Annotated in this window: 55 protein-coding genes, 1 other RNA gene and 2 riboswitches (2 of these 58 cut by a window edge); of the genes, 5 read left to right on the top strand and 51 right to left on the bottom strand. The window is 30.3% G+C overall.

The window, feature by feature from the left end; all coding sequences use genetic code 11:
• From KQI38_RS16230 to KQI38_RS16240, 3 genes are all read right to left on the bottom strand, one after another.
• Positions 1-631: the 5' end (the start) of a Na+/H+ antiporter NhaC family protein gene (locus KQI38_RS16230; protein ID WP_374041684.1), read on the bottom strand. Its footprint begins 866 nt before the window's first position; the window shows 631 of its 1,497 coding nt (coding positions 1-631); the start codon lies at positions 629-631; the stop codon falls past the left edge of the window.
• A gap of 182 nt (positions 632-813) precedes the next feature.
• Positions 814-1,848 (bottom strand): C40 family peptidase, encoded by a 1,035-nt coding sequence (locus KQI38_RS16235; RefSeq protein ID WP_216561241.1) that lies wholly within the window; start codon positions 1,846-1,848, stop codon positions 814-816.
• Positions 1,849-1,963: 115 nt separating this feature from the next.
• Entirely contained in the window at positions 1,964-2,830 is an 867-nt protein-coding gene (locus tag KQI38_RS16240; RefSeq protein WP_216561243.1) for a cation diffusion facilitator family transporter, read from the bottom strand.
• 364 nt (positions 2,831-3,194) lie between these two features.
• On the opposite strand from KQI38_RS16240, the gene KQI38_RS16245 reads away from it, so the two are divergent.
• Positions 3,195-3,869, top strand: coding sequence for a PHP domain-containing protein (locus KQI38_RS16245; protein WP_094904243.1), 675 nt, complete (start codon positions 3,195-3,197; stop codon positions 3,867-3,869).
• A gap of 199 nt (positions 3,870-4,068) precedes the next feature.
• A riboswitch (glycine riboswitch) is annotated at positions 4,069-4,172 on the top strand.
• Positions 4,173-4,268: riboswitch (glycine riboswitch) on the top strand.
• Positions 4,269-4,498: 230 nt separating this feature from the next.
• Here KQI38_RS16245 and hsp18 read toward each other — a convergent pair.
• The 32 genes from hsp18 to mtaB all read right to left on the bottom strand — a co-directional run bounded on the left by hsp18 (position 4,499) and on the right by mtaB (position 35,535).
• On the bottom strand, positions 4,499-4,942 hold the full coding sequence (gene hsp18, locus KQI38_RS16250; RefSeq protein WP_094899527.1) for a heat shock protein Hsp18: 444 nt from the start codon (positions 4,940-4,942) through the stop codon (positions 4,499-4,501).
• Positions 4,943-5,071: 129 nt separating this feature from the next.
• Positions 5,072-5,317: a TIGR03905 family TSCPD domain-containing protein gene (locus KQI38_RS16255; RefSeq protein ID WP_094899526.1), complete on the bottom strand. Its 246-nt coding sequence runs from the start codon at positions 5,315-5,317 to the stop codon at positions 5,072-5,074.
• A gap of 76 nt (positions 5,318-5,393) precedes the next feature.
• A complete protein-coding gene (locus KQI38_RS16260; protein ID WP_216561245.1) occupies positions 5,394-7,268 on the bottom strand; it encodes an N-6 DNA methylase family protein in 1,875 nt (624 codons plus the stop codon).
• Positions 7,269-7,533: 265 nt separating this feature from the next.
• Positions 7,534-9,135 (bottom strand): methyl-accepting chemotaxis protein, encoded by a 1,602-nt coding sequence (locus KQI38_RS16265; RefSeq protein WP_216561247.1) that lies wholly within the window; start codon positions 9,133-9,135, stop codon positions 7,534-7,536.
• Between the two features lie 228 nt (positions 9,136-9,363).
• An RNA gene (rnpB, locus tag KQI38_RS16270) (RNase P RNA component class A) lies at positions 9,364-9,750 on the bottom strand.
• A 46-nt stretch (positions 9,751-9,796) separates the two neighbouring features.
• Complete coding sequence (locus KQI38_RS16275) at positions 9,797-10,504, bottom strand: zinc ribbon domain-containing protein (RefSeq protein WP_216561249.1); 708 nt, start codon at positions 10,502-10,504, stop codon at positions 9,797-9,799.
• Between the two features lie 18 nt (positions 10,505-10,522).
• Positions 10,523-11,314 (bottom strand): Nif3-like dinuclear metal center hexameric protein, encoded by a 792-nt coding sequence (locus tag KQI38_RS16280; RefSeq protein ID WP_094899522.1) that lies wholly within the window; start codon positions 11,312-11,314, stop codon positions 10,523-10,525.
• Positions 11,304-11,999: a tRNA (adenine(22)-N(1))-methyltransferase gene (locus KQI38_RS16285; RefSeq protein ID WP_094899521.1), complete on the bottom strand. Its 696-nt coding sequence runs from the start codon at positions 11,997-11,999 to the stop codon at positions 11,304-11,306. Before KQI38_RS16285 ends, KQI38_RS16280 begins: the two co-directional genes overlap by 11 nt.
• Positions 12,000-12,056: 57 nt before the next feature.
• Positions 12,057-13,208, bottom strand: a complete 1,152-nt coding sequence (gene rpoD, locus KQI38_RS16290; protein ID WP_094899520.1) for an RNA polymerase sigma factor RpoD — start codon at positions 13,206-13,208, stop codon at positions 12,057-12,059.
• A 5-nt stretch (positions 13,209-13,213) separates the two neighbouring features.
• On the bottom strand, positions 13,214-15,037 hold the full coding sequence (gene dnaG / locus KQI38_RS16295) for a DNA primase (RefSeq protein WP_216561251.1): 1,824 nt from the start codon (positions 15,035-15,037) through the stop codon (positions 13,214-13,216).
• A 98-nt stretch (positions 15,038-15,135) separates the two neighbouring features.
• The gene (locus KQI38_RS16300; RefSeq protein ID WP_094899516.1) at positions 15,136-16,152 is read right to left on the bottom strand and encodes a deoxyguanosinetriphosphate triphosphohydrolase; all 1,017 of its coding nucleotides are present in this window, start codon (positions 16,150-16,152) and stop codon (positions 15,136-15,138) included.
• Between the two features lie 145 nt (positions 16,153-16,297).
• Positions 16,298-17,125, bottom strand: coding sequence for a pyruvate, water dikinase regulatory protein (locus KQI38_RS16305; protein WP_094899514.1), 828 nt, complete (start codon positions 17,123-17,125; stop codon positions 16,298-16,300).
• Positions 17,126-17,138: 13 nt separating this feature from the next.
• Positions 17,139-17,765, bottom strand: a complete 627-nt coding sequence (gene ccpN / locus KQI38_RS22670) for a transcriptional regulator CcpN (protein ID WP_338114484.1) — start codon at positions 17,763-17,765, stop codon at positions 17,139-17,141.
• Between the two features lie 43 nt (positions 17,766-17,808).
• Complete coding sequence (gene glyS, locus KQI38_RS16315) at positions 17,809-19,887, bottom strand: glycine--tRNA ligase subunit beta (RefSeq protein ID WP_216561253.1); 2,079 nt, start codon at positions 19,885-19,887, stop codon at positions 17,809-17,811.
• On the bottom strand, positions 19,880-20,767 hold the full coding sequence (gene glyQ / locus KQI38_RS16320) for a glycine--tRNA ligase subunit alpha (protein ID WP_216561255.1): 888 nt from the start codon (positions 20,765-20,767) through the stop codon (positions 19,880-19,882). Before glyQ ends, glyS begins: the two co-directional genes overlap by 8 nt.
• Positions 20,768-21,105: 338 nt before the next feature.
• On the bottom strand, positions 21,106-21,846 hold the full coding sequence (gene recO / locus KQI38_RS16325) for a DNA repair protein RecO (protein WP_216561257.1): 741 nt from the start codon (positions 21,844-21,846) through the stop codon (positions 21,106-21,108).
• 13 nt (positions 21,847-21,859) lie between these two features.
• Complete coding sequence (era, locus tag KQI38_RS16330; protein WP_216561259.1) at positions 21,860-22,744, bottom strand: GTPase Era; 885 nt, start codon at positions 22,742-22,744, stop codon at positions 21,860-21,862.
• Positions 22,737-23,156, bottom strand: coding sequence for a cytidine deaminase (locus KQI38_RS16335; protein ID WP_216561261.1), 420 nt, complete (start codon positions 23,154-23,156; stop codon positions 22,737-22,739). Before KQI38_RS16335 ends, era begins: the two co-directional genes overlap by 8 nt.
• 76 nt (positions 23,157-23,232) lie before the next feature.
• Entirely contained in the window at positions 23,233-24,279 is a 1,047-nt protein-coding gene (locus KQI38_RS16340; RefSeq protein WP_216561263.1) for a DUF3048 domain-containing protein, read from the bottom strand.
• 11 nt (positions 24,280-24,290) lie between these two features.
• Positions 24,291-24,995 (bottom strand): diacylglycerol kinase, encoded by a 705-nt coding sequence (locus tag KQI38_RS16345; RefSeq protein ID WP_216561265.1) that lies wholly within the window; start codon positions 24,993-24,995, stop codon positions 24,291-24,293.
• A 4-nt stretch (positions 24,996-24,999) separates the two neighbouring features.
• Entirely contained in the window at positions 25,000-25,464 is a 465-nt protein-coding gene (gene ybeY / locus KQI38_RS16350) for an rRNA maturation RNase YbeY (protein WP_216561267.1), read from the bottom strand.
• A gap of 3 nt (positions 25,465-25,467) precedes the next feature.
• Entirely contained in the window at positions 25,468-27,516 is a 2,049-nt protein-coding gene (locus KQI38_RS16355; RefSeq protein WP_216561269.1) for an HD family phosphohydrolase, read from the bottom strand.
• 20 nt (positions 27,517-27,536) lie between these two features.
• A complete protein-coding gene (locus KQI38_RS16360; protein WP_216561327.1) occupies positions 27,537-28,478 on the bottom strand; it encodes a PhoH family protein in 942 nt (313 codons plus the stop codon).
• Between the two features lie 32 nt (positions 28,479-28,510).
• Positions 28,511-29,713 carry a sporulation protein YqfD gene (gene yqfD / locus KQI38_RS16365; protein ID WP_094899493.1) on the bottom strand — a complete coding sequence of 401 codons (1,203 nt, stop codon included), beginning with the start codon at positions 29,711-29,713 and terminating at the stop codon, positions 28,511-28,513.
• An 11-nt stretch (positions 29,714-29,724) separates the two neighbouring features.
• Positions 29,725-30,003 (bottom strand): sporulation protein YqfC, encoded by a 279-nt coding sequence (gene yqfC / locus KQI38_RS16370; protein WP_094899491.1) that lies wholly within the window; start codon positions 30,001-30,003, stop codon positions 29,725-29,727.
• A gap of 70 nt (positions 30,004-30,073) precedes the next feature.
• Positions 30,074-30,559: a hypothetical protein gene (locus KQI38_RS16375; RefSeq protein WP_216561271.1), complete on the bottom strand. Its 486-nt coding sequence runs from the start codon at positions 30,557-30,559 to the stop codon at positions 30,074-30,076.
• A gap of 11 nt (positions 30,560-30,570) precedes the next feature.
• Entirely contained in the window at positions 30,571-31,548 is a 978-nt protein-coding gene (floA, locus tag KQI38_RS16380; RefSeq protein WP_094899487.1) for a flotillin-like protein FloA, read from the bottom strand.
• 1 nt (position 31,549) lies between these two features.
• The gene (locus KQI38_RS16385; RefSeq protein WP_216561273.1) at positions 31,550-32,836 is read right to left on the bottom strand and encodes an NfeD family protein; all 1,287 of its coding nucleotides are present in this window, start codon (positions 32,834-32,836) and stop codon (positions 31,550-31,552) included.
• 201 nt (positions 32,837-33,037) lie between these two features.
• The gene (locus tag KQI38_RS16390; protein WP_216561275.1) at positions 33,038-33,481 is read right to left on the bottom strand and encodes a GatB/YqeY domain-containing protein; all 444 of its coding nucleotides are present in this window, start codon (positions 33,479-33,481) and stop codon (positions 33,038-33,040) included.
• Positions 33,482-33,497: 16 nt separating this feature from the next.
• The gene (gene rpsU, locus KQI38_RS16395; RefSeq protein ID WP_094899483.1) at positions 33,498-33,680 is read right to left on the bottom strand and encodes a 30S ribosomal protein S21; all 183 of its coding nucleotides are present in this window, start codon (positions 33,678-33,680) and stop codon (positions 33,498-33,500) included.
• A gap of 106 nt (positions 33,681-33,786) precedes the next feature.
• The gene (locus KQI38_RS16400) at positions 33,787-34,128 is read right to left on the bottom strand and encodes a histidine triad nucleotide-binding protein (protein ID WP_216561277.1); all 342 of its coding nucleotides are present in this window, start codon (positions 34,126-34,128) and stop codon (positions 33,787-33,789) included.
• A 54-nt stretch (positions 34,129-34,182) separates the two neighbouring features.
• The gene (mtaB, locus tag KQI38_RS16405; RefSeq protein ID WP_216561279.1) at positions 34,183-35,535 is read right to left on the bottom strand and encodes a tRNA (N(6)-L-threonylcarbamoyladenosine(37)-C(2))-methylthiotransferase MtaB; all 1,353 of its coding nucleotides are present in this window, start codon (positions 35,533-35,535) and stop codon (positions 34,183-34,185) included.
• A gap of 419 nt (positions 35,536-35,954) precedes the next feature.
• Between mtaB and KQI38_RS22865 the strand changes: the two genes are divergently transcribed.
• Both KQI38_RS22865 and KQI38_RS16415 read left to right on the top strand, forming a co-directional pair.
• Positions 35,955-36,191, top strand: coding sequence for a DUF3888 domain-containing protein (locus KQI38_RS22865; protein ID WP_216561329.1), 237 nt, complete (start codon positions 35,955-35,957; stop codon positions 36,189-36,191).
• A gap of 915 nt (positions 36,192-37,106) precedes the next feature.
• Entirely contained in the window at positions 37,107-37,268 is a 162-nt protein-coding gene (locus tag KQI38_RS16415; RefSeq protein ID WP_216561281.1) for a hypothetical protein, read from the top strand.
• 198 nt (positions 37,269-37,466) lie between these two features.
• Here the strand turns inward: KQI38_RS16415 and KQI38_RS16420 are convergent, their stop codons facing one another.
• The 12 genes from KQI38_RS16420 to gpr form a co-directional block, all read right to left on the bottom strand.
• Positions 37,467-38,210 (bottom strand): RsmE family RNA methyltransferase, encoded by a 744-nt coding sequence (locus KQI38_RS16420; RefSeq protein WP_216561283.1) that lies wholly within the window; start codon positions 38,208-38,210, stop codon positions 37,467-37,469.
• 11 nt (positions 38,211-38,221) lie between these two features.
• Entirely contained in the window at positions 38,222-39,154 is a 933-nt protein-coding gene (gene prmA, locus KQI38_RS16425; protein WP_216561285.1) for a 50S ribosomal protein L11 methyltransferase, read from the bottom strand.
• Positions 39,155-39,404: 250 nt separating this feature from the next.
• Entirely contained in the window at positions 39,405-40,523 is a 1,119-nt protein-coding gene (dnaJ, locus tag KQI38_RS16430) for a molecular chaperone DnaJ (RefSeq protein ID WP_216561287.1), read from the bottom strand.
• An 88-nt stretch (positions 40,524-40,611) separates the two neighbouring features.
• Positions 40,612-42,429: a molecular chaperone DnaK gene (gene dnaK / locus KQI38_RS16435; RefSeq protein WP_216561289.1), complete on the bottom strand. Its 1,818-nt coding sequence runs from the start codon at positions 42,427-42,429 to the stop codon at positions 40,612-40,614.
• Positions 42,430-42,452: 23 nt separating this feature from the next.
• Positions 42,453-42,989, bottom strand: coding sequence for a nucleotide exchange factor GrpE (gene grpE / locus KQI38_RS16440; protein WP_216561291.1), 537 nt, complete (start codon positions 42,987-42,989; stop codon positions 42,453-42,455).
• A 25-nt stretch (positions 42,990-43,014) separates the two neighbouring features.
• On the bottom strand, positions 43,015-44,067 hold the full coding sequence (gene hrcA, locus KQI38_RS16445) for a heat-inducible transcriptional repressor HrcA (protein ID WP_216561293.1): 1,053 nt from the start codon (positions 44,065-44,067) through the stop codon (positions 43,015-43,017).
• 133 nt (positions 44,068-44,200) lie between these two features.
• Positions 44,201-45,337 carry a radical SAM family heme chaperone HemW gene (gene hemW / locus KQI38_RS16450; RefSeq protein ID WP_216561295.1) on the bottom strand — a complete coding sequence of 379 codons (1,137 nt, stop codon included), beginning with the start codon at positions 45,335-45,337 and terminating at the stop codon, positions 44,201-44,203.
• Positions 45,338-45,544: 207 nt separating this feature from the next.
• Positions 45,545-47,356 carry a translation elongation factor 4 gene (gene lepA / locus KQI38_RS16455; protein ID WP_216561297.1) on the bottom strand — a complete coding sequence of 604 codons (1,812 nt, stop codon included), beginning with the start codon at positions 47,354-47,356 and terminating at the stop codon, positions 45,545-45,547.
• Between the two features lie 217 nt (positions 47,357-47,573).
• Positions 47,574-47,834 carry a hypothetical protein gene (locus KQI38_RS16460; RefSeq protein ID WP_216561299.1) on the bottom strand — a complete coding sequence of 87 codons (261 nt, stop codon included), beginning with the start codon at positions 47,832-47,834 and terminating at the stop codon, positions 47,574-47,576.
• Between the two features lie 50 nt (positions 47,835-47,884).
• A complete protein-coding gene (gene lepB / locus KQI38_RS16465; RefSeq protein ID WP_216561301.1) occupies positions 47,885-48,430 on the bottom strand; it encodes a signal peptidase I in 546 nt (181 codons plus the stop codon).
• Between the two features lie 67 nt (positions 48,431-48,497).
• A complete protein-coding gene (gene spoIIP / locus KQI38_RS16470; RefSeq protein ID WP_216561303.1) occupies positions 48,498-49,568 on the bottom strand; it encodes a stage II sporulation protein P in 1,071 nt (356 codons plus the stop codon).
• Between the two features lie 73 nt (positions 49,569-49,641).
• The gene (gene gpr, locus KQI38_RS16475) at positions 49,642-50,616 is read right to left on the bottom strand and encodes a GPR endopeptidase (RefSeq protein ID WP_216561305.1); all 975 of its coding nucleotides are present in this window, start codon (positions 50,614-50,616) and stop codon (positions 49,642-49,644) included.
• Between the two features lie 132 nt (positions 50,617-50,748).
• On the opposite strand from gpr, the gene rpsT reads away from it, so the two are divergent.
• On the top strand, positions 50,749-51,012 hold the full coding sequence (rpsT, locus tag KQI38_RS16480; protein ID WP_216561307.1) for a 30S ribosomal protein S20: 264 nt from the start codon (positions 50,749-50,751) through the stop codon (positions 51,010-51,012).
• A gap of 40 nt (positions 51,013-51,052) precedes the next feature.
• On the opposite strand, the gene holA is transcribed toward rpsT, so the two are convergent.
• The gene (gene holA, locus KQI38_RS16485) at positions 51,053-52,084 is read right to left on the bottom strand and encodes a DNA polymerase III subunit delta (protein ID WP_094899445.1); all 1,032 of its coding nucleotides are present in this window, start codon (positions 52,082-52,084) and stop codon (positions 51,053-51,055) included.
• Positions 52,071-54,518 carry a DNA internalization-related competence protein ComEC/Rec2 gene (locus KQI38_RS16490; protein WP_216561309.1) on the bottom strand — a complete coding sequence of 816 codons (2,448 nt, stop codon included), beginning with the start codon at positions 54,516-54,518 and terminating at the stop codon, positions 52,071-52,073. The genes holA and KQI38_RS16490 overlap by 14 nt, the downstream gene beginning before the upstream one ends.
• Before the next feature lie 228 nt (positions 54,519-54,746).
• Between KQI38_RS16490 and KQI38_RS16495 the strand changes: the two genes are divergently transcribed.
• Positions 54,747-55,934, top strand: a complete 1,188-nt coding sequence (locus KQI38_RS16495; protein WP_216561311.1) for an alanyl-tRNA editing protein — start codon at positions 54,747-54,749, stop codon at positions 55,932-55,934.
• A 36-nt stretch (positions 55,935-55,970) separates the two neighbouring features.
• Here the strand turns inward: KQI38_RS16495 and KQI38_RS16500 are convergent, their stop codons facing one another.
• On the bottom strand, positions 55,971-57,035 hold the full coding sequence (locus tag KQI38_RS16500; protein WP_216561313.1) for an ATP-binding protein: 1,065 nt from the start codon (positions 57,033-57,035) through the stop codon (positions 55,971-55,973).
• Positions 57,036-57,420: 385 nt separating this feature from the next.
• A protein-coding gene (locus KQI38_RS16505) for a GNAT family N-acetyltransferase (RefSeq protein WP_246565896.1) crosses the window boundary here: on the bottom strand, positions 57,421-57,671 show its 3' portion. 151 nt of this gene lie beyond the right edge of the window; 251 of the gene's 402 nt are visible here — the last part of the coding sequence; its start codon lies beyond the right edge, outside the window — the gene reads right to left on this strand; the stop codon is at positions 57,421-57,423.

Here is a 57,671-nt window from a genome sequence, read left to right on the forward strand (position 1 = left end):
CTGTAAAGAATAAAATCGCCGCTAGAACCAAACATATTACAGACCAAACACCTTGATGTCTAATTCTATGAATAACCTCTACACCTTGAATACCCGAACTTACAACAGTGGTATCAGATATAAGTCCAATATTATCACCAAAACATGCTCCACCTGCAATAGCTCCAATAGTAATAACCACTTCTCCTCCTACTATATGGCTTAACCATAAGAAAATAGGTGCGCAAGCTGCAAAAGTACCCCATGATGTACCGGTTGCCACTGATAATATTGCCGAAATAATAAATGCAGTAACAGCAACTGTCTTAGCTGTAATCCCTAATCCTAAGGCTAAATTTATAATTGCAGCGCCAACTCCAGTTGACATAAATGCTTCTGCCATGGCATAAGCAAGCATAAGAATAAAAAATACTAATTGCATCTCTTTAACATTATCTACGGCTGCATCTACGATTTCATTAAGCTTGTACTTCTCAGTTATAGCCGCAACTATGGCCGCATAAACTGTTGCAATAGGAGCTATAACTAAAATATCTAAGTCAACTCCGAGAAAACTAAAAGCTTCAATATTACTAACCATCATAAGTCCCGCTAATAAAAATATGGGCGAAAACTTTAGTAATGCAATCACCTTGATCATCCTCCTTTTTATAAACTGCATTGTTAAAATTTAATTAAAGTATAACATAATATTAAGTCGTAAACAACAGAATTTTTTGATAGCGAGAAAATTGTGAATTTTAGATATTCTATTCTAACTATTTAAAAATGCATTGAAAAACTAAATCCGCTCTTCAATGCATTTATTTAAAACTAATTATTTATAATCCTTCTAGCAGTTATATATCTTGTTCTATAATAATCCTCATCTAAAGACGAAATCATAACTTTTTTTCTACCTGAAGATGCATGTATCATATTATTTTCTCCAATATACAAACCTACATGACCAATACCTTTTCCAGTTGTTCTAAAAAATACCAAATCACCAGGTATAAGATCAGCTTTATTAACTTCCACACCATTTTTAGCCTGATCACTTGAAGATCTATTAAGTTTCATACCTAATACATTTAAATAAATTGAATAAGTAAGACCTGAACAATCGTACCCTCTCTTACCAGTATCACCAGATACATATGGTTTTCCTAAAGCATTATATGCTGCTTCTATTACCTTAGTAACAGATGCTGCTCTTCTAGACACATTGCCTCTAGACACTTTTTCTCTACTTTTTCTCAATTCAATATATTTTTCACTTACCTTAAATTCGTTACCACTTTCGTCTACAATAGTATAAATATCGTCCTTAAAATCATTTATAGTAACTGTCTCACCGTTTACTAATGTGTAAAATGATTTATCATTTTTTAAAACTTTATCAACTTTTGAAACTCCGTAGGATATACCTTTTTCTACTACAACATCAATATCAGACAATCTTATATAGCCATTAATACCATCTTCTGTACTGAATAATCCATAATCTTCTTCATATTTAAGTGCTTGTACAATCTCATCCATATTTAATGGTCTAATAGGAATTCCATTTGGCTTGTCTAAAATATTAGTATTCTTTGTCACTATGTATTTTTGAGTCGATCTCGTTGTTCTTATCATAGCATCTATTGGTATTTCATATCTGCCAGACTCTTTTTGAACTATATATGCTTCATCTGTCTCTCTAAGGATATTAACATTCTCTTCCTTGCTAAATATAACTTGTGTACCATCTTCTTTTGTACTAATATATTCCTTAACAAATATACCAGTGTCCTTAAATCCAATTAAACCAATAAGACATAAACCTATAATTGTTGCCGGCAGTTTGTGTTTTCTATTATACAATATGAACACTCCCTCGTATTAGATTTAAAACATAACACTATTATATTCTATTATATTAAATCCTGCAACCAAATTATTACAAAATTATTACAAAAATTATTACAAAAATTATTACCTATTTTTGAAAAGGCTCAATATGAACCATACAATGCTTTATATCACTTATTTCTGCCTCTAATTTATCATGAACCTTTTCTGCAATATCATGACCAGATTTCACTGAGATATTAGAATCTACGAAAATCTCTATATCAACATATATTCTATTTCCAAATACTCTAGTTTTTAGGCTTTTAATTCCTTTGACTCCATCAATAAACTTAGACTTTGCTCTAATCATTTCTATGACTTCTTCACTTGCAGCCTCATCAACTAGCTCTTTTACGGACTTAATATATAAATCCACACCTACTTTCACAACAAAAATAGATACAATAATTCCTGCTATTGGATCCAAAGCTGTGAATCCTAATTGTGCACCAAGAACTCCTGCAAATGTACCAATAGACGAGAATGCATCAGATCTATGATGCCATGCATCTGCTTCCATGGATATACTCTTGATTTTTCTAGCTATTTTTATGGTATACCAATACATGCCTTCTTTAACAACAATAGATAAAAATGCTGCTATCAATGCGATTAATTTTGGAGTTCTAGTCTCTCCACTGATTAAAACTTTAATGGCCTCATATCCGATAAATATACCAGTTAGTAATAGTAACATGCTTAAGACCTTAGCAAATACAGATTCGTATTTTTCATGACCATAAGGATGTTCTTTATCAGCCTCTTTTGATGATATTCTTAATCCAAGCAAAACTACAAATGTAGTTAAAACATCAGATAAAGTATGAACTCCATCTGCTATCATAGCACTACTATTTCCTATAATCCCTGCTATCACCTTAAATGCAGCTAATATTATATTAACTACTACGGTTATCCAAGATGCTCTCACTCCTAATTTATAATTTTCCACAATATCCCTCCATATTCTAAATTATTTTTAATTGATAATGATAACGTTAATTATATACCTATATATATGATAAATCAATGACTTTTAGAATATAGAAATCATTATCAATTGATAATATATCTTATCAATAAAATAAAGGAGTTCCCTTCATTTTATTGTATTAACAAATTATTCAATTAATTACATCTATCCTTCTATTCTTGTTAAACTAAAATTTCATAATTTAAATAATCTATATATAGTTACAGATCATTCAACTTCTTAATAGCACAAGTCATGACTATAATATTTATCTATATCTAAATCTTTTATAGATTTTTATGATATATTATTTATTATAAAGTAAAATTTGGAGGAAAAATCCATGATTATAGATACTCATGTACATGAAAATAAATATTCATTTGATAGCTTCTTAGATTTTAAAGAATCTATTGAATTAGCTAAATTTATAGGTTTAGATGGAATTTGCATCACAAACCATGATAATAATAATCTTAGAGATGAAATAGGAGATTCCGCGAAAATCAATGGAATCTTGGTAATAGTTGGAGCAGAAGTATTGACTCATGAAGGGGATATACTGGTATTTGGACTTAAAGATATTCCGGAAGAGATGATAAGTGCGGAAGAATTACTAAAATTAGTAAAAAAACATAATGGTGCTGCCATTGCAGCTCACCCTTTCAGAAATAATAATCGTGGTATAGGGGAAAACATGAGAAAGCTTAGCCATTTATTAGATGGAATAGAATCCTTCAATGGCAGCACATATTCATACCATAATTTGCAATCTTATGCCCTAGCTACTGAGTTAAACCTGCCCTCTTTAGGTGCTAGTGACGCTCATAAGCTTGAGAAGCTTGGGACATATGCTACCAAATTCTATGACACTATAAGAGATCATAGAGACTTTATAGAAGCTCTTAAATCAGGTAATTTTCATCCTCTTATGAGAAAAAATGGTAAATATAAAGATATTGATTATTTCTATGAAGATCATATTTCTTCACACACAAAAATAGTATCTCTTAAATAACAAATTCACTCTCTCTTATAAAAAAACAAAGAAAAAGAACTTCTATTGCTGACTAGAAGTTCTTTTTCTTTATCTTTATTATCTCTATATTATTAAGATTATCTATATTTCATAATTTTATTATAAAAAAAATATATTTTACTTGAAATTATTTAATATTCATGGTAACATATTATCTGTTAGATAATTTAATAAGCGAATGAAGATTATTGGAAATATCAATTAGGATAACCGTAGGAGCAAGGAGTTAAGATATCACTCATCTTATTCTGAAACTCTCAGGTAATTAACAATAATCTGACGCGTTCCCTGGAGAGACTTGTTGAATCAAGCATCGAAGAAGCAACTCATAATACATATTATGAGGAAACTTTCAGATACAAGGACAGGGAGGTAGAGTGGCAATAATTTTCATGCCGCCCAACCTCTCTGTCTTTTCGTTTTTTGCAGAATAGATATCTTTTAGGGAATTAAATGAGGCATTAATACCTTCCAATTGAGAAGTTATTAAGTATATATTAATTTTATGACACACACACAAATAAAATCGTGATTATTTAAATAATCACGATTTTATTTGTCTACATAAATTTTTATTTTAATATTAAATTAATCATGTTTTTGTTTTATTAATGAATTTCAATTCTTTTCTTTTTGTCATTGTCTTTAGTCAGTTTTGGTAAAACAATTTGTAAAACACCATCATTAAAATAAGCCTCTATTTTTTCTTCATCTACATTATCCATATAAAAACTTCTTTTAAATTCTCCATAATGTCTTTCACGTCTGACATAATTTTCTTCCTTAGTTTCTTGATTTTCATTTCTTTTGGCAGTGATTGTTAAATAATTGTTATTTACATCTATGTCTATATCTCCTTTTTTAATTCCAGGCAAATCAGCTTCTACAAAATACTCTTTGTCATTTTCTTTTAAATCAACATTAAAGTTTCCATGAAAATAATTCATTGGAGAAAAGAAATCGTTATCAAAAAAATTTGTTAGGAATGGTGAGAATGTTCCATCTTTCCTCATCAATTTATTATTTCCAAAAGGCCCCATAGTATTAAACATATTTAAATTCCTCCTAATAATTAAGTATATTTATAAATTAGTTTTCACAGGAATCTATAAATTATTCTAAGAACTAGAAACAGAAATTTGGCTTAAATAGCAAATAGAACTCCTAAGAAATAAGGAGTTCTATTTATTCTTATATTTAATTAAGGCTTTTGATAATTGATCAGGACAAGAAGTCTCTTTATTACCACATTTTATACCAGATAATTTCTCTATGAGCTTGTCCACTTCCATACCTTCAACGAGGCTTGCAATACCCTGCAAATTCCCATTACATCCTCCAGTAAATAAAACTTTCTTTACTATACCATTTTCCACTTCAAATTTTATATCCTTTGCGCAAACTCCAGATGTTGCATACTCATACATTTATTTTCTCCTCCCATGATGTTTAATATGACATAGTATATTATACAACAATTTGAAAGATATAGTATAGATTAATTTATTTTAAATATCTTCTATAAATTTTATATTCTTCTTCATCTATATTAAAATAACCTCCTATAATTCTATCTATTTCTCCCTCTAGTTTATATATTCTTTCTTCTACCAATCTTTTATTATCCATATCCTCATCTAATATTAATAGCAAATCCATTATTTGTTTTACTCTACATACTACATCATCAATTATATCCTCAGTTATTATCTTCATATCTAGTACAGAATTTGGATAATAATCATATATTCCTCTCCCCATCTTCTTAGCAAATAGTTTAAAATAAAATTCATAAATACTAGAGTTAAGCAATCCTACAAGATATTCTAATGGAATTTCATTCTTATATTCCTCTTTAATAATTATAGAATATACGTCTGCACTACAATATACGTTATTATAATCTAATGCAAATCTATTTCTACTAGCTTTATATGGAAATACAATTTTAGGTTGTTCAAACAATGCTGTGTCTCGTCCCCATTGTAATTGATACCATTTTTTTGCGCCATTTTTGCATTCTCTTCTATTTTCTAATCTTTCCCTATAGTTTCTAATAAACTCTATGCTATTAGGATACTTTTTTTCTGATTGAATTAAATCTGAATAAATCAGAGATAAATCCGTATCTGAGACTTGATATCTTTCCACATTTCTATTTTTTATCCATCTTTTTAATAATTCTCTTTCAATATTATTTTTCTCTATTTCTTCTGATGTTAATACAAATGCCTTATCACATCCTGTTATAATTCCTTGAAAGGATGTAACCACATCTCCCAGCCTTTTTTTCGCCTTACTTTCTATTTTCTTATATATATTAAGAATGCTCTTAGGTGATAATATCCATCTATCTGTATATAAATTAACTTGTTCTACATCAAATCTTTCAAATAGGTCAGATTTTATAACTTCCTGTAGATCTTTTAAATCTTCAAATTGATTTCCATCATCTATTAATTTATTTACAGTAACCTTATTATAATCTGACTTATCATTCTTAAAAAAATATATTGCTGTTGCAACACCAATCCCTTTAAATATCTCTGCTCCATAAAAATCTACTATTTCTAGAATATCTACATTATTTGCTAGATATGATCTTAAATGTTTTCCCGTTGGACTTTCCATAAAATATCTTGAGGTAATAATCCCGCTTATACCGTTTGGAGATAAAATATCAATTATTCGCTTAAAAAAACAAAAAGAAATATCTGATTTATCCTTAAATACACTATCATACTCCTGAAGTAACCACTGCTTATATCTCATATCCAATTGTTTATGTCCTATATATGGAGGATTACCGATTACATAATTATATTTTTTCCTCCAAAACTCTATAAGTTTATTTTCTTCTTTTAATTTGCATTCATCTATGTAATTTTTTTCCCATCTATATAAACTGTCGCATTCCACTATATTCAATTCTTCTATTTTACTAGTTGGCTCTTTTCCCAATAATCCTATTTTAGTTAAATTTACTGCAGTTTTATCTTTATCTGCCCCATAAATACAATGCTTTAATATATGGTAATGAATATTTTCTTTTCTCCAATAATCAATTCCATTTAAACTATATATCCGTCCTTCTTTTTCTAAGGTATATATATCTTCTCCGTATTTTTCCCTTAGTTCTTCTAAACTTAATAAAAATTTTTCTTTTAAAATACTATAAGCCTCCATCAGGAAATATCCTGCTCCACAAGAAATATCTATAACACTGATATAAGGATTTTTTATAATATCTGCTTTTCCTATTGTCTTCTTAAGTATATATTTAATAATAAAATCAGGTGTATAGTATTGGCCTATTGATTTTCGGATTTCTTTGTTAGTATTCTTTTGATAAATATCACCTAGTATATTAGGTCCCATATTCTTTCACCTCAATTTTATTTCAATTTTATCTGTAGATTCATCTATTAGGTATTTTCTGTGGTATATTCATATTAAATTGAGTATAATAGAAAAGCTAATAAATTACAATATAAGTTTAAAAACTATACTAATAATCTAACATCTTTAAATAGCTTAATCACCAATTAAAACAAGGCACAAAAACACAGCATTCATATATTATCTGAATATATATGAATGCTGTGAAATATTCAGTTATATATTTGAGATTTAAATCTAAATTTTAAGATTTAAATTTATCAATGCTTTCCTTCATCTTAATCGCCAGTTCAGATAAGGAATCACTAGAATTGGCAATCTCCTGCATTGATGCAGTCTGCTCTTCCACTGAAGCTGAAGCTTCTTGTGTTCCTGCTGCATTTTCCTCTGATATGGCAGATAAATTTTCCATAGCACTTATAATTTCATCTTTTCTCCCTATCATTTCTTGTCCAGATTTATTTATAATCTCTGTGGCTTCTTTGATCCTTTCTATAGAAGCAGCTATTCCTTCAAATTTATCATTGGTTAGTTCTACGCTTTCTGTCTGTGAAACAGCTATTTTTTCCACCTCTCCTATGATAACTATACCGTGATCAACTTTCTCAATAAGATCAATTACTATTTTTGATATCTCTTCAGTAAAATTATTAGATTCTTCCGCAAGTTTCCTTACTTCTTCCGCTACCACTGCAAAACCACGACCTGCTTCTCCCGCCCTTGCCGCCTCTATAGCCGCATTCAATGCTAATAGATTAGTTTGGCTTGCAATACTCTTTATCATATGACTTGCGTTTTCAATTTTTTCTGCACTTTTACTGGTATCCATTACTACCTTTCTAACTTTTAGAGATGCCTCATTATTAGCCGCCGTTTTTTCAACAAGCTCCTTTATAATTTCAATTCCTTCATTCTTTAGTGTATTTACCTCTTCAGTAGACTTTTTTAGTTCTTTTAATAGTTCCTGTTCTTGCTCTACTAAAGAACCTAAATAGGCTATATCCATTGCTCCTCTTCCAGTTTCCTCTGCCTGCTCATTTGCACCTTTGGCAATCTCTTCTATTACCCTAGCAACTTCATCTGTTGCGATAGCCGATTGATTAATCGTTAAATTAAGTTCCTCAGAAAAATCTGCTACTTCATTAGACAGTTCTGATATCTTATTTATAAGATGCCTTAATCTATCTATGACCTTCTGAAATGCATTAGATAATAGTCCTATTTCATCCTTTTTAGCCATAAATTCTTCTGGTATATTTTCCGAAACATCCAATGTATCTATAGCCTCAAATAAATGCATAAGCGGCCTAGAAATTCCTTTGTTGCTCATAATCCATATAAATGCCAAAATTATTAGGTTTAGAACAAATATTATGACTTGAAATATTTTAAGAAATATTACCTTTCCCCTTGAAAAATCTTCTGCTACAGAAACAGCTTTATTAGTGGTATCAAAGAAGTTCTCACTTTTACTTATTAGATTAGATTTATCACCACTTTTTCTACTTTCATATATGGTTTCCTTTATATCTTCCCAGTCTATTCTTACTTTCTCCATAGCTGAAATAAAATCTTCATCTGTAGCCCTTGGCAATTCTAATTCAGAATCTCCATCGATTAATCCGTTTATCTTTTTTTCTATTGAATCAATAAGTTCATCAGAGTTTTGACCTACTAACTCCAACTTAATAAGCCTTTGACTCCCTCCCCTGACGGAACCAGCATCATTAATTACTCTACTATCAGCATCCATTTTCTCTAGTTGGTAAAATACTGATACTGTACTGCTTAATGAAAAAATTAATAAGACTATTACTATGATTTTTAGTTTAACATTGATTTTCATTTATTTCCTCCTCTATTATATGATAGTTAGCCAAATAGTTTAATAGTTTGTCCTTTAAAACTATGAGAGATTTCATTGGTTGCTATTTATCCTTCTAATAAATACCCAGTAATCTAACATTAATTCATTAATGAAAAAATTATATATTTAAGTAATTTAAATAAATCTATTGGATATTCAAAAACAAAGAAACCTAAAGGGTTATACCCCTTTAGGTTTCACATTATGTATACGAGTAAGTCTATAAGCCGTGTTCTGTTTAAATGGTCATCTATCTAAGACCTATCGTTACCGATAGGTTCCTGCGACCTACCATTGGAACGGCAGCGGGCTACCACCTTTTATGTTCCTTTTTGGTCTTGCTCCAGATGGGGTTTACAGAGCCATTTAGTCACCTAAATGCTGGTGAGCTCTTACCTCGCCTTTCCACCCTTACCAGATAATCTCCATGGATTATTTCACTACAGTCCAAGCAAATGCCGAGAAAGAGTTCTGGCGGTATATCTCTGTTGCACTATCCTTAGGGTCACCCCCACTGGACGTTATCCAGCATCCTGCCCTATGGAGCACGGACTTTCCTCATGTGTTACCACACGCGACCATCCAACTTACTCGTATATAATATACCACAAATCGTCAAAATGTGCAAAGGATATATTTTCTATGGTTTACATAATATTCTACCACAGCATTCACAATAAATCAGTTCCTTTTGGTTATTCAATCTATCTATTAAAACTGTAGGGATTAGCATATTACAACCAGAACATATTGTATCTTTCACTTCAGCCATTCCTGTTCCTTTATTCTTTCTGATCATATTATATTTGTTTAATAGATTTACGTCAATTTTACTTTCTAATGCTATAATTTCATCTTCTTCCGACTTAATCTTATCTTTTAGACCTTCTTCTAAATCTTTATATTTACTTTTCAACTCATTATTTTTATTTTTAATATCTTCAAGAAACCTTTCGATGGCTAACAGTTCTTCATCTATATTTTCTACTTCATCCATAAACTCTATTATTTCGGTTTCTGTATCACTGATTATCTCCTTTAGTTTATCCTTTTCATCATTTAAGTATTCAAGCTGTTTTAAATCAGTTATTTGTCCTTTATATAAGTTATTTTCTATTTCTTCAATCTTGAAATTATAATCTTTTAACCTTGTATTTGATTGTTTTAATCTATCTTTAATCTTTTCTTGGCTGGATTTAAGCCTTGAAAGCTTCTCTTCAGTATCTAGTATCTTTTCTTCGGTTTTGTTAACCATTGAATCATTTTTTAAATTGAATAATTCCTTTTGATATACTTTAAGTGAATTATGGTGCTCCTCTAAATTCCTCAATAAATCTAGTTGTTCCATATTCTCACTCCCTTAAGGTTAATATATTTTATATAATGGACTTGGCCTTTCCCATATTTCTACATAAATATTGCAATTTTTTTCTTTCTCTAAATATTCTTTTATAACAGGCAATATAACCTTTTCTGTATGATAATGCCCTGCATCTATAATAGTAAGTCCTAGTTCAGCACCTAGTTGTGCATCGTGATATTTTATATCCCCTGTTATATAAATACATGCCTTTTGTTTATATGCATCATAGATAAATTCTGATCCACTACCCCCACAAATGGCAACTCTATTAATCTTTCTTTCTTGATTACCGTATACTATCAAGCTATCTGTGTTTAGCTTTTCTTTAATCTGTTTTATATAATCTACTAACTCAATTTCCTTTATATCACCTACCTTTCCATATCCATATGATGATTCAAAGTCTAGGTTGCTCAGCTTTAATGCCGTAGGATTGCAGAGTTCTAAGAGCTTTGCCAACTCATCATTAACTCCATTTTCAGCTTGATCTAGATTTGTATGAGCATTATATATTACTATTTCATTCCTGATTAAATCATGTATAAGCTTTCCCTTATAGTTCGATGTAGTTATACTGCTAATTGGCTTAAATATAAGTGGATGATGAGTTATTATCATATCGAAGTCTTCTTTTACTGCTTTTTCATAAACTTCCATGTCCAAATCTAAAGCAACTAAGATTCTATTTACTTCTTTATTCTCATCGCCTATTTGAAAGCCAGTATTATCCCAATGATCTATTAGTATCGGCAATGCCCAATCATTCATTAACTCTATTATTTCTTTAGCCTTCAATCTTCCTTAGAACCTCCTCATATTCCTTTATAGTTTTCTCTAAGATTAGGTATCTTTCTTTAGATTTTTCTGTATCTATACCTTCTATTTCCTTTAAAATTTTTTTAGCTGCAATCATCTTAACTTCTATATATTCTTTTAATAAGGGATGCTTATTTTGTATTAAAATTGGACTAATCTCATAATAGATTTCCTTTTCTATAAATGTTTTACCTTTTTTTGCATGGATTATTTCATAATATTTATTTTCTTCTTTTACTAACTCTTCTTTTATAATTTCAAAATTATTTTCTATTAGATATTGTCTTAATTCTTTAGCAGCTACCATAGGCTGCAATATAAAATCAATTATAGAATTTGATATTTCCTTATGTTTTTCAAGGATATCCCTAATAAGTAAACCTCCCATTCCTGCAATAATTACAGTATCTACCTCATAGGGTTTAATTACCTCTAGTCCATCTCCTAATCTGCTATCAATTTTATCTTCAAATCCTAATTCCTTTACATATTCTATTATTTTATCTAATGAACCCTTAGATATATCTGTCCCTATCACTTTTTTAGATATCTTATTTTCTATTAAATATGCTGGTATATATCCATGATCTGTGCCTATATCAGCTACTATGGAATTTTTAGGTACTAGATTTGCTAGGGTTAGTAATCTTTCTGATAATTTCATCTCTTATTTCTTCCTTTCCAAAAAGTATAATTAAAGATTCGCTTAAGCGAATCTTTATTATTCTAGAAAATCCTTCAATTTTTTAGATCTACTTGGATGACGCAACTTTCTTAAAGCCTTAGCTTCTATTTGTCTAATTCTTTCTCTTGTAACTTCAAACTCTTTACCAACTTCTTCAAGGGTTCTAGCTCTACCATCATCTAAACCAAATCTAAGCCTTAATACTTTTTGCTCTCGAGGTGTCAAAGTATCTAATACATCAATCAATTGTTCCCTAAGCATTGTAAATGTAGCTGCTTCTGCAGGAGCTAGTACCTCATCATCAGGTATGAAGTCTCCTAAATGACTATCTTCTTCTTCACCAATAGGAGTTTCTAAAGAAACTGGTTCCTGTGCTATTTTCATTATTTCTCTAACCTTTTCCACTTCCATACCCATTTCTTTACCTATTTCTTCTGGACTAGGATCTCTTCCTAGTTCTTGCACTAGTTGTCTTTGTACTCTAACTAATTTATTGATTGTTTCAACCATATGAACAGGTATCCTAATAGTTCTAGCTTGATCTGCTATAGCTCTTGTAATTGCTTGACGAATCCACCATGTTGCATAGGTACTAAACTTAAATCCTTTTTTATAATCGAATTTTTCTACTGCCTTCATAAGTCCTAGATTGCCCTCTTGGATCAAATCTAGGAAAAGCATACCTCTACCTACATATCTCTTTGCAATGCTAACTACTAGCCTAAGATTAGCCTCTGCAAGTTGTTTTTTTGCTTCTTCATCACCTTCTTGCATCCTCTTAGCTAATTCAATCTCTTCATCTCCTGTTAATAAAGGTATTTTACCAATTTCCTTCAGATACATCCTAACTGGGTCATCTACATTGATGCCTTTTGGTACTGATAAATCTTCTTTTATATCTACTTCATCTAAATCTTCCTTATCAATATCATCATCCATATCGTCATCAATGTCATCTTTTTCTAGCAACAAGCTATCTTCTTTATCTCCTACTACTTCAATTCCCATACTTTCCAAACTCTGATAAACCTCTTCTATCTGGTCTGCATCTAAAGATATCTCCTCTAAACTATCTATTAATTCACTATATGTTAATATCCCTTCCTTTTTTCCCTTAGCGATCAATTTCTTAACTGCTTCTATTCTCGCCATATTTGTTTTTTCATTGTCTTTATTTAATTCGTCCAACTGGTTTACCTCCCTTCCTCATATCTCATGAGGTTTAGTTCTTTGTTTAAATTAGTTAGTTCTATACACAGCTTAAGAAATCGTTCATCCTCGTTAGAATTCCTGACACTCTTTCTTTCTAATTCTTCAATCTCTTTTTTTATATTATTTCTCTTAGTTTCTAGTTTGTTAATTTTTAATGTGGTTATTAGATCTTTTATCATCTGATCTATATTCTCAGGCAGAAAGTTTATTGGTCTTTCGAAGATCAAGCTAAGTAATCCAGTATCAATACCTGGTAACTCTTTTACCCTTTTATATAATAAGTCTTCATCCAGATCTTCAGCTTTCTGGTATAATTCTATCATTATCTTCAAGATTTCTCTACATTCTAAATTCTCATATTCATCCAAAGAAACCTCCCTGATTAGTATATCAAAATACTCTTTATCAAAAATCATTAATTTTATTAAGTCAATCTCAGCAATAAGACTTGCTGATGGTAATATTGTTCTAACTGGAGAAATAGTAAGCTTCTCTTTAAAATTTTTATTTTCTACACCTTTTATATTATTGCCAAATACTTCTTTCTGTATTGCTTCTTTTGAAATATTCATTTCAGCAGCAATTTTGTTTATATATACATCCTTTTCTATTGGAGACTTTAGTTCTTTTATTATTTTGGCTATTTCAATTGTAAATTTTATTTTGCCTTCTGCCTCGTTAATATTATATTTTTGTTTATTAACATGTATTCTAAAATCTATATAGTTGAGAGCTTCGTTTAATCTATTTTCAAATTTTTCTATAGTATTCTCCTTTAAAAAATCATCTGGATCTTTAAATTTCCCTAGTGTTACTACCTTAGGTTCGATTCCTTCTTTCAAGAGTATTTGAATCGCCTTATTTGTAGCATTAATTCCCGCTTGATCTGAATCATAACAGATATACACATTTTCCCCATACCTTTTTAGCAGCTTTGCTTGTCTTTCAGTTAAAGCTGTTCCAAGGCTTGCTACTGCGTAATTAATCCCCTTACTAAACAATGAAATTACATCCATATATCCTTCTACTAATATGATCCTCTTTCTATCTGAAAGTTTATTGACCAAGTTCAATCCATAGAGATGATTTCCTTTATTGAATATAAAAGTTTCCTGAGAGTTTAAATATTTTGGCATCGAATTGTCTAAAACTCTTCCACCAAATCCAATAACTCTTCCTTTAGTGTCAATTATAGGAAACATAATCCTATTTCGAAACTTATCATAATATTCATCACTATTGGTTTTTTTACCAATTAGCCCTAGTTTCTCTATTTCTTCATTTTTATATCCTTTATCCTGAAGATACTTATGCAAAGAATTCCATTTATTTAGAGAATAGCCTAAACCGAATTGTTTTATAACTTTGTTGTTTATTTTTCTTTGATATAGATAGGATAACGGAATTTTCTCTTTAGTTAAATTGCTGAAAAAAAATCTAGCAGCTTCTCTATTAATATCATAACCCCTATCTCTGTCTTGATATAGCTTTTCATTTCTAGGAGTTTCTTCTTCCACAGTAATTCCCAATTTATCAGCTAAAAACTTAACTGCTTCAGGGAACGTTAAGTTTTCTTTTTTCATTATAAAAGCCAAAGCATCTCCTCCCTCTCCACAGCCAAAACAATGAAAAAATTGCTTTGTATCTGAAACTGTAAAAGAAGGTGTCTTCTCATTATGAAAAGGACATAATCCTACATAATTTCCACCTGATTTTTTCAGTGGAATATAGTCTGAAATAATATCAACTATATTTGCAGCATCTCGTACCTTTTCAATTGTTTCATCATTTATATAACCCGTCATATTATCACCTGAATATCTCACCTACCAAAATTTATTTATTATAATATTTTTTCACTATAAGATATATTCGACATAAATATCAAAAATCCTTCTTTTTTTTAATATTTTTGCCAAGGTTTTGGTATAAAAATATTATTAAAGAGATTTACTGCATATCTATCTGTTGTTCCTGCAATATAATCACAAATAATATCTTCTATCTCCGAGTGCATATTCTTATAGATTTTCAAATGTTCTTCTGGCAGTGTATTTATATTTTTTAAATAATATATATATAGTTGTTCTAAAACATATTCTGCTTTGGATTCTTCTGATTTTGCATCTTGATTAAGGTATACATTTTGAAACATATAGTTTCTTAGTGCGTTAGTTGCTTCCCCAACATCTGCACTCATTATTATAGTATTTTTTTCCATACTATTTTTAATTATATCTAAAATCATAGTATTTATTCTTTCACCATGAGTTTTTCCCAATATTTCTACACATTCCTCAGGTAAATCTTCCTTTCTTATAACTCCTGCCCTAATAGCATCATCAATATCATGATTAATATATGCAATTCTATCTGCATATTTAACGACTTGTCCTTCCAATGTCTGTGATTTTTCATCACCAGAATGCTTCCTTATACCTTCTTTCACTTCATAGGTGAGATTTAATCCTATTCTATCATCCTTATGCTCTAAAAAATCTACAACTCTTATGGACTGTTCGTTATGGTTAAAACCTTTTGGATGCAATTTATTTAATACTCTTTCTCCAGTATGCCCAAATGGCGTATGTCCTAAATCATGTCCCAGTGCTATGGCCTCAACTAAATCTTCATTTAGCCTTAGAGCCCTAGCCAATGTTCGCCCTATTTGAGCCACCTCTAATGTATGAGTAAGTCTTGTTCTAAAATGATCTCCCTCTGGAGCAATAAAGACTTGGGTCTTATGTTTTAATCTTCGAAAAGATTTAGAATGGATTATTCTATCCCTATCTCGTTGAAAGTCAGTCCTTATATCACATTTTTCTTCAAATTTTTCTCTTCCTTTAGAATTTTGACTATGCATAGCATATTGGGATAAATTATTTTTTTCTATTTCCTCGGTTCTTAATCTTATATTCATATATATACCCCTTTATATTTACTGATAAATTATTCTTAATATATATATACAACATAAGTTTTAATAATCCTTCTTTTATATTAAATATTTTTTAAATATTTTTAAGCATTTCACAAATAAAATAGAAGTGCTATCTTTAACACTTCTATTCAAAGATTCTATCTCCGAAGTTTTTCTTTATATAGTCTATTATAAGCCCAGCAGTTTCTTCTATTGCTTTATATGATACATCTATTACTATACATCCTAGTTTTTCCATTATTTCCTTAGAATATTCCAATTCTAAGTTTATTCTATCTACATTTGCATAATTTGCATTATCATCTAAGCCTAATGCCTTCAATCTTTCTTGTCTAATTTCATTTAGTTTTACTGGATTAGCAACAAGCCCAATTATTCTTCTATTATCTTTTAAGAATAATTCACTTGGAGCTGGAACTTCTGGTACTAAAGGCACATTAGCTACTTTAAAATTCTTATGAGCTAAATACATACTCAAAGGTGTTTTAGATGTCCTAGAAATTCCAACTAATACAATATCTGCTTTCTTTATTCCCCTAGGATCTTTACCATCATCATATTTTACAGCGAACTCAACTGCTTCAACTTTCCTAAAATAATTTTCATCCAATCTTCTAATTAGCCCTGACTCTCTTTTAGGCTGATATTCAAGAACTGATTCAATTGCATTTAAAGCTGGTGTCATCAAGTCCACTGTTGGAATATTAAATTCTTGTCCCTTGGCACTTATAAAGTTTTTTAACTTTTCTATTACTATAGTATAAATTACAACACTCGGTTCATTTTTAGCTTCTTCAAATATCTCATTTATCTGGTCTTCAGCTGTAATAAAGGGGAATCTTCTTACTTCATATCTTCCTGAATTGAATTGACTTAAAGCTGCACGAGATAACAATTCTCCCGTTTCCCCTATGGAATCTGATAGTACATAAATTGTTAAGCTTTTGTCCATAACCTTACCCCCTTTAATCATTTTTACCTAATTCTACAAATAACCTTGTTATTGTTGTTTTTGTTATTCTGCCAACTACTTTATAGTTTTTTTCATCTTCTTCCACTACAGGCAAACTATCTATTTCATGGTCTATTAATTTCACTGCAGCATTTAAAACACTGTCTTCTAGTTCTACATACACAATATTAGGCATCCTTGTCATAATCATCCCTATAGGAACCTTATTTAAATCCATACCCCCCATAGCATTTCTAAGAAAGTCTTTTCTCGATACGACACCTGATAAAAAACCTTTAGAAGTAACATATATAGATCCTACATCCTCTAAAAACATTAGCACTATTGCATCATAGAGATTTGTAGATTCATCTACTACTATAGGAACAGATTTTACATCAGATACCTTTATGTTTTTTATCTTTTCAGAAATATAAGATAGGCTAGTTTTTCCTGTGTAAAAATATCCAACCTTTGGTCTTGCATCTAGTATTCCAGACATAGTCAAGATGGCCAAATCTGGTCGCAGGGTTGATCTTGTAAGTTTCAGTTCACTTGCAATGGCTTCAGATGTAATTGGTTGACTCCTTTTAACTATATCTACTATTTTTTCTTGTCTCTCATTTAGTTGAATAGTGATCTCCCCCCAATATCCCTGCTACTTCAGTTTTGTAAGTAGTGGACTATTTATTAACTATCTTTGATAAGTCACAAATTTGCAACATAGTATCGTATATTTTCTTTAATAAACCTAGTCTATTATTTCTTATCTTTTCATCATCTACCATTACCATAACTTTATCAAAGAATTTATCGATCGGTTCTTTTAATACTACTAATTGATCTAATGCCTTATCATATTCTTTCTTATCAATCGAACTATTTATCTTTTCTTCTACATTGTTGAAGCTTTCATATAATTCTATCTCATCTTCTGTAAGCAAATCTCTTTGAACTTCATCAGATATAGCTTTTTCTGCTAGATTTGCAACTCTATTAAATGCTGATAATATCTCTGATAAACCTTCTTTCTTTAACCATTCATTTAATTTATTAGCCCTTATTTTCATATCATAAATATCATCAGTATTTGTACTAATTACTGCTTCTACTATATCATATCTAATGCCCATATCCATAAACATATTTCTTATTCTTCCACTGAAGAATTCGATTATTTCATCTTTAACCCTGTTATAATCAAAGGCCAATCCATTTACTTCTACGTAAAAATAAAGGGCTGTTTCTACCAATTCATTTATAGATAAGTTTAGTTTTTTGTCTAATATTATATTTATAATCCCTAACGCTTGTCTTCTTAGGCCAAAAGGATCTTGAGAACCTGTTGGATGTATACCTATGGCAAATAATCCAGAAATAGTATCCATCTTATCTGCTATACTAAGAACTGAACCAGCAGTAGTTGTTGGAAGTTCATCTCCAGCAAATCTAGGTAGATATTGTTCAAAAATAGCTAAACTAACTATTTCATTTTCTTCTGAACATCTTGCATACTCCATACCCATTTTTCCTTGAAGTTCTGTAAATTCACTCACCATTTTTGTAACTAAATCCGCCTTAGATAAATACCCTGCTCTTTCTATGTTTCTTTCAGTCTCTTCTCCGACTTCTAGATACTCTCCTATCTTTATTCCTAGGTTTTGTACTCTCTTAGTCTTGTCATATAAAGTCCCTAGTTTTTCCTGAAATACTATTCTTTGAAGGTCATCTACATAAGACTCCAATGGTCTTTTTACATCATCCATGTAGAAAAACCTAGCATCCTCTAGTCTAGCACCGAGTACCTTTTCATTTCCTTTTATAACAGTTTCTATAAAATCATCATTTCCATTTCTTACTGTAATAAAATAAGGTAACAGCCTTTTCTTATCATCTAACACAGGGAAAAATCTTAGATGTTCTTTCATAGGAGTTATAACTACATCTGCTGGTAAAGATAAATATTCTTCTTTTATTCTACCTATCATTGGTGTAGGATACTCTACTATATTAGTTACTTCATCTAATAGATTTTCATCTTGTTGTAAGTTGCCGCCTTTTTCTTTTGCTAGTCTTTCAGATCCATATTTAATAATATCTTTTCTTTCCTCTTGATCTACTATGACAAAGTTTTTCCTTAAAGCTTCTACATATTCATCAACATTATTTAACTCTATTCTATTGCTGCCTAAAAATCTATGACCTTTTGTAATATTAGAGGCTTCTATGCCTTCTAAATCAAAAGATACAATTTTATCATCTAATAATGAAACTAACCATCTAATTGGTCTAGCAAATCTTATATTTTTGCCTCCCCATCTCATAGACTTAGGGAAATTAATAGACTTAATTATATTAGGTATATTTCCTTTTAATATTTCTTCTATTTCCTTGCCCTCTTTAACAACATCTGCATAAACATATTCTATCCCATTATGCTCTTCCACATAAATAGATGCTATATCTATGTTTTGACCTCTCATAAATCCCAGCAATGCTTTTGTCGGATTTCCATCAGAGTCAAATGCTATTTTTTTAGCTGGCCCTTTTACTGTTTCTTTTAAATCTTCCTGCTTATCTTCTAGTCCCTCAACTATCAATGTTAATCTTCTTGGTGTAGAATAAACTTTCATACTATTATAGCTTATTCTTTCTTCCTTGAGGAAGTTTGAAGTATTGGTTTGTAATTGTTCTAAAGCATCTCCAACAAATCTTGCTGGCAGTTCTTCAACACCTATTTCTAGCAAATAGTTCTTACTCATTATCATGACCCTCCTTCTTTAATAGAGGATAATCCATTTCTTTTCTTTGCTCAATATACTTTGCTGCAACTATCCTTGCTAGATTCCTTACTCTTCCTATATAATTTGTTCTCTCCGATACAGATATGGCTCCTCTTGCATCTAATACATTAAATGTATGGGAACATTTAAGGACATAATCATAGCTTGGTAATACAAGACCGTCGTCTAGTATCTTTTTTACTTCTTCTTCATAAGTATTGAATAGCCCTTTTAGAGTTTCAATATCCGCTTTTTCAAAGCTATATACTGAATGTTCATATTCGGCCTTATTGAAAATATCTCCATAGGTAAAATCTTTATTCCACTTTATATCAAATATATTGTCTACATCTTGTAAATACATGGCTATTCTTTCTAGACCGTAGGTTAACTCTGCTGATTCCAGTTCACAGTTAATACCACCCACTTGTTGAAAGTATGTGAATTGAGTAACTTCCATTCCATCTAACCATACTTCCCATCCTAGCCCCCAGGCCCCTAAAGTTGGAGCTTCCCAATTATCCTCAACAAATCTAATATCATGCTTAAGCGGATCAATACCTATTACCCTTAAACTATCTAAGTACATCTCTTGGACTTCTTCTGGCGATGGTTTAAGTATAACTTGAAGCTGATGATGCTGATAAACTCTATTTGGATTCTCACCATATCTAGCATCTGCAGGTCTTCTGGAAGGCTCCACATATACTACTTTCCACGGTTCTGGTCCAAGGGACCTTAAAAAGGTATGAGGACTCATTGTTCCCGCACCCTTTTCTACATCATAAGGTTCTAATATTATACATCCTTTATTTCCCCAGTAGTCTAGTAATTTCAGCATTAAATCCTGAAAATACATATAAAAACCTCCTTATTTTTACGATTAGTGGCAACAAAAAAACCTTACATCCCACATAGGGACGAAAGGTTAACTTCCGCGGTTCCACCCTATTTAATACTCCCTAAAGAGTATTCACTTAATAAAGTATACTCCGAAGTGCCTTTCGTCAATAGTAATTATGTCCAGCTCTCACCATTCTAGACTCTCTTAAATAATTACAATCGATATTTTCTTCCTCATCGTATAGTAATGCATTTTGTATGATTATTAATTTAGCAAAAATTGATTTTATTGTCAAGTATATAGTATTTCAAAATATACTGTTATTATAAAGAAACAGCTATTCTAAAGGATAATTATTGTAATGATTTGATTAAATTTAAACTATTAAATTTTTTTCTATCTATATTATACAATATATATTCTACTATCATCTCATGTATTTTATAAAGGGAATCCTTAGAAATAACAACGTCAGATATTTTTTCCAGTGATGTATATAAAAGTTCACACATCCCTTTATATATTTCCTTATTCACTTGTATACTAAATGGGTCCGTGACAAAGCAATTATCACAGATTATCCCACCTTCATAAATACTAAATTTGATGTTATTTTTATTAAAAGAGCCGCATAAAACACATTTATCCAAATAAGGTTTATATCCTAAGAAGGATATAAATTTAAGTTCATAAGCTGCGATAAATTTTAAATAATCATTCTCTAAAGAAGATAAGACTGTCAAACCTTTTATTAGAAGGTTGAAAAGCTTTTCATTCTCTTGTTCCTCCGGTATTGATTTATCAATTAACTCAAGCATATAATATCCATAGGTGACTCTCTCTATTCTCTCTCTTATGGAATAAAAAGAATCTATTATATCTCCTTGATTAAGGTAGAAAAAATTTTTACCCCTATATAATTGATATTCATTATATGAAAAAGGCTGAGTATTGGCTATAATCTGAGACTTAGGTCTATAAGCTCCCCTTGCCATCACTGCTATCTTTCCATATTTTTTTGTATATACACTAAGTATCTTGGATGTGTCTCTATATCTTAGTTCCCTCAGTACTACTCCTTCTGTTTTTAACATATAATTCCCCTAATTATTTATAACCAAAGTATTTTACCTTGTTATCTCTTTCTCTCCAATTTTTTTCTACCTTAACCCAAAGTTGAAGATTTACTCTGCTACCTAAAAGTGCCTCTATATCCATTCTTGCATTTTGACCAATTTCTTTTAATTTAGCTCCATTTTTTCCTATTACTATACCTTTATGAGATTCCTTCTCGCAATAGATATTTGCAAATACATCTATAATATTTTTATTTTCTCTCTCTTTGACTCCATCTATTTCTACATAAATTCCATGAGGCACTTCTTCTTCTAAATTTAAAAGAGCCTTTTCTCTTATAATTTCAGCAATAACAAATCTTTCAGGTTGATCCGTTATCATGTCTTCTGGAAAATACTGGGGACCTTCTGGCAGTTTATTTTTCAATGCTTCTATATATCTATCTATATTAGTATTATTCATTGCAGATATAGGTATTATTTCTTCAAACATTTCCATCTTCCTATATTTATCTATTAACTCTAATATCTGTCCTTCGTTCAGCTTATCAGTTTTATTTATTAATAATACTATTGGAGTAGATATCTTTTTTAAATCTTCTATTATTAAGTTATCCATAGGTCCAATTTCCATACTATCATCTATCATAAATGTAACAACATCTACTTCTTCTAAAGTACTTTTTGATACTTTTAGCATATATTCACCAAGTTTATTTTTAGGCATTTGTATTCCTGGTGTATCAAGGAAAATTATCTGACAATTTTCTTCGGTATATACAAGCTGAATTTTATTTCTTGTAGTCTGAGGTTTATCTGATATTATAGATATTTTTTCCCCTATAACTTGATTTAGTAACGTTGACTTTCCAACATTTGGTCTTCCTATAACTGCAACAAATCCTGATTTATACATTTTTTTCACTCCTAGTATCTGCATCCGCTAAATCTTCTGGTCCAAAACTATGTGGTAGCAGTTCTTCTAATTTATATTCTCTATATTCGTCCTCTGAATTAGCTATAATTATTATAGCATCCTTGCCAAATTCTCTAATTACCTGCCTGCAAACTCCACAAGGATAAGTAAAATCTGCATCTCCAACTACTGCTATAGCTTTAATTTTTTTATGACCTTCTGATATAGCCTTGAAGATAGCAGTTCTCTCTGCACATAAAGTAGGTGAGTAGGATGCTATTTCTATATTACAACCAGTAAATATTTCATCATTTTCTGTAAGTAATGCTGCACCAACATGAAAATTAGAATATGGCACATAAGCCTTTTTCTGAGCCTCTAAAGCTTTTTTTATTAATTCCCTTGTATTCACAGAATACCTCCTCTTTATCAATTCAAAATTCATATCCAAAGGTTATTTAGACAATTTTGTCAGCTTCTTTTGGAAGCTATTCTATTATGATCTCAGTTTTTGCATTAATTACTTGAATCCATGTAACTCCTGGATTTAAAACTATTTCTTCTCCTGCTGGGTTATAGTATAAAGTTTTATCATTTCTTGATTTTTTTACCCATTTTATATCCATAACTTTTCCATTTGTTATGTATTTTCCTTCTCCCTCGCCTACTAATTGAATTTCTAGCCTACCTTCTTTATCTAATACCTTAGTCTTTGCTTCTTGAATTATTATATTCTTAGCTACAATTGGAGTTTCATCTATCTCATCTATATGTAGCTTACCATCTTTTTCTCTAGTATATACTTTCTTTTCTTCATCGTAATTATACTGGGTCGTATTATTTTTCATATATTTAATAGTTAACTTATTAGCAATATTCCCCTCTATGTCAGCTTCATCTTCTCTGAATTTAAACGGAGTATACTCTCCAGTTAATTTATATTTTCTTTCTTCCTGTGTCGCTCTTATGACTTCCATACTGGAATAAGTATTATGCGGAGCCTTTTTATGAGATTTTCTAAAGAAGACTTTATTGGAGCTAGATAATCCATCAATATCAGCTATTTTTAGAGTTCTTATATCTGATTTAGCCTGTTCACTACCACCTACATGAACATAAACAGCATCATACTCTAAAGATGATGTTATAAAATAAGGCCTAGCAGATCTAATTGGTCCTATGGATGGCGGATCATTTATTAAATATATACCCATATATCTAGTATACGGAGCTTCTACTAAAAATTCATATACTATTTCTGCATCTTTTAGTCCTGATTGCCATCTTGCACTATGGTGATTATCAAACATAACTGCTACTGGTCTTCTATTTACCTTTACCTCTTCTGCATATATTCCACTAATAGGTGAAGGTATTCCTTCTTTTTTTGGTACTTCTTCTACAACCTCATCTTCTTTTACTACGTCCTCTGATTCTTCCACTACTGGTGGTTCTTCAACGTTTTGTTTTTTACAACTACTAGATAATAATGCTATTAAAATTCCTATTAAAATAATTTTCATCTTAAATTTCATTTTTTTCCCCCTTATCCTATGATTTGAAATACTAAAACTCCTACTAATATTCCTAGTACAGCTCCTAATAAAACTTCTAAAAAAGTGTGAATCTTACCTTCAATCCTGCTTTCACCTACTAAAATAGCAAGACCATAAGTTAAGGTTGTAACTAACATATTTTGTGCTAAAAATGCTATTATGGTAGCTATACAGAATGATACAGCTGCGTGCCCACTTACTGTTCCTCCTTGAAAATGAGTCCCCCTTCCTCTATAAAACTTTGCTTTTAATCCTATGGTTAATAATATAACAAATAACAAAGCTACAAAAGTAAGATGAATATCTGACCTTCTTATTTTAAATAATAATAAATCTGTATATGAACTTAATCTATCAAAAAAAAGTAAATATCCTACTACTATAGAATTTATAGCAGCAATAAGGACTGCTCCAGCAGCTACATCCTTTACTAATCGTGCCAATGGATGATAATCTTCTGTAATTAAGTCTATTACTCTTTCCAATGCAGTATTAACCATCTCTGCTACAACTACTAAGGATATTGCAAATAGCAATAGGAGAAACTCTGCCCTCGAAAAATCAAAAAAAAGACTTAATGCTATGACTAAAATAGCAATTAAATAGTGTATCCTCATATTTTTTTCAGTTTTTAATGCTATAATAATACCTGATACTGCATAGTTAAAACTATCAATGATAGTCTTTTTCTTCATTATACTACTCCCCTTTATTATCTTTGAATATCTTCAATCTCTTCATTATTTCCTTTTCTTTTTCTCTCATTATACTCTTTTCTTCATCTTCCATATGATCATATCCTAATAAATGAAACATTGAATGAGCTGTTAAATACGCTATTTCTCTATAAAGGGAATGTCCAAAATCCTCAGATTGTTCTAAAGCTTTTTCCATAGATATAATTATATCTCCCAATAATATAGGTCCCTCGATGAAAAATTCATCCTCCATAGGAAAAGATAATACATCTGTATCTTTATCTACTCCTCTATACTCTCTATTTAACTCTTTTATCTCTTGATTATCTACAAAAGATACACTAACTTCACAATCTAAGGACTTGTTCTCAAAACTTAAAACTTCATTAACTACTTTCTGTATTATTTCAGATATCTCTTCATTAATTTCAACTTTATCTTGCCTATTATCTATAAATATTTCCATTATTTATGCCTCCGATTTTTCTTCTACATTTGGATATTCAATTCTATCATGGTATATTCCAGTTAATACATTTACAAAAGAGTGGATAATAATTTCAATTTCCTTCAATGTCACATTACATTCGTCTAACTGTTCGTCCTTTAGTTTCCCCTGAACTACTTTTCTAACCATATCTTCAATTTTTTCCTTTGTTAAATCCTTCATGCTTCTTACAGCAGCCTCAGAAGAATCAGCCAACATCACGATTGCTGCCTCTTTCGTCTGAGGCTTCCTGCCTCTATATCTAAAGGCATCTATAGATATATCTATATCTTTATCTAGTTCTTTTGCTTTATAATAAAAATATGCCACAGCTGTATTTCCATGATGTTCCTCTATTATATCAATTATTTCCTTAGGCAATTTTTTTTCTTTACCTAAAGCCATTCCATCAATAGTATGAGATGTAATTATAGTGGTACTTTGCATAGGCTGCAATTTATTATGAGGATTTTCCATGCCAAATTGATTTTCTGCAAAGTAATAAGGTCTTATTGTCTTGCCTATATCATGATAGTATGATGCTACTCTAGCTAACAATGGGTTGGCTGATATAGATTCTGCTGCTGCCTCAGAGAGGTTGCCAACTAATATGCTATGATGATACGTTCCAGGAGCTTCTAATAACAATTTTTTTAATAATGGTTGATTAGGATTTGATAATTCAAGTAATTTCAATGTAGTCAAAACTGAGAACGCATTTTCCCATACTGGTAAAGATCCTAAAGTTAAAATTGCAGCTATAATACCATTCAGAAAGCTATATCCCGCTGTTGTAACTGAATCTATTCCTCCTACTCCCTTAGCTAATTTAAAGGATGTTAAAGCCAAAAGATTAATAGCTCCAACAATGAAACCATTAAGCAAAATATTGTATCTTTGTTCTTGTTTAATAGCTATTAATGCAGCAATGCCTCCTGATATCATATACATAGTAATTGTACTAGCATCGAGTCTTAATATAAATCCTAAAAAGAAAGATAGAAACATATTTACTAATAATCCTAGTTTTGGTTCTATTAGCATGGAAATTAATAGGGCAGCTGTCGCTACTGGCATTATATATGGAGAAATTAAATACATTTCTTTGCATATTATTATAGATGATAATATAATAATAAGTAATATTAACAAACGATTATTATATAGTATTTCATTATTAAATAAATATATATATCCAACGATAATAGACATTCCCAATGATATTAACATAACTGTCCCTATTATCACACCTATTGGAATCTTATTATCTTCCTTTAATAGCCCCGACTCTCTAATTAACTCTAGTTCTCTTTCACCTATTGTAGTTCCTTGTGATGCTATGATCTCATTTTCTTTTAGGATAACTGTTTCTATTTTTTTCGCTTCTTCCTCTTTTCTCCTATCTGTCTCCGCCTTGTCCAAAAATTCATTTGCCCTTATAGTGGCATTCATAAGCAAAAGACCTAGTTGTTTTTCCTCATCTTTCATATCTAAAGACTCAAAAGTTTTTACTAAGTTCTCTTTCTCATATTCAAGTTCTGTTTCTTTAATGCCATTTCCCATTACTTGGTTTATTAAATCCATCAAATTATTCTCAAAATTATTTAAAGATTTATAATCCATTCTAAGGGCAATATAAATTTCCTTAGAGCTTAGCCCAAGTTCTTGTTTCTCATTAAGAAGGTGAGCTTTTTTATTTATGCTGATACTTTCCTGAGCCTTAATATCCCTAGTGGTATCTAAGAAATCCTTAATAGTATTTTTCATGGTCATTTGGACCGATGGAGATATTCTGTATCTTGGCTCTACTTTATTCATTGCATCAATCTTCAATTTTTCAGTAGTATAGATATCTTCCAAATCCTTAGTAGCTCTAATATTAGTAGTGGCTATGTCTCCTATTTTTAAATTGAATTTATTTGTCTCTAGTTTATGAATCGTTATAAAAAAAAGGATTGCTGTAAAAATTACAAGCAATAGCCCATTATATAATCTGCGATTTTTTGTTATTGAAATTTTTTTATTATCCATAGGTATTCCTCCCTTATGGCTTATCCATTTATGTTTTCAAATCTATCATACGCCTCAATTATTTTTTGAACTAAAGGATGTCTAACTATATCATTTTTAGAAAGATATATAAAATCTATTCCATCTACGCCATTTAATATTTTTGCTATTGTTTTAAGTCCTGATTCCTTCCCTTTTGAAAGATCGATTTGGGTTATATCACCTGTAATTATTGCCTTTGAACCAAATCCAAGCCTTGTTAAAAACATTTTCATTTGTTCATTAGTAGTATTCTGAGCCTCATCTAATATAACATAAGAAGAATCCAATGTCCTTCCCCTCATATAGGCCAGTGGTGCTACTTCTATTACACCCTTTTCCATATATCTTGCATAAGACTCTGCCCCTAATATATCAAATAATGCATCGTAGATTGGTCTTAAATATGGGTCTACCTTTTCTTGCAAATCACCGGGTAAAAATCCCAAGCTTTCCCCAGCTTCAACTGCTGGTCTTGTAAGTATTATCCTATTTACCTCTTTATTTTTAAAGGATTGAACTGCCATAGCCATGGCCAAATAGGTTTTTCCTGTACCTGCTGGACCAATCCCAAATACTATATCATTTTTCTTAATAGAGTCCAAGTATCTTTTTTGACCTAAAGTCTTTGGTTTAATACTTTTTCCCGAAGCTGTAACACATACCACATCTTTAAGTAGTTCTTTGACATATTCTCCTTGTCCTTCAAGTAAAAGTTGAATTGAATATCTTAAATTTTGTTTATCTAATTTACCTTGTTTTCTTACTATCTCAATTAAATTATAAATCAGTTTTTGTCCTAAGTCTATAGATACTCTATCACCATATAATTTTATTTCACCATCTCTAATAGCAATATTGATACCTAGTTCTTCTTTCATTATATTAATATTTTCATCAAAATCTCCGAATATTTCTCTAATTATTTCATTGTCTTCAATCATTATGCTATTTTCTTCTATATTGTTTGGCAAATTTAATCCTCCTTATTTTCAATTATTTGCTTTCTTCCTATGTCTTCTATTGTCTCTACTATAACCTGTGTTGTTAATATATTATCATCCACTTGATGTCTTGTAGTCTTTGACTGTATTTGCGCACCTTCTGGCAGTTCCTTATTTATTTCCTTTGTAGCTTGAATTTGAGTAGCTTCTTTCAAGAAATCTATATTTTGTTTTACTTCTTTTATCTCAACTTCTCTATATTCATATTCAACTCTCTTAATAGGAAATTCTATGCCCAATTTATCAAGATTGATTAAATCTTTCTCTACTTCAAATTCCTTGTAATTTGAAAAGGGAATACTGCCTTTCATAAACATAATTCCTTTATCTTTAATTTTTATGCCTTTTTGCTTATGAACTTTCCCTGTATATTTTTCCTCATTTTTTATTATAGGTTCTTTAATTATACTACTATATCGTGTTAAGGCTAATACTTCTCCCTCGGCATGAACTAATATATGCTCCTGTGTGTTTTCATTATTTAGTATACCCGTAATAAGAATTTCTCCTTCATTAACTACTCCACCTTTTTCCACAACAGCTTTGCCATTTTTAGGAATTACCTTTACCACCACACCTTTTTTCTTTGCTACTATATGGCAGGGATATGATTTATCGATTTTCTCCGGTGGCAAATCTTCTTCTTTTACCTCTATAATTAGCTTTGTTCCTTTTATATTTACTGAAATAAATGAAAAATAATCATAATTATCTATTAATATATCCTTTATAGCCTCTTTTTCCATATTAAATTTAAGTTTACCTATAGATATATTGTTACTTTTCAGCAAAGAAATTATCTCTTCCTTTGGCGTTTGTTCATTACCTAATATTTCTACTTTCCAAATAGTAGAAGTTAGTAAAAAAATTGTCATCAAAAACAATAAGAAACCTGCTACCAACATTTTTCTTTCCCTAAGCTTCATTATTACAAAAGGAAATCCTATTTTTTCTTTTATTTCCACTCTGCAGCCTACTTTTTTTACTATTTCCCTGAGTTCCTTAAATCCTCTAATGCTAGATTTCATCTCAAGAACAATATTGCTATGTCTTTTTATGTCCCATAGATATATATTGTACGTAGCCGCTAAATTTAATAGTCTCTCCAAAGTAAGTCCCTCAACCCTAATAATAACATATCCTTTAAAATAATTCCATATTTTTATAGCTAGCATAATAACACTCCCTAGCTGATTATTTCTATATTTTCAATTGAACCAACAATAATTATTTCTTCGGAAAGTATTGTTTTAATCTCTAATCCCTGACCCGTTATTTTAAAAACACCCGATTTTGTATTTATTCTAATGGTTTCCTGTGTATATTCTATAATCCCTTTGTGATTCAATAATGAAGCCTCAATATTTCCTATAACTGTTAGTCTTGGTAAGTCCATCATAATATCTATGGGCAATTCCAGCGCTTCTGAAATACTGTATTTTACATTCTCTATCTGTCGTTTCATTATCATCCCTCCTATTAATTCTATGCCCTTCATATATGGACTATTCCTACGAAAAAGAAGTCTGTAAAAATTACAGACTTCTCCTTTGATTTTGCAAACTTTTTGGTTCTGATAATATTTCAGAAAATATTATTCCTCTTAGAATATCTTCCCTTAAATTTCTTTCATTATTTTCTATCTTATTTTGTGATGATACTGTTTCTGAATTTTTATTTTCTGAATTTCTATTTCCATTTTCTCTTACTTCCCAAGATATTTCATTTATATCTGCTTTTTTATCATCAGCATTTATATCTGGTCTTTTTTCCTTAAGCAAGATATCCTGACGTTGATTAGTCTTTCCTTGTCTTCTTGCTATCTCTTTTTGTCTTTCTTTTTCAACTTCTTCTGCCAATATCTTTCTTAAGTCTGCCATAGGTCTAGAAGGTACAGGTTGTTTGCTTAATTCCTGTGTCCTCCTGTTTTTTGCTTCTTCTATTTTTTTCTTATCTTTAGCAGACTTTAATATTAGATCTATTACTACAATGAATATAAAGAATAATAAAGGACCGGGCATATTATCCCTCCTTACTTCTGTTTCTTATCGTCTTCGGCTATTTTTGATATGGATGATCTCATATCTGTATCTGCCAATATATTTCTCATATTATAATAATCCATGACGCCTAGATTACCTGATTTTAGAGCTGTTGCTAATGCTAATGGCACTTCTGCTTCTGATTCTACTACTTTAGCCCTCATCGCCTGTACCTCAGCCTTCATTTCTTGTTCTTTAGCTACTGCCATAGCTCTTCTTTCTTCTGCCTTTGCCTCAGCAATTCTCTTATCTGCTTCTGCCTGATCCATTAGAAGTTTAGCACCTATATTTCTACCTACATCTACATCTGCTATATCTATAGACAATATTTCAAATGCTGTTCCTGAATCTAAGCCCTTATCAAGTACAGTCTTTGATATGCTATCAGGATTTTCTAATACATCTTTATGGGAATTAGAACTACCTACAGTGGTTACTATCCCCTCACCTACCCTGGCAATGATAGTTTCTTCTCCCGCTCCTCCAACTAGCCTTTCAATATTAGCTCTAACAGTAACTCTTGCTTTTACTACTACTTCAATACCATCCTTAGCCACTGCTGCAATTTGAGGTGTTTCTATTACCTTAGGATTAACTGATACTTGAACTGCTTCTAATACATTTCTACCAGCTAAGTCAATTGCCGCTGCTCTCTCAAATTCTAGTGGAATATTTGCTCTTTGAGCTGCTATTAAAGCATCTACCAAAGTATTTACATTTCCTCCTGCTAAATAATGAGCTTCTAGCTCATTGATTTTAATAACTAGACCTGCTTTTGTAGCTTTGATCATTGGATTTACTATTCTAGATGGTGCTACTCTTCTAAGTCTCATACCTATAAGAGTCGACATAGAAATTTTAACTCCTGAGAAAAAAGCTGTAATCCAAAGTCCTACTGGTACAAATGAGAAGAAAAGCATTACAAAAATAATAATAATTAGGGCAAACCCTATTGGTAAATATGGCATATTACAACCTCCTAACAAATATTTTTGAACCTTCTACCCTTACTACTTTTATAGTTGTATCTTTTGGAATAAAACCACCATCTGATAGTGCATCTAGCTTCATTCCTTCTATCTCTATAAACCCAGCAGGGCGAAGTTCTGTTATACTAATTCCTTCTTTATCTATATACTGATTCATAGAATCAACAGATAGATATCCTCTTTCATCCTTATGTTCTGTATCCAAAACGATCTTATTAAGCATTTTGGATTTAAAACCCATCTTTATTAATATTATAGTCACTATAGTAGTTATTATTATAGCTATACTTAAAGAAAATAATGCCACTCCCAATGAATCCATAGCAAGGACTGTACCTACTATTACTAGTATTATACCACTAATTCCAGGAAGTCCAAAGCCTGGCATTATTGCCTCTATGACTAATAGTATCAGACCTGTCACAAACAATACTAAAGATGTCCAATGGGAGTTCCCCGCTAAGATATTTCCTCCAAAGTATAATCCAAAGCCTATTATACTAATTGTGCCTCCGATTCCGAATCCAGGTGTTAATATTTCAATTACTAACCCAACAAATCCTAAAGTCAACAATAAACTACTTATATAAGGATTTGATATATATTTAGCCAGTTTTATTTGAAGACCTTCATCTATCCTTTGTATATTTGCATTATCAAGATTAAAATAATCTAATATCTCCCTATAGCTATCTGTAGACAAATCAGCTATTCCATACTCGACAGCTTCTGATGAAGTTAAATTAACTAATTTACCCCTAGTTACTAAACCTTCAATTTCAATATCTTTATCTGCCATAGCCTCTATAACTTCAGGATTTCTATTTCTATATTGAGCCGTATCTCTTAAGAGACCTCTCCACATAGAAAGTACTTTTTCGGTATTTGGTATTGTTTCAGCAGATCCAATTGTAGCTGAATTAGCCATAACGACTTTTTCTGACGCAATGGTTATCAATACTCCTGCAGATTCCGCCTTGCTATTTACATAGGAAATAGTTGGTATAGATGAGGACATAATCAGAGATTTAATTTTTTCTGCCTCATTAATTAGTCCACCATAGGTATCTATTTCAAATATAATTGCTGCTGGGTTTTCTTTAATCAATTTAGACATAGTATTGTTTAAGAAATTATAAGTCGCCTTGTTGATTTCACCCTTAATGGGAACAACATATACATCTCCCCCAGCATCTGCATAGCCTACGTTTGATAAAATCAAGACTATTAAAGATATTAGTATGATGACCACTCTACTTTTTTTCATTTAAGCACCTCCCATAATATGTACTTAAGAGACTATCAATAATTCTATTTATATCCCTTTCTCTATACTATTACCCATAAATTTGTAAAATAACTAACAAATTTATAAATCTCAAGGCTTTCTCAATACTGGCATATCCCTAAAAAATTAAGTTTGTAGCAAGATATTAAATATGTCAAAAAACCTGGGAATAAACCCAGGTTAATTAAAAACTTTTTTTATTATTTTATTTACAATATTGCCGTCAGTTCTACCTTTTACCTTTGGCATTACAGCTTTCATAATAATGCCTATATCTTTCATAGACGTAGCATTTATTTCTTTTATAGTTTCAATTACAATTTCTTCTACTTCCTCTTCAGAAAGTTGTTTCGGTAGGTATTGTAATAGAATTTCTATTTCTTTTTCTGTTAGCTCAACTAAATCCTGTCGTTGTCCTTTTTTAAATTCCTCGATAGCCATCCTTTTTTCCTTCAATTGCTTCGATATAATGTCTAGTATGGCCTCTTCAGATACTTCTATTCTTTCATCAACTTCTTTTTGCTTTATTGCTGCCCTTACCATAGTGATAGTATTTTTTTTAATTGTATCCTTGGATTTCATGGAGTCTTTTAAATCCTCCATAAGTTTTTCTTTAAGGGACATTTGTTCACCTTCTCAATTAAAATCTTGAATATTTCTTTCTTCTAGCTTCTTCAGATTTCTTTTTACGCTTTACACTTGGCTTTTCATAGTGTTCTCTCTTTCTAGCTTCACCTAAAATGCCAGCACGTGCACATTGTCTTTTAAATCTTTTTAACGCATTATCAAGAGATTCGTTTTCTCCTACCTTAATTTCTGACATCGACTTCTCCCTCCTCTCTCTACTGCAAGAGTACTTCATACTATCCCCATCAAGGGCTTTGCACTAGACTATTATACATTATAATCTAAAATATTTCAACTAGTATTTAACCCGGCGGCCATAACATTTTTCTTTTTCCTAGTATATGAAAATGAATATGTCCTACTGTTTGACCTCCGTCTATACCACAGTTGTTAACTATCCTATATCCTGTATCTAACCTTTTGTCTTTTGCTATTTTAGATGCTATAAAGAAAACATGACCTATAAGTTCTTTATTATACTCATCTATATGAGCTGCCGACTGTATATGTTCTTTAGGGATCACTAAGTAATGAACTGGAGCTTGAGGATTAATATCTTCAAAAGCCACTACCTTTTCATCTTCATATATTAAAGTGCTAGGTATTTCCCCCTTAACTATCTTGCAAAATAAGCAATCAGTCAATTTATCCACCCCCTTCTTATATACTATCTTATTACATTTCTATATTAAAATCATCTATTTTCCCAATAAAAAATCATCTTTCTTTTCGTTGATTGTCACATATACTATTTTACCAATCATACTAGAGTCTTTATTAGACTTCACTCTAACATAATTTGTAGTATATCCTTCTATATAGCCATCTTCTTTTTTGCTTTCCTCTTCAAACAAGACTGATAATGTGGAATTAATAAATTTCGAGTTAAATTCTAACATTAATTCCTCTCCTAAAGCTATCAATTTTTCTGACCTAATATTTTTTATATTTCCATCTATCTGATTTTCATATTTAGCTGCTGGAGTTCCCTTTCTAGGAGAATATTTAAAAACATGAATTCTAGAAAAACGTATTTCCTTAACAAATTCTAATGTTTCATTAAATTCTTCTTCTGTTTCCCCTGGGAATCCCACTATTATATCTGTTGTAATTCCTGCATTAGGCATATATTTTCTTATGAGCTTTACAATATCTCTATACTCATTAGTTGTATATTTTCTATTCATTCTTTTTAATACTGTGTCAGAACCAGACTGTAAGGATAGATGAAAATGATCGCATACTTTCCCTATTTTCACTATGTTCTTCATAAAATCTTCATCAATTAATGTCGGTTCTAAGGAACTAAGTCTAATCCTTTCTATCCCATTCACTTCTCCTACTTCTTCTAAAACCCTATTTAGAGAAGTCTTATCTATATCTTTTCCATAAGACGCTACATGAATTCCTGTCAAAACTACTTCTTTAAATCCTGCATCAGCTAATTTTTTAGTTTCTTTAATAATATCATCTAGCTCTCTGCTTCTAATAGGACCTCTTGCATATGGAATTATACAATAAGAGCAAAATTGATTACATCCATCCTGTATCTTTATATAAGCTCTTGTTTTAGATTTTATATCATCTATATTTATAGTCTCGAATTTCTTTTGTGTCTTTACGTTTCTAACAATATTAATTTTCTCATTCTCTTTTTTTGCTTTTTCGCATAATTCTAAAATTCTACTTCTATCAGTAGTGCCAATTACAACATCTACTCCTTCTATTTTAGATACTTCATCAGGAGATATTTGAGAATAACATCCTACAACTGCTATTACAGCATCCTTATTTAATTTCTTTGCCCTAGATATAAATTGTCTAGATTTTCTATCAGACAAATTTGTAACTGTACAAGTATTTATTACATATATGTCAGCTATCTCATCGCTATTTACGATAATATAACCATTCTTTTCAAATATTTCTTCCATAGCCTCGGTTTCGTATTGATTTACCTTACATCCCAAGGTGAACATACTTACAGTCTTTTTCCTTCCATAGCGATGAAAGAACTCTTCACCACTAAGTGTTATATCTATATTATTCATTTTATCCCTCTCTGTTTCTAGTATAAGTTAAATATAACTTTTCTATTATTTCTAATAATGTCTTAAATTATATACATAAACAAAACTCTTTTCAAATATTTTTTCTTGCATATATTTTGCCTAATAAACTATCTACATTTAATTATAGCATTTATTTTAATATAATGTATATATTTAAGCAAGTACCAACATTTTTAATAATATTTATGCATTTATTTTCCAATGAATAATATTTATTTTTGCATATAATAATAACAAAATTATCGTAGAAGTGACAACATTGAAAAAGGATTCTATTTTAATAATTCTTATAGTTGGACTAATTATATGCATATTTTACCTAAATTCTACACTCGCACTAGCTAATGAATCAAAATTCAATTCATCTAGATGTATTTGCTACCCTTCTTTAGCCCTATATAAAGGAAGCAATAGAAGATTATTATGGTAAACCATATTGCTGTGATCCATGGGATGTTAAGCTTTTAAATATTGAACGTCAGAGCATAGCATGTTTTATAGTAAAAATTCAAATAATGCCTTATATAGGTGCTCATAATACTGTTGGCATTGATAATGTTACCATCAGAATATCAAGTGAAGAAGCCAAAGTAGAAGGCCTTGAACACATTAAAAGTTATGAAATCCCTCCATGATTAAGATAAAGCTCTAGAATAATCTAGAGCTTTATCTTACATATAGAATACCGTATATTCTTATTGTTAGAAATTAGTACTTCTGAGTTAGACAACATTTGCTAACTTCAAGACTTTACTACTTTCCTCTAAAAGTTCTGAAGCATACTTCTTAACATTATCTACTTTATCCTCCCAAGCCTTTTCATCATTTACATATTCACACTCAGATAACTCACAGCTTCATGTAATTGTCCTTTCCATAAATATGATTTAAATTCCAGCTCATTATATTTTCTCATAATTTAACCTCTCCTAAATTAAAGTAGCTCACGTGTTAAGCTAGTGTTATCCATACTATAAACTTAGTTCACATTTTTTTACTATTACGAATTATTTATGTGGACATTATAGCGTATGTATTACATTTACAAGAAACTGATTTTCATTAGATTAAGATCAAAACTTGTATTTATACATCAATATAAGTTGAATTAATATATAGTTGGTGAAAATGTAATCTAAAAATACCGTATAATTCTTTTCTGAATAATACCGTATTTCAATAAAATATTTAATTTTAGTAATCATGATATTTTTAAGAGAAATTATAAAAATTGAGATTCTATATCCCCTATGTTCATTAGGCTAATCTTCATCATTTTTTATAATTTCTTTATGACGAATATAAGCATTAGCAAAACATAGAACACCTGTAATTCAATTTATAATAGGATATAAAGTTAGTCCTTCCTTGGATAATTTTACTAAGAAGATAAATGACCACACAACCCCACTAAACAACCATCTCTTTCGATCCTGTTTAAGTTTATTTTTCATAGAATCTCTCCACTTAATTTTTATAGAATATATTCATACTCTTATAAATTACTTATGTGTATATTATAGCATATATAATAATCACATTTGGTTGAAATGATAAATATAAAAATATTTATCATTTCAACCTATGCTACTAGAATACTTAACTTAAATGAGTATATATATGTTACTAAAAAGGATTTAGAAAGTCCAGCAGGCATAAGTAGGTCAGATGCATATTTTATTTACAGGATTTTATGGATAGAGAAATCATAAAAGGAAAAGGAGAATCTATATCAACTAAATATGTTTTGAAAAAATAAAGAAACCACCTTTTTTATTAAAAGTGGTCTTTGGTCTGCTAAATTCAATTCTATTATACAAGTAATTATATAAGGGGTGTACAAGAATTAAAAGTAGCCATATTTAGGTTTACTTTCCCAAACCCCAGAATATAGAAAGCTACTTTATTCACTAAATAACTCCCAGATCTCCAAGCTCATAAAGTATTATGGTGGATGCAACAATCCCGGCAGTTTCGGTCCTTAATATTCTAGGTCCTAGTGTTACAATTCTTGCCCCTATTAATTTTAATTTTTCTATTTCCTTAGGCTCAAATCCTCCTTCAGGTCCTATTATCAAATGCATTTTTTTTATTCCGCTGCTTTCCAAACTTCCTTTTATTGTATTTCCCTTTTCATCTTCATAAGGGACTATTATATTGTCCTCGTCTTTTAATATACCCACCATTTCATCAAAAGAAATAATATTTTGTACTTTAGGAAGAATATCTCTTTTGCTTTGTTTTGCAGCTTCATCAGCTATACTATTCCATCGTTCTACCTTAGATTGTTCCTTTTTTATATCTTTTATTTTTACAACTGATCTATGGGTTGCTACAGGATAAAATTCCTTTACTCCTATTTCCGTGCACTTTTGTATAATTAAATCCATCTTGCTACCTTTAGCAAGTCCTTGATATAAAATAATATCAACTGGCGATTCATTAACTCCCTTAACTTTATCTATTATTCTTGTAATAATTTTTTCCTTAAATAAAGATTCAATTTCACAGGTATAAGTAATTCCATCTGATGCAATTTCAATTCTTTCCTTAGGCTTGAGCCTTAATACATCCTTTATATGTTTTACATCAGTTCCATTTATCTCTATTATCTCATCAATAACTTGTTCTTTCTCAACAAAAAATCTATGCATAATCTATTCACCTAACTATTAATAGCTATAATACAAGCCCAGCCATTTAACTTCTTGATATCTAATATTTTAAATCCATTTTCCACTAAAGCATTTTCCACTAATCCAATTTTTTCTACAATAATGCCAGATGTAATAAATATGCCATCTTCCTTTAAATAAGCTTTTAAATCCTTTGTCATTTTTGCAATTATTTCTGCTATTATATTTGAAACTATTATATTGGCTTTGCCTTCAACCACGTCTAATAAATTTCCTTCCTTTATTTCGATAATCTTATCTACATCGTTTTGCCTTATATTTTCATTGGATACTTTTACACACAGCTCATCAAGATCTACTCCCACTACCTTTTCAGCTCCTAGTTTTGCTGCAACTATGCTAAGTATTCCACTTCCACATCCAATATCATACACTATATCTCCTTGCTTTACATATTTCTCTAAAGCTTCCGTGCACATCATAGTTGTCTCGTGGGTACCTGTTCCAAAAGCCATACCTGGATCTAATTCGATTAATATATCATTTTCTTCTAAAACATATTCTTCCCAAGAAGGTTTTATTAGGATTCTTTCACCTATCTTAATTGGCTTATAATACTTTTTCCAAGATTCTGCCCAATCATTATCGTCTACCATGCCTATTATAATTTCACTCTCTCCAGTATTTAGTATTGGATCATTTTTTATTCTATTTTTAATTTCTTCGATTTTATTTTCTAAATCATCTGCCTCAGAAAAATATGCCTTAATTATTATTCCATCAAAGTCTTGATTTATTAAACTTGGATCCACAAAATCCCATTTTTCTTTTGATTGAGATAGTTCTATTATGTCCCTTGGGTCTTCTATGGCAAGTCCTGCAGCACCTACATCATATAGAACATTTGATACTAAATCTTCTAATTCGGCAGTAGTTTTTATCTGAACCTCTGTCCACTTCATAAATACACATCCTTTTTTAAAATCTAAAATAATTATACCCTAAGAGCCATGGAAAAACTACCATGATTTTAAGAAAACCTTCTAAAGTTATATTAGAGATAACTTTTCTTAGCCACTGCATAAGCGACTTGCACGAAATCAAAGATTCGGCAATCTGCTTAAAATTCATTGTCATAAAATTTCTAAATAAAAAATATAAAGGTAGAACTTTCCTATTAGTTATAAAGAACAATCACTCCTGGAGTGATTGTTAGTTGAAAGCATCCTTTACTTTATCAAAGAAACCTTTTTTATGCTCCTTGATATTTTCCCCTGTTTCATTGGCAAAATCCCTTAATAATTCTTTTTGTCTATCAGTTAGCTTAGTTGGAACCTTAACCTCTACAGTAAAGAAAAGGTCTCCTCTTCCATATCCTTTAAGATTTGGCACTCCCATGTTCTTGAGTCTAAATTCTGTTCCTGTCTGAGTTCCTTCTTGAATATTATGACTTGTTATACCTTCTAAAGTTGGTACCTGTATCTCTGCACCCAGTGCTGCCTCGGTGAAAGAAATAGGTACTGTTAAATAGATATCATTGCCTGAACGTTTAAATATTGGGTCTTCCGCCACATTTATATAAATATATAAATCTCCATTAGGTCCTCCTCTGTCTCCCGCTTCTCCCTCTTCTCTCATAGAGATTATAGAGCCAGTATCTACACCCGCTGGTATCTTCACTTTCATTTTCTTAGTTTTTATTTCTTTACCAGTGCCTCCGCAGGTATTACATTTATCTTTAATTATCTCACCAGTTCCATTACATGCATCGCAGGTAGATGTCCTAACAAATTGACCAAAAGGAGTTTGCTGGGCATATCTCACTTCTCCCCTACCTTTACAGGTTGAACAAGTTTCTTTTCCTGTACCTGATTTGGCTCCTGTTCCACCACAAGTTTCACAGTTTTCTGTTCTTCTAATTTGTATTTCTCTCTCTACTCCAAAAACAGCCTCTTTAAATTCTAGATTTAAGTTGTATCTTAGGTCTGCTCCCCTTACTGGGCCTGTTCTTCTTGAGCCTCTGCTAAATCCTCCTCCACCGAATATGTCAAATATATCTTCAAATATATCACCGAAACCTCCAAAGCCTTCTCCAAAACCTCCTGCTTGTGGATCTACCCCTGCATGCCCAAATCTATCATATCTAGATCTTTTCTCTGGGTCACTTAATATTTCATAGGCTGCATTAGCTTCTTTAAATTTTGCTTCTGCCTCTTTATTATCTGGGTTCAAATCAGGATGATATTTCTTTGCTAAAGATCTATATGCTTTCTTTATTTCATCTTCTGATGCATCTTTATTTAAACCTAAGATTTCATAGTAATCCCTCATCTTTTCACCAACCTTTAATTTGCTTATACAATTATATCAAATTTATGAGCTAAATCAAATGATTTAGCTCATATCTTTCATCGGTTATTTATTCTTCATCTACCACTTCATAATCCGCATCTACTACATCATCCTTAGGTCCTGCGCCTTCTTCTGGATTACCTTGTGCTCCAGCTTGCTCATACATTTTTTGAGATATGGAGTAGAAAGCTTCTGTCAATTCTTCAGTTTTTTGCTTAATTTCATCATAATTATCACCTTCTAATGATTTTTTAAGCTCTTCCAACTTAGATTCAACCTTTGACTTTTCATCTGCAGAAATCTTTCCTTCTAATTCTTTTAGAGTTTTTTCAGTTTGATAAACTAAATTATCTCCATTATTTCTTATTTCAATTGCTTCTTTCTTCTTCTTATCTTCTTCTGCAAATCTTTCTGACTCTTTTACTTTTCTTTCTATTTCCTCATCTGAAAGTTTAGTTGATGCTGTAATAGTTATTCTTTGTTCTTTTCCTGTTCCCAAATCCTTAGCACTTACATTTACAATACCATTAGCATCTATATCAAAAGTTACTTCTATTTGCGGAATACCTCTTTGTGCTGGTGGTATCCCTGTTAGTTGGAATCTACCTAAAGTAGTATTATCGTTTGCCATTTGACGCTCACCTTGCAGAACATGAATATCTACTGATGTTTGATTGTCTGCTGCAGTTGAGAATACTTGACTCTTCTTAGTTGGTATTGTAGTATTTCTTTCAATTAATCTAGTAGTTACTCCACCCAGAGTTTCAATACCAAGGGATAAAGGCGTAACATCTAATAATAATATATCTTTAACTTCACCTGCAAGTACTCCACCTTGAATAGCTGCACCTAATGCAACACATTCATCTGGATTAATATCTTTTTGCGGATCTTTGCCAATTAATTTTTTAACTGCTTCTTGCACAGCTGGTATTCTTGTTGAGCCTCCAACTAAAAGTACTTTTTCTATATCAGATGCTTGTAGTCCAGCATCCTTTAGGGCTTCTCTAACCGGTTCTAATGTATTATCCACTAAGGATGAAGTTAATTCATTGAATTTAGCTCTTGTGATATCCATATTTAAGTGTAATGGTCCTGCCTGAGTCGCAGTGATAAATGGTAAATTTACATTTGTTGACATGGTGGAAGATAATTCCTTCTTTGCCTTTTCTGCCGCCTCTTTTAATCTTTGTAATGACATCTTATCTTGTTTTAAATCAATGCCATTTTCTTTCTTAAACTGTTCTGCTATATAATTTACCAAAGCTTCGTCAAAGTCATCTCCACCTAGGTGGTTGTTTCCACGAGTAGCTAATACCTCAAATACTCCATCTCCAAGCTCTAGTATGGATACGTCAAAAGTACCACCCCCAAGGTCAAATACCATTATCTTATGTTGACCATGTTCCTTATCCATTCCATAAGCTAATGCAGCTGCTGTTGGCTCATTAATGATTCTCTTTACTTCTAATCCAGCAATTTTCCCTGCATCCTTTGTTGCCTGTCTTTGGCTATCTGTAAAATATGCTGGTACTGTGATTACTGCCTCAGAAACTGTCTCCCCTAAGTAGTTTTCAACATCCATTTTAATTTTTTGTAAAATCATAGCTGATATCTCTTCTGGTGAATAATTTTTACTATCTATATTTACTTTATGGTCAGAACCCATTTTTCTCTTAATCGATGCTATAGTTCTATCTGGATTTGTAATAGCTTGTCTTTTTGCAGTCTCCCCAACAAGTCTTTCTCCATCTTTTGTAAATGCTACTATAGATGGTGTTGTTCTATTTCCCTCTAAATTAGGTATAATAATAGGCTCTCCACCTTCCATAACAGCGACACATGAATTTGTAGTACCTAAGTCAATCCCAATTATTTTTCCCATAAAAACTCCTCCTTAAATAAATGTTATTTTGCTACTTTAACCATAGATGGTCTTATAACTCTATCTTTTAGTATATATCCATTTTGTAGAACTTCTGTTATCTTACCTTCCTCATAATCATCAGACTCTTCCATGAATACTGCATGATGGAAATTTGGATCGAAACTTTCTCCTAGAGATTTAATCTGTTCAACTCCATTCTCATTAAGAACCTTCATTAATTGCTGATATATCATTTCTATCCCTTTATAGAAATTATTTTCCTTATCATTTTCTGATTCCATGGCTCTTTGGAAATTATCTATTATAGGCAATAGATTACATACGAAGGATTCTAAAGCATAAGATATAGTACTCTCCTTCTCTTTTTCAGCTCTTTTCCTAAAGTTAATAAAATCGGCCTGAAGTCTTAATAACTTATTATTTAATTCCTCTAGTTCTTTATCCTTTGATTCTAAAGCTTCTTCTAAGTCTTTACTAGTTTCTTCAATTTCCTCCTTACAGATATCCTCTTCTATTACCTCTGAGTTTTCTTTTTTATCTTGATCCTTGTTCTTCATTACATCACCTCTTATAATGTTATGATTATTTTGATATATGTTTACTCATCAACATATTTATAATCTCTGTAATATTTACAGAAAATAAATGCAAAGTATTTACTAGCTTTAAATAATCCATCCTCGTAGGACCAATTATTCCAATTTTACCTATAGTTCTTTCTCCTAACCTGTAGGTAGTTGTAATCAAGCTACAGTCCTTTATAGGATCATAAATGTTTTCATTACCAATTGTTATTTCAATATCTTGAGATAGAGAATCATTCAGTAAAAGATTTAGTACCAAATCTTTATCTTCTATAAAAGATATAAAAGATTTAGCTTTCTCTAAGTCTCTGTACTCTGGGAAATTGAGTATTTTGGTTATCCCATCAGCATATAAATCAACATTATCTATATCTTCCATAGATTGATTTATAATAGGTATAATCCCGTCTATGATAACCTTATAATCATATATCTCCTTAATAATTCCATTGGAAACTTCTTCATTTATTTCATCTACTGATAGTCCCTTTAATCTATCATTCAAAAAATTAGACATTATATTAATTTGTTCTTCAGGAATCTCTTTATTTAGCCTAAAAATTGAATTTTTAACTACTCCAGTATTAGTAACTAAAACCATCAATACTTGTTGATTATCAATTGGTATTAATTGAATATGTTTTATTTTTGAACCCATTAACTGTGGAGATATTGCAAGAGCCGTATAACTAGTTATTGCCGATAGGACTTTTGCTGAATTTTGAAGCAATTGTTCTATCTCTCTAGATTCACTAGCTAATATTTTTTTTATCTCATCTTTTTTTATTAAATCTAACTTAGGCTTTTTACTCTTTAAAATTTCATCTACATATAATCTATAAGCTTTATCTGATGGAATTCTTCCTGCAGAAGAATGTGGTTTATTTAAATATCCTAACTCTTCTAGATCTGACATCTCATTTCTTATAGTTGCTGAACTTACTCCTAAATCATATTGCTTAGTTATTGTTCTAGAACCTATAGGTTCTGCACTATTTATATAAGAGTTGATAATCGCATAAAGAACTTTAAGTTTTCTATCATCTAGCATATTTAATCACCTCAGTATTCTTTCACATACTAGATAGTTTTATTAGCACTCTATGTCATTGAGTGCTAATGCTCACGATTTAAAGTTACCACTATCTCTAAATTTTGTCAATAGTTTTTATCAAAATATTTTATTACATTAAAAAATCTATTTCAACTAAATTAGACAAGTCTAATCCTCGTTTTGTTAGTCGGATACAATTATCATCATTTAATATTAAACCATTTTTTATATGTTTATTTATTATATCTTTATATAATTCTTCTATTTCTATACTAAATCTGTTCTTAAATTGGGTCTTATCTATACCAGATATTTTTCTTAGACCTAGTATACAAAATTCTTCTATTTCTGTATTCTTATCTATTATTTCTTCATCTTCTATAGGAAGGATTTTCTTTTTCAAGTTTTCAATATAAATATTTATATCAGATGTGTTAGAAAATCTTTTTCCCTCCATATTTGAATGACTGCTTAACCCTATCCCAAGATAAGGTTTTACATCCCAATAGACTAAATTATGTTTGCATTCATAGCTTGGTAATGCATAGTTAGATATTTCGTAGTGGTCGTAGCCATGTTCAATCAAGTATTCCGTAGCCTTATGATACATTAATCTTTCCATATCTTCATCAGGTAATAAAATCTTTCCTTCGATATAGGATTTATAAAGTCTCGTTCCCTCTTCTAGTATAAGTCCATAGTATGAGATATGTTCTACTCCTAGTTCAATTACTTTCTTTAATGAGTCTATTACATTATCTATAGTTTGATTTGGCAATCCGAATATTAGGTCTACGTTGATATTGTTTATATTCTCTTCTCTTAGAATTTCATAGCTTCTATAAAAATCCTTGGCCTTATGAACTCTTCCTATGGATTCTAACAATTTATCATCTAATGTCTGCACTCCTATACTTACCCTATTTATTCCAGATTTTTTATATATTCGTACCTTTTCTCTATCTAATGTACCAGGATTAGCTTCTATTGTAACTTCAACTAATCCAGTAGTTCTAAAATTCTTATATATAAATTCTAGTATCCTATTGATATATTTTGGATTTATACATGATGGTGTTCCTCCACCTATAAATATAGTTTTTATATTATATTCACTTATTCTTTCTTTATATAAGCTTAATTCATGAATCAAGCTATCTATATAATCATCAATTTTGTGATTTATATTGACAAAAGATGAAAAATCACAATAATAACATTTACTTATGCAGAAAGGTATATGGATGTATAAGGATAATTCTTTCATTCTTCTCCTCCAATAATAATAAAATCTTCTATGGCAGCATATCAAGGAAACTTTTATTGGCTAATGCATAAGAAACTTGCACGAAATCAAATATTTCGTAATCTGCTTAAAACTCATTAAGGTCAAGTTCCTATATATAATTAAAAACCAAACTTTCATATTAGTTATAAAAATAGGAACGACAGAAGCGTCGTTCCCTACATCATTCTATTTTTCGTCATATTTTAACACTGTTAGGAAAGCTTCCTGCGGAACCTCAACTGAACCGATTTGTCTCATTCGCTTTTTACCTTCTTTTTGTTTTTCTAATAGTTTTTTCTTTCTTGATATATCTCCACCATAACATTTAGCAAGTACATCTTTTCTAAGAGCTCTTATGGTTTCTCTAGCTATTATCTTAGAACCTATAGCTGCCTGTATAGGCACTGCAAATTGATGTCTTGGGATTACATCAGTAAGTCTCTCCGCAATATTTCTTCCTCTCTCATATGCTTTTTCCTCATGAACTATTAGTGAAAATGCGTCTACTAATTCTCCATTGATAAGTATATCCATTTTTACAAGCTCTGACTGCTGATATCCTTTTAAATCGTAGTCTAAAGATGCATATCCTCTAGTCTTTGATTTAAGGGCATCAAAGAAATCATAAATAACCTCATTTAAAGGCAACTCATAATGTAATACAACTCTTTTTTCTTCTAAGTACTCCATATTTAAGAAAGTACCTCTCTTATTTTGACAAAGTTCCATAATTGCACCAACATAGTCTGTAGGTGTCATTATATTAGCTTTTACAATTGGTTCTTCCATATATTCTATCTCTGTAGTAGGTGGAAGGTTAGATGGATTTTGTATCTGAAGTACCTCTCCTGTAGTTTTTGTAACTTTATATATAACTGAAGGAGCTGTAGTTATTATATTTAAATCAAATTCTCTTTCTAATCTTTCTTGGATAATTTCCATGTGTAAAAGTCCTAAAAATCCACATCTAAATCCAAAGCCTAATGCAGCAGAAGATTCAGGTTCAAAGTCTAGGGCCGCATCATTTACTTGCAATTTCTCTAAGGCTTCTCTTACTGTATTAAAATCTTCTCCCTCTGCAGGATAAATACCGCAGTAAACCATAGGAATAACCTTTTTATATCCTGGCAGGACCTCTGTAGTTGGATTATCGTGATCTGTTATTGTGTCCCCTACTCTTGCATCCTTTACATTTTTAATACTAGCTGTGACAAAGCCTACATCTCCTGGTTCTAATTTATCTAAGGATATATGTTTTGAAGTGTTTACACCAACTTCTACTACCTCATAGAATTTTCCTGTGGACATCATCCTTATATTCATGCCAGGTTTTATTGTACCTTCATATACTCTTATATAGCAAACAACACCCTTATAGCTATCATAATATGAATCAAATATCAATGCCTTTAAAGGCGCATTTGGATCTCCTTTCGGTGCAGGTACATTTTTCACTATACTTTCTAATACATCTTCAATGTTTAAACCTTCTTTTGCTGATATAAGTGGTGCCTCTTCACAATCTATTCCAATAATGTCTTCTACTTCCTTTTTTACTTCATCCGGTCTTGCACTTGGCAAATCTATTTTATTTATTACAGGTACTATTTCCAAATCTTGATCTAGTGCTAGATAGACATTAGCTAATGTTTGTGCTTCTATCCCTTGAGTAGCATCTATTACCAGAATTGCTCCTTCACAAGCCGCCAAGGACCTTGAGACTTCATAGGTAAAGTCCACATGTCCAGGGGTATCTATAAGATTTAATATATATTCTTCTCCATCTTTAGCATTGTAAATTAATCTTACGGCCTTTAGTTTTATTGTTATACCTCTTTCTCGTTCTAAATCCATATTGTCTAGAACTTGATTTTGCATCTCTCTTGAAGTTAACATTCCTGTTCTTTCTATTAATCTATCTGCCAAAGTAGATTTTCCATGGTCGATATGGGCAATAATTGAGAAATTTCTAATATTTTTTTGTTTATTTCTTTGCATATTTTTCCTCCTCATGAAGTTTCAAGATAACTCTAGACAATTATAGCAGAAAATTCATACTATGTAAAACTAAAAGACCAGAAACTGGTCTTTTAATAATTTTTTATAACGAATAGGAAAGTTCTACTTTAATTTATTTTAAATAATGAATTTTCCGTGATTGCCTAAATCTTTGACTTTGTGCAAGTCGCTTATGCAGTGACCAAAAAAGGCTTCCTTATAATGCTTCTTTAAAAACCTTTTTTATAAGAGATAAGTCAATTATATAAGATTTGCCGAAAAGATCTAATTTCTTTGTATTAATATCAAATCTCAAAATATTTGGATTGTCCAAACAATCTAATTCTACAATATTTTGATTTACAATTTCTAATCCTAATATCAAAAGTAAAAATAAAATTAAAATATAAAATTTTTTTACTCTATTTATTCGTCTTTGTTTCTTTAATCTCTTATTTCTCTCTAATCTAGTTTCCATACCATCACCCAGATTAGATTATCCAATTTTTGTATATATTATACTAAATCTTATTGAATTTTTCCAAATCTATTATCTATAGGAAAATATCTAAATCCAGTAATTCCCTTAATAGTTTTAGCTGATATACATCCAAAATAACGGCTATCTTTAGATGCACCTTCTTCCCTATTATCTCCTAGTACGAATACATGTCCCTTTGGAACTTCCCAAATACTCTCATCATAAACATGAGTGTATGAATCGTTGATTAAATATTCCTCTTCTAGTATAGAACCATTAACATATACCTTTCCATCTTTAATCTCTACTACGTCTCCTTCTATACCTATTACTCTTTTTATATAATCCTTATCTGGAGCATCTGGGGCCTTAAGAACTATCACGTCACCTCTTGATGGTCCACCAAAATATAAGGAAATCTTATTAGCGAAAAGTCTATCTTTCTCATGCAAAGTAGGGTACATAGAGTTCCCCAATACATAAGTAGTATTAAAAACAAAGGTTTTAATTAAGATTGCAATAACTACGGCTGTTGCAATACTTTTTATCCATTCCATAGTTTCGTTTTTTACATCTTTATTTTTTTCTTCCATAAGTATTACCTCCTAATACTATTTCAAGTAATTTACATTATATCAGATTTGCAGAATTTAGAAAAGACTATTCTTCCAATATGCTATTTAGTACTAAAGTCAGCACTTCTCCTACTAATTTTGCCCCTTCATTTGCTTCCTCCAATGTATTAATATGATACCCTACCTCTATTAAAGCCGAATAGTCTGATAAATGTTGATTATATTTCCCTGCTGGTTTTATTGTTATTCCTTTACATAATCCGGGATATAGTGCATCAGAAACAGCCTTAACATACTTAGCAAAGCTAAGGACTTGTTCCTTATTAGGTGAATCTGGACCTACTACTAAAGAAAAAGTAGCAACGGATTTTCCTCCTATATCTATTTTAGATTTTGCTTTTATACTTTCTATATTTGGATTAGTGTCTAGTACAGCATCTCTATGTATGTCTAACAAAATTTTTAGGTTATCAGATCCCTCTTTTTTATTCTTGATTGTATTTAAACTTCGTGAATAAGACTGATTATATGATGGTAGATCATGAGAAGTCTCAACATGATCCACTTTATGTCCATTGGCTTCTAGAACAGTTGACATAATGCTGCCTATACCTATCATATTATATTTTTTATCAGAACTACGATAATTAGTATCTTTTGAAATCAGATAGGATTCCGTTGCATGTGTATGATAAATTAATACATATGGTTTTTCTCTATCAATTTTAACTTTCTTTAACATCAAAGGCTCTGGAACATTTTCTATTGTATTTATACCATCAGAATCCTTAACAATTATTAAAGATTCATACTCATCTAGATTTTCTATTATTATATCATTTTGAGTATCATATTCTTCATCTAATTCATCACCATCTTTATGTTCTGTATTTATAGATCCTACTTCAACTACATCTGTATTATCTAATACCTTAGCTACTGGAAATAAGGAATTGATAGCTTTTTTAATGGTTTCATCTATATTTAATGCTTCTTTTATTTTATCAAAGGATATATTAACTATCTTAGACTCATTTCCATCTAGATCATAAGGCTGCTTTGATGAATATAATCCAATAGCTATAGCGCCAATATTTAAAGTTATTAGACACATCAATGCCAAAATAATATAATCAGACTTTTTGGTTTTTCTCATGTTAAACACTCCCCAATATACTTTCAATACAAAAATTATATTCTTATCGGGGCTCGAATATACTAAAATTTAATTATCTTATATATCGATTTACGTCTTTTAAATCTATTCCAGGATGTAATGCCATGTTTAAGCCATTAGCTACTATTATAGACAAATCATCAATTAATATATCTATGTCTGTCGGTGTAACCACAACATTTTTCATGTAAGGATTTAAAACCTCTTGAATTAAAGAATATTTCTCTTCTGATGATATTTGAGATAATAGATTATAAAATTCTGACCCTACATTGGCTTCATTTTTCAATGAATCTATGATTAAATCCAGTGTATCGTTCACAATAGTAGCTGCATCAACAACAGTAGGTATTCCTATTGCAATTACTGGAACTCCTATGGTGCTTTCATTAAATTCCATTCTATTGTTTCCCACACCTGCTCCAGGATTTATACCTGTATCAGATATTTGTATTGTAGTGGATACTCTGTCCATCTTTCTTGAAGCTAATGCATCTACAGCTATTACTAAGTCTGGTTTCACTTTTTCTACTACACCTTTTATTATTTCTCCTGTCTCTATACCTGTTATTCCCATTACTCCTGGAGATAAAGCTGCTACATTTGCAACAGTCTCATCAATTTCTTTATTATAATTAATAAAAAATTGTCTGGTAACTAAAACTCGTTCTACAACTTTTGGTCCTAATGCATCAGGTGTAATATTCCAATTCCCTAGTCCTACAATTAAAATTTTACTATTTTCTTTATTCTTCCCTAGACCTTTTATTTCTTTGGCCACTACTTGAGAAATTTCATCTTTTAGATCTTCATCTGATTTATTTAACTTAGGTACATCAATAGTTATATAGGTCCCAATGGGCTTGTGTATATTTTCACTCCCCTCCTTGTTTAATACTTTTATTCTTGTAACTATATAGGATTCTTTCTCTTCTTTTTCTATATCAACCCCCTTAGAATCCTCATTGCTTGCTTGTTTATATAATTCTCTATTTTCTACGGCTAAATCAGTACGAATTTGATACAATTAAATTCTCCTCCTAAAATAATAAATTTTTCTTTCATTTTATAATTTTATCCATTATAATGTTAAATATCCTTGCATTTTATGGTTCTTCGTGATAAAATGTTTTTTGTTAGATTAGAGGAGGTGAAACTATTGGCAAATATTAAATCTGCTGAAAAAAGAATTCTTATTACAGAAAAAAGAACAGCTATAAATAAAGCTAGAAAATCTGAAATTAAAACATATATTAAGAAATTTGATAAAGCTATCGATAACGGAAATTTTGATGAAGCAAAGACATTACTTAGGACTATTGATAAGAAATTAAAAAGAGCTGCTCATAAAAATGTTATTCATATGAACAGCGCATCTAGAAAAGTTAGCCGCTTAACGAAGAAATTAAATAGTGCAATGTAATATAAAAAAGTAGATAAAACTTCGGGAGGCCGAAGTTTTTTTATATTGAGTAAACTAAATTAATAATCAACATTTCAAGGGCTAGCTTTTCATCATGGGAACTAGTCTTTTGTTTTATATCTAATTCTAAGATGTAATTTAATGATACTTTGAGTTGCTCTTCAGTAAAATTATAAGATTCTTTGGATATCTTTTTAAATTCATAAGGTTTTATCTGTAATTTCTCTTGAGTTTCTCCTTCAGAATACCCCTTTTCTCTATATAGCTTATACCCTAGCATTAATCTTAATTGTCTAATAATCATAACAAGTATTCTCTGCACAGGTTCATTAGATATATGCATTTCATTAAATATTTTTAATGCTGAGTCACTATCTTTTTTGTTTATGCTAGCCAGTAAATTAAATATGTTAGTATCTAACGTTTTTGTTAAAACTATATCTATATCTTCTTTCATGATTTCTTTACTTGAGCTATAGTTAATTACCTTTAACAACTCGTTTTCCAAATCATAAAGGGTTTTAGTACTATTATAATCACTATAAGCAGACTCTCCAATAAAGTAATTTAGATTTACATTTGATATGTTTTTATTATACTTCCTTAATTTATTTTCTAGCCATATATTTAAATCCTTGCCTTTTAATTTGGAGAACTCCACTACCCCACCTAACTTATTAATGGTTTTGTATAGTTTACTTGTTTTCTTTAGATTATTTGATCTATCCATTATAATCAAGCAAAGATAATTATCTAATTTTTCTATATATGAACTCATTATCCCATCTATGTCATTTGTTTCATTCTCCATAACTTCGCTAATATCTCTCACAATGACTATCTTTTTTGATGACATAAATGGAAGAGTTTCACATGCATTTAATATATTATCAAATTTTATTTCCTTCCCATCTATTACCACATAATTTAATGCCTCAAAGGAAGAATCGATAAATTTATTCTTTAAGTTTTCTATTGCCTCATTCATAAGATATTCCTCAACCCCAGTAAAGAAATATACTGGAAATAGATTATCTTTTTTTATACTATTAATAAGTTCACTGTAATTCATTAATTGTCAACTCCGTTTCAAAATATAAATAGTTCTTTATTAAAATATAGGATAGTAAATAATATATTGCATAAAAAGAAAGAATTAATAAGTTTTCATTTAATATATTTATTAAGTCTGAATCATTCTGTATGAAAGGAATTATATCTATATCTTCTTTATCTAATTTTACTTTAATCATTCCCATGGTATCTGTCCTATATAACTTAGTACCTAATTCCTCATATCTATCTATTATTTCTTTCCTAGGATGTCCATAGAAGTTATTTCTTCCTACAGAAATAATACCTACGGACGGCTTTATTTTGCTTAGCAATTCCTCTGTAGAGGAGGTGTTACTTCCATGATGGGGTACTTTTATTATATCTATTTGTCTTTCAAACTTATCTATCAATCCCAGCTCTACTTCTTTTTCCATATCTCCCGTAAAGAGTATCTTTCTATCATAATAGGAAAGTAAAAATACTAAAGAAAGATTATTTCCCTCAAATCCTCTTTTTATCAGTTCTTCATTAGGACTTAAAACCTTTATAGATGTATTATTATCTAGCCACATTAAATCATTTTCTTTTAATATAATTAATGGTATAGTTTTATTCTTAATTTCATTATAAATTTTGGATGTATTATCCTCATAGGATATTAAAATATTGTTAATCTCTATATTCTCTATTAAAAGAGGTAATGATTTACAATGATCATCATCAAAATGAGTTATAAAGACTCCTTTAAGTCTATTTATCCCCATTTTCTCTAGATATGGAAGTGTAATATTTTTTCCGACATCAAAAGAGTCCATTATATTTCCACCAGTATCTACTAAATAACTCCCTTTTTTAGTACTTATAAGAATTGAATCTCCTTGCCCTACGTCTATAAATTGTATTTCAATGGATTTATCTATAAGTAATATTATAGAATTAAATAACAATAAGATAGATAAATAATATATAATGACTTTTTTAATGCTTAAACCAACTTTATCTATTTTTATAACCTCAAATATTACTAACATTAAAATGTAATACAATATAATATCTGCAATTCCTGGAGAATAAGATTTTATTATTCCAAAGGGAAACTTATATAAAATATTGACTAAATTAAATTGTATTGACAAAATCAAGTCTAGCAAATTACCTATCAATGGAATCAATATAGGTACTGAATAATAAAATCCTATCATAATTGTTCCTATAATTAAAGATAATGATAATATAGGAGCTATAACTAGATTGGAAAATATACTTAAAATAGATAATCTATTGAAATAATATGTTTGTATGGGCAATAATCCTATCTGGACTCCTAGGAGCCCGCATAAGGTATATATTATTTTATTATTATATGGATAGAAAACCTTCTGTATTTTAGGAGTAAAATAAATTATTGAAAATGTTGCAATAAAAGAAAGCTGGAATCCAAGATTAAATATCCACATTGGATTTATGATTAACAGGATAAACATTGCAAGAAATAAAGCATTGATAGAATCATAAGGCTCTGCTAGGGTTTGAGCATAAAAAAATATACTAAACATTATATTTGCCCTAAGTAAAGAAGGCGGGAATCCTATAAGATAGCCATAAAGCCAAATAATAATTAGAGTTATAATTATATTTAATTTCCTATTTACACCTAAATGAGACAATATATAAATCAAAGCTCCTGCTATTATTCCTATATGTAGTCCTGATACAGCTAATATATGGGCTAGTCCTAAATTTCTATATTTTTCAACATTTTCCTCTTCTAGATAGGAATACTCTCCTAATACTATACTTTTCATCAAAGAGCTGTTCTCAGTATTTAAGTTATTATCAAATATAGCTCCAATGGTTTTTCTAAAATTAGCTTTTGTCCTATATATAAAAGATTTATTCATATTGTTAATTCCTATTATGGAATAATCTTTTATCGTCATAGTTGTATGTATTCTATTTGATAATAAATTAAGTCTATAATTAAAAAGCATTGGATTTGTATTTTCCAGAGGTTTTTTTAATTTACCTGTAAAATTTATCTCATCACCTAATTCAATATCTTTATCTCCTATTACCTTTAAAACCAACTTTTCATTTATTTTAGAATGAATTGATTTATCTTCTATCCCATTGATACGAACAATGTATTTCCCTTGCCCATCTTCTTTCCAAAGTATATCATCAACAGTACCCCTAAGGATAATATCTCTATCTACCCTCGAAGCAAGTATACTGCTATTTAAATTATAAGTTCCAAGACTAACTCCTAGTATGGCCATGATAAAAAATAATATGATAGAGTTTGAACTATTTCTCATAAGATTTACAAAATAGGTCCCCAGTCCTAAAACAATTAGCATAAAAATAGTAAATATACTAAAGTTAAAATAATAGGAAAGAATTATTCCTATAACTAACGGAATTGTTATAAATACAAAAGGTCTATCCATAGGACCCTCCAATTTATTTTTTTCTATGCATTCTATTTAAACTCCAAATCATAAGTATTAATCCTAAAAGAACTAACATACTACCATCAGGCATAATATCACCTCAAACCTTATTTCCCTCATTATAACATAATAATTTAATATTTTATTATTGTTTTTATTTTTTTATGATAATATATTATATATAATATCGAAGGGAATGATGGCAAAATGACTCATAAACTTTATTTGGATAATCCTTATTTACGAGAAATTGATTCAAGGATAATTGATAAAATTTATAAAGATGGCAAGTATTATATAAAGCTTAATAGAACAATTTTTTATCCTCATCTATCTGGAGGACAGCCAGGAGACAAAGGAACTATAAATGGTGTTCAAGTATTAGAAGTGTACGAAGAAGACTCAAATATAATTCACGTAGTTAAAGAAAATATTCATAGTGATAAAGTAATATTAAATATAGATTGGGAAAATAGACTAGACAACATGCAACAACATACTGGGCAGCATCTTCTATCGGCTGCATTTTATAAATTATATAATGGTGAAACAGTTGGATTTCATATAGGACAAGATTATGTATACATTGATGTTACTCTACCAGAACTGTCGGAAGAAGAGGCAGAAAAAATTGAAGTATATGCTAATAGAATAATATCTTCAAATTTTGAAATTAAATCTTATTATATTGAAAAAAATGACATAAATAAAATCCCTGTTCGTAAACAACCTACTGTGAATTCTGATATTCGTATTGTAGAAATTGATAATATTGATTTTTCCCCTTGTGCAGGTACTCATTTGGGAAACACTGGAGAAATAGGCCTTATCAAGATACGAAAATGGGAAAAATATAAAGGCAATGTCAGAATTGAATTTGTTTGTGGAAGTAGAGCTCTATTTGATTATAGATGGAAAAATAAGATCATTAAAGATATTGGACTGCTGCTATCTTCAAAAGATACAGATGTCTTCGAGAAAGTACAAATATTATATAATCAAAAAGAAGAACTGGAAAAAAAGAATAAAGACTTACGGGGTGAACTTTTTAGGTATAAAGGAGATGAACTCCTAAGAAATTCTATTCATATAAATAATACTCCTTTTATTACCAAAGTATTTGATGATACAGACTTAAAAGAAATCAATGTAATAGCAAATCACTTAAATAATATATGTGATTCTGTTCAAGCTTATGGATCTAAATATGAAAATAAAGGTCAATTTTTAATTAGTGCATCAAAAGATTTAAATATAAATCTTAAAGATATTCTCAAAGAAATATCTGAAGAATTCGAGATAAAAGGTGGAGGCAGCTCTCAAACAGTTCAAGGTGGATGCTCATTAGAAGATTTGGATAAGTTACTAAACAAATTCCTCGAAAGGATTAAAAATTCTATATCCCTAAATTAATAAGATAGGGCAGACTCTTATATCTGCCCTATCTTGCTAATTTATATAGCTTAAAATTTCATCAAATATTTCTTCTCTAACTTTAGTCACCCCTGCAAAATCAACAGATGGTCTGTAACACTTTTCTAAGATGAAATGATTTTCTTTTGCTCCATTTAAACTTTTAACTCCTTTATCTACTAAAGAATTAAACATTTTATATTCTTCTATATTTATTTTGCTGTTATCAAAAAACTTATTTAAATCTATTTTAGTTTTTGCAAAATGTTCCCCATGTTTATTTGATGTTATTATTGTATCTAATTCTTTAATAAATACAGATTCAATCTTCTCTGGTATCAAAGAATTATGGTATATCTCTATTGCATAATTTCTTAATCTTCCCTCTTCTAATATTCTATTTAGTAAAGTGGATTTTCCTGTACCTATATCACCATTGATATAATGTATATCTGTAACCCATTCTAATATGGTATTTGTATAATCCACAAATCCATGAGGTGTATAGGCTGTAGAAAATAAATGTCTTTCTTTAAATCCATTTGAAACTATTTGACTTGCTTCCTTTGAAAAAATCTTTTCTATAAATCTCTTGCTTTCTTTGTTCACTTCTTCAATATCTAGCTTTAATCTATTATCTTCTGCTATTTCTTCAAGTATAATTTTTGCTGCTTTAAAATAGTTAAAAGCTTTCCTATATGCATATTTATTATTTGCTTTCGCTTCAATTATTTCTTTTTTATTATTTTCTAATATATTAGCATCTATAAATTGTGCTAGATCTATTATTTTATCTGTTAATCCTGGATAAGTTGGGTCCATGGTATGAGGCGCAGTTCCGTCTAACAAACATATTTTTAGCTTATCTATAACTATAGCATCTATAGACTTAGGATCAGATGGACAGTGATGATATTCAATATCATAGCCTTCACTTATCATTCTTTCTCCTAAATCTCTCATTAAAGAAGATTTGCCACCACCAGGCATTCCTTTAAATATATACAGTCTATTCCTATCTTTAGATATTATATTATCATGTAAGGAGTAGAATCCACTTGCTGTATTCCCTCCTGGAAATATCCTTCTAATTTTCGTCATAACAAAACCTCCCAATATAGTTTCTTCCTACTCATACAATATATTCAAAAAATGAAATTTTTGTGATAAACAGTATAGATGCATCTAAAACAAAAATAGGACCAATAAGATCCTATTCTATTATTATACCTTTCTCCAACTCAATTGACAAAACAGCCATAACTCTTGCTACTACATAAACTATATAATCCCTTCCATCTTCCGTAAATTCTATAATTCCTAAAGAATGTAATAAATTTCCCTAGCTATAAATAATAAGCTCTCTACCATTATTTATCACTCTTTACTTATATATAGTTCAATATTCAAATTAAAATTCCTTCTTTTTTCAAAAACTTTTAAATTAATAGATATTGCAAATAAAATTTGCTATAGACTATTTTTATTACCTCCAATTTTCTATCGTTGTATTTATACATTTAAATCCGTTATTCAAATATAACTGAACAGCTTCTTTATTCAAATCTGCAACAAATAAAGTAATTTCATCAGTTCCTGCTTCTTGAAGACGGTTAATAGCAAAAAATAAGAGTTTCTTTCCATATCCTTTATTTTGATATTTGGGGTTAACAAACAAATGATCTATTATGTTCTCATGTATTTCAACAGAACCTACCATTTCTTTATCTATAAACA

This window comes from Tissierella carlieri, from assembly GCF_018917285.1.
In the GTDB taxonomy this organism is placed as follows: Bacteria; Bacillota; Clostridia; order Tissierellales; family Tissierellaceae; genus Tissierella; species Tissierella carlieri.

Coding starts and splice junctions, on each gene's coding strand:
- KQI38_RS16245 (WP_094904243.1), top strand. CDS start 3,195: ATGATTATAGATACTCATGTACATGAAAATAAATATTCATTTGATAGC.
- hsp18 (WP_094899527.1), bottom strand. CDS start 4,942: ATGTTTAATACTATGGGGCCTTTTGGAAATAATAAATTGATGAGGAAA.
- KQI38_RS16255 (WP_094899526.1), bottom strand. CDS start 5,317: ATGTATGAGTATGCAACATCTGGAGTTTGCGCAAAGGATATAAAATTT.
- KQI38_RS16260 (WP_216561245.1), bottom strand. CDS start 7,268: ATGGGACCTAATATACTAGGTGATATTTATCAAAAGAATACTAACAAA.
- KQI38_RS16265 (WP_216561247.1), bottom strand. CDS start 9,135: ATGAAAATCAATGTTAAACTAAAAATCATAGTAATAGTCTTATTAATT.
- KQI38_RS16275 (WP_216561249.1), bottom strand. CDS start 10,504: ATGGAACAACTAGATTTATTGAGGAATTTAGAGGAGCACCATAATTCA.
- KQI38_RS16285 (WP_094899521.1), bottom strand. CDS start 11,999: ATGAAATTATCAGAAAGATTACTAACCCTAGCAAATCTAGTACCTAAA.
- dnaG (WP_216561251.1), bottom strand. CDS start 15,037: ATGACGGGTTATATAAATGATGAAACAATTGAAAAGGTACGAGATGCT.
- KQI38_RS16300 (WP_094899516.1), bottom strand. CDS start 16,152: ATGAATATAAGATTAAGAACCGAGGAAATAGAAAAAAATAATTTATCC.
- KQI38_RS16305 (WP_094899514.1), bottom strand. CDS start 17,125: ATGGACAAAAGCTTAACAATTTATGTACTATCAGATTCCATAGGGGAA.
- glyS (WP_216561253.1), bottom strand. CDS start 19,887: ATGAGTAAGAACTATTTGCTAGAAATAGGTGTTGAAGAACTGCCAGCA.
- glyQ (WP_216561255.1), bottom strand. CDS start 20,767: ATGTATTTTCAGGATTTAATGCTGAAATTACTAGACTACTGGGGAAAT.
- recO (WP_216561257.1), bottom strand. CDS start 21,846: ATGTTAAAAACAGAAGGAGTAGTACTGAGGGAACTAAGATATAGAGAC.
- era (WP_216561259.1), bottom strand. CDS start 22,744: ATGTATAAATCAGGATTTGTTGCAGTTATAGGAAGACCAAATGTTGGA.
- KQI38_RS16340 (WP_216561263.1), bottom strand. CDS start 24,279: ATGAAATTTAAGATGAAAATTATTTTAATAGGAATTTTAATAGCATTA.
- KQI38_RS16345 (WP_216561265.1), bottom strand. CDS start 24,995: ATGAAGAAAAAGACTATCATTGATAGTTTTAACTATGCAGTATCAGGT.
- ybeY (WP_216561267.1), bottom strand. CDS start 25,464: ATGGAAATATTTATAGATAATAGGCAAGATAAAGTTGAAATTAATGAA.
- KQI38_RS16355 (WP_216561269.1), bottom strand. CDS start 27,516: ATGGATAATAAAAAAATTTCAATAACAAAAAATCGCAGATTATATAAT.
- KQI38_RS16360 (WP_216561327.1), bottom strand. CDS start 28,478: ATGATTGAAGACAATGAAATAATTAGAGAAATATTCGGAGATTTTGAT.
- yqfD (WP_094899493.1), bottom strand. CDS start 29,713: ATGCTAGCTATAAAAATATGGAATTATTTTAAAGGATATGTTATTATT.
- yqfC (WP_094899491.1), bottom strand. CDS start 30,003: ATGAAACGACAGATAGAGAATGTAAAATACAGTATTTCAGAAGCGCTG.
- KQI38_RS16375 (WP_216561271.1), bottom strand. CDS start 30,559: ATGCCCGGTCCTTTATTATTCTTTATATTCATTGTAGTAATAGATCTA.
- floA (WP_094899487.1), bottom strand. CDS start 31,548: ATGCCATATTTACCAATAGGGTTTGCCCTAATTATTATTATTTTTGTA.
- KQI38_RS16385 (WP_216561273.1), bottom strand. CDS start 32,836: ATGAAAAAAAGTAGAGTGGTCATCATACTAATATCTTTAATAGTCTTG.
- KQI38_RS16390 (WP_216561275.1), bottom strand. CDS start 33,481: ATGTCCCTTAAAGAAAAACTTATGGAGGATTTAAAAGACTCCATGAAA.
- rpsU (WP_094899483.1), bottom strand. CDS start 33,680: ATGTCAGAAATTAAGGTAGGAGAAAACGAATCTCTTGATAATGCGTTA.
- mtaB (WP_216561279.1), bottom strand. CDS start 35,535: ATGAATAATATAGATATAACACTTAGTGGTGAAGAGTTCTTTCATCGC.
- KQI38_RS16415 (WP_216561281.1), top strand. CDS start 37,107: ATGATAAATATAAAAATATTTATCATTTCAACCTATGCTACTAGAATA.
- KQI38_RS16420 (WP_216561283.1), bottom strand. CDS start 38,210: ATGCATAGATTTTTTGTTGAGAAAGAACAAGTTATTGATGAGATAATA.
- prmA (WP_216561285.1), bottom strand. CDS start 39,154: ATGAAGTGGACAGAGGTTCAGATAAAAACTACTGCCGAATTAGAAGAT.
- dnaJ (WP_216561287.1), bottom strand. CDS start 40,523: ATGAGGGATTACTATGAAATCTTAGGTTTAAATAAAGATGCATCAGAA.
- dnaK (WP_216561289.1), bottom strand. CDS start 42,429: ATGGGAAAAATAATTGGGATTGACTTAGGTACTACAAATTCATGTGTC.
- grpE (WP_216561291.1), bottom strand. CDS start 42,989: ATGAAGAACAAGGATCAAGATAAAAAAGAAAACTCAGAGGTAATAGAA.
- hrcA (WP_216561293.1), bottom strand. CDS start 44,067: ATGCTAGATGATAGAAAACTTAAAGTTCTTTATGCGATTATCAACTCT.
- hemW (WP_216561295.1), bottom strand. CDS start 45,337: ATGAAAGAATTATCCTTATACATCCATATACCTTTCTGCATAAGTAAA.
- lepA (WP_216561297.1), bottom strand. CDS start 47,356: ATGCAAAGAAATAAACAAAAAAATATTAGAAATTTCTCAATTATTGCC.
- KQI38_RS16460 (WP_216561299.1), bottom strand. CDS start 47,834: ATGGAAACTAGATTAGAGAGAAATAAGAGATTAAAGAAACAAAGACGA.
- lepB (WP_216561301.1), bottom strand. CDS start 48,430: ATGGAAGAAAAAAATAAAGATGTAAAAAACGAAACTATGGAATGGATA.
- spoIIP (WP_216561303.1), bottom strand. CDS start 49,568: ATGAGAAAAACCAAAAAGTCTGATTATATTATTTTGGCATTGATGTGT.
- holA (WP_094899445.1), bottom strand. CDS start 52,084: ATGAATTACAGTGAACTTATTAATAGTATAAAAAAAGATAATCTATTT.
- KQI38_RS16490 (WP_216561309.1), bottom strand. CDS start 54,518: ATGGATAGACCTTTTGTATTTATAACAATTCCGTTAGTTATAGGAATA.
- KQI38_RS16500 (WP_216561313.1), bottom strand. CDS start 57,035: ATGACGAAAATTAGAAGGATATTTCCAGGAGGGAATACAGCAAGTGGA.